Here is a 56,775-nt window from a genome sequence, read left to right on the forward strand (position 1 = left end):
CAACTTATCAGGCCGGATGACAGCTCTTAACAGATTGTCATCCGGCCTTTTCCTAGTGAACTATCAGACTCATGTGGTGGCTACATACCGATCGTTGTCAAGTGATATGTTTGTCCCCTCTGCATGAGAGAAGACATTCGTAAAAATCAGCATTTCTTAGAGCGAAGAGGGGTCAAACGGTAAGTTATTTTGGCTGTCTGAGGGATACCTAGAGGGGCGCAATACAGTATTGCGCACGCATATTCGCGGTTTTCGGCGCCCCCTCATATCCCAGTACCTCAATGTGAGGTTTTCATATAGCACTCCCATTTGAGCATTTTCATATTGAGCCGCGTATTTTTAAAAAAATATCGAAAATGAGAATTCTTGCGGGTAAAAGCATTTCCGCTTACCGAATGTACGCTTGACCTGATACCATATTCAAGCTCGCTAACCGCGTGTAATGGAGGCTGTATGAGCCGAGTGAAGCATCACGAAGACATTTTTTATCGTCTGATTGATGATTTTGGTACCAACGTTGTTGCTGCCGCAGACCTGTATAAAGACATCATTTACAATTTCTCGCCCGAAAGTGTGCGTGTGCAGGAGTTTCGCGATATGGAGCATACTTGCGACGCATGTGTACGTGCCATTATGGTTGAGCTCGCGCAGTCCTTTATCACGCCTTTTGATCGTGAGGATATCGCAGCATTGGCGCACAAAATGGACGATATTGTTGACTCCATGTACGGGGTTGTTCAGCGTCTAACAATTTTTCATGTTGATGAAGTACGCCCTAGCGCTCGGGATTTGGCAGACATTACAGTGAACTGCACCCACGAGCTCAAAATTTTGTTTGAGCATTTACCTAATTTCAAAAAAGACAAAGTGGTTCGTGAGCAAACCGAAAAGATTAAGCTTCTTGAGGATGACGGTGACGACACCTATCACATTGCCCTTGGACATCTCTATGACGGTGGTATTGATACTGTTGATGTTATTAAGTGGAATAAACTCTATGACACCATGGAAGCAGCTATTGATGCCTGCGAGGAATGCGCCTATGTAGTTGATGGCGTAGTTATAAAGAACGCATAGCCTATGTTTAGTCCACTCCTCATAGCTGTCCTGATTGCTGCGACAACTTTTGAACTCATCAACGGCTTTCACGATACAGCAAATGCTATTGCAACGACGGTCTATACCCGAGCTCTTACACCTACTCTGGCTATTGGCATGTCGGCTGCAATGAATTTTATCGGCGCTCTTACAAATGATTCGGTTGCGTTGACGGTCGCGCATGGCCTAGTGAGCACAGACCTGCATCTTTATGCGATCCTTGCAGCGTTGATTGGCGCTATTGTTTGGGACTTGTTTACTTGGTGGCGTGGTATTCCATCAAGTTCTTCTCATGCACTCATTGGTAGTTTGATTGGTGCCACGATAGTGTTTTCGGGTTCACTTAGAACCGTTGAGTGGGGAAACGTTCTTGGCAAGGTTGTTATCCCTCTTTTTACTTCCCCGCTCATAGGTATGCTCATTGGTTTTTCAGTGATGCATCTGGTGTTTGAGCTTTTTGCGGAGTGGCCTCATGCCAAGGCAAACGGTCTGTTTCATAAGGCGCAGATTTGCTCGTCGGCGTTTATGGCATATTCGCATGGTTGCAACGACGCCCAAAAAACGATGGGTATTATCACCCTTGCACTGATTGCCAGCGGCCTGCAGCCTGCGGGTTCTGATGTGCAGCTTTGGGTCAAGATTTTCTGTGCAGCGACAATGGCGGTGGGTACCGCTGTAGGTGGTCAGCGTGTTATGAAGACGGTTGGCCAAGGCGTGACCAAGCTTGAGCCTGTGATGGGTTTTGTGTCCGAGACTTCTTCAGCTATTGCCATCCAAATCATGACGGCGCTTGGTGCCCCTGTATCAACAACGCAGGTTATTACGACCTCCATCATGGGTGCAGGTTCTGCTCGTAGTATTAAGAAGGTTCGTTGGGGTACCGCGCGTTCCATTATTGGCGCATGGATACTGACGCTGCCTGCAACCATCGCTCTTGGTGGCGTTTTTGCATTTGTTGTAGGGATGTTCCTTTAATATGGCGCGCATTTTTGTTATAGAGGATGACGAAGCAGTTCGTATCCAACTTACAATCCTTTTGCAAAACGCAGGTCATGAAGTCATTGTGCCTTCGTCATTCAGTCAGCTTGCAACAGAAGCCATTAGGTCTAATCCGCATCTAGTCCTGCTTGATCTTGGCCTGCCAGGTACTGATGGTCAGTATGTAGCGCGCGAATTGCGTCAGCGTTCTGACATCCCCATTGTGGTTCTTACCAGTCGTGCAAGTGAACTCGATGAACTCATGAGCCTTTCTTTGGGCGCAGATGACTTTATTGCCAAGCCCTACAATGGGCAGGTTTTGCTTGCCCATATTGACGCGATACTTCGCCGTACTCAGTCTGCTATGGAAGTAGGACGTAGCATAAGCTGGAAAAACCTCACACTGGATGTGCTGCGTTCTACCGCAAGCCATGAAGGCAAAAGCGTTGAACTTACCAAAAATGAATTGCGCATTCTTGAATTGTTGATGCGTGGTGAAGGTGCGGTTATATCGCGCGAAGAACTCATGGAAGCACTGTGGGACTCCGATAGCTTTGTCGATGACAATACTCTCACGGTCAATATGAATCGCCTGCGACAAACTTTAGGGCGAATTGGGGTAAAAGATTACATCACTACTCATCGCGGGCGAGGATATTCTGCATGAGTCCTCTTGATTATCTGCGTGCCCACCTCGCAAGTACAATTGCCTCACTTGCTGCATCGGCGTTGCCTTTTTTGTTATTACAGCAGATGGGTCTTGAGCATGACCCAGCCTTGCTCATTTCTCTTTGCGTATTTTTCTTTTGCTTGCTGTCGGGTTTGAGTAATTATGCACGTGAGAAAAGCTTTGTAGATGCGTTGATACGTCTTTCTGCAGAGGATGTTGATCCTTTTGTCAATGCTACACAGCTTGGCTGTCCGAATTTCGCTGAAGGTGAGATTGCCTGGCAGGCTATCAACAGGCTTGTCCGTGTAGCGCGGAACAAGATGGGCGAGCAACAAGCTCAAACTGCTGCATATCGTGAATATATTGAGACTTGGGTGCATGAAATTAAAACGCCTTTGGCGGCCCAGCGGCTTATGCTTGAAAACTTACATGACTCGCGCCTGCGTCCCTATGCACAAGAGCTTAGTCGTGTGGAAGAATATGTTGAACAAGCGCTTTTCTTTGCGCGGAGTTCATCGGTTGAGAACGACTACCTTATTCGACAGTGTGCGCTTGATGATTTGGTGCATGCAGCGGTTAAATCTCGTGCGCGAAACCTTATCACTTGCAAGATACATCTGGATTTTCAAGGTTTAGGAGATCCTGCGCCAGTAGTACCTTGTGATTCCAAGTGGATGATTTTTATTTTGGGGCAGCTTATTGATAATGCGGTGAAGTATTGCGCAGATACACAAGGGTATCCTCGAGTTCCGAAACTTTCTTTTTCTGCCCAGATGCTGGATAAAGGTAAGGCAAATGAGAGAGTAGAACTATGCGTTGAGGATAATGGATGCGGTATTTCTCAGGCTGATCTTCCACGTATTTTTGAGCGCGGCTTTACAGGAGATAATGGTCGCCAGCATTCACGTTCGACTGGCTTAGGACTGTATCTTGCTTATACCCTCTGTCACAAAATGGGCCTTTCTTTGCGTGCGGAAAGTCTGCAGGGGGCTTGGACAAAAATTATTATTGGCTTCCCTCGTCAAGGTTTAGATGAGCGTTTATAGAGATGCCTGCACCCGTACGTAGCATTTTCAACTTACAAAGATGTAAGGCAGAGGTCACCTCCTTCGATGGCAGTTACTGATGAGTCACGACATTATGTTTGTTGCAAACAGAGAGGCGACTGCCAGTGTTGGCAGCAGAAAGGGAAGCTGATGATTGCACACAAACAAGAGGTAGATGCGGGCAAGCACTTTTCTAACTCAAGGGATGTTGCTGGTCTCACAATAAATAATGTTGCTATGAGCAGTAGTGCCTCCGCAATTTTGCAGGTAAACAATGTTGAGAAGACCTACGGAAACAAGGACGCTATTACTCGTGCGCTTGCAGGTGTAAGTTTTGCTGTACAAAAAGGTGAGCTTGTGGCCATTATGGGTCCTTCTGGGTCGGGTAAGTCTACCTTGCTAAATTGCATTGCTACTATCGATATGCCTGATTCGGGCACTATTTTAGTGGGAGGTCAAGATAGTTCTCGTTTGTCTCAGCGCAAGCTTGCAGATTTTCGTCGTAAGCATTTAGGCTTTATTTTCCAGGATTCCAATCTTCTGGATGCTTTGACTGCATACGAAAATGTTGCATTGCCGCTTTCTATTGATAGAGTGCCTGCTGCAGAAATTGCGTCTCGTGTGGAATCTGTTGCCTCTACTTTGGGCATTACAGAGGTCTTGGATAAGCGTCCATCTCAGATGTCGGGAGGCCAACGCCAGCACGTAGCTGCGGCCCGTGCCATCGTTACCAACCCTGATCTTATTCTGGCAGATGAACCCACCGGTGCCCTCGATTCTAAAAATAGTCGTGTCTTGCTTGAGCGTCTAGAAAATTTAAATCGTGTCCACAACGCAACTGTGCTGATGGTGACCCACGATGCCTTTGCTGCAAGTTATTGTCGCCGCGTCATATTTATTCGTGATGGGCGCTTGTTTACCGAGCTGAGGCGTGGAGAGGCATCCCGTCGCGATTTTTATGAACGCATCGTTGAGGTGGTTGCAACGATTGGCGGTGGTGCTGATGCTCGCTAAGCTTGCTTTTGGCAATATCAGGCGTTCTGCACGCGACTATTCAATCTACTTTGTGACTTTGGTACTGGGCGTAGCGGTGTTTTATGCCTTTAACAGCATTGCGGTTCAAGCGGATTTTCTTGACAAAAGTGCTGCCGAAGGCGTGCGCAATATGGAGACCTTCATTACGGGCTTGACGGTGTTTATTGCCATCATCATGGGTTTTCTTATGGTCTATGCCAATAATTTTCTTATGCGTCGGCGCAAGCAGGAACTAGGTTTATATCAGGTTTTAGGTATGAGACGCTCTCAGGTGTCTTTTATTATTACCTTCGAAACGTTAATGGTCGCTTTGATTTCTTTTGTGGTAGGCATCTTGGTGGGGATGTTGCTCTCCCAACTTTTGCTATTTATGACTGCAGCGCTCTTTCGTACTAAAGTGACCCATTTTCACTTCTTCTTTTCTACCAATGCGTTGCTTATCACCTTGGTCAGCTTTGCGTTGATTTTTGTGATGATGGCGCTGCTTAATCTTTATAGCCTGCGAAAGCTCAAGCTTGTCGAGCTGATAGCTGCGCGTCATCAACAAGAGCATATGGTTGTCAAAAGTGTGCCGATTTCGGCTGTGCTCTTTATGCTTGGCTGTGGATTGGTGGGAGTTGCCTATTATCGTCTGTTGACTTGGGGATTTCCTGGTTTTAATTCTGGAGCAAATCCCTTGCAGTTTATTGTGACTACCGTGATGGTCATCGTGGGTACGGTTTTGGTATTCTTTGGTCTCGCTACGGTGGTTACCTCATTGCTTCGTAGGTCAAAGCGTTATTGGCGCGATCTTAATGCCTTTACGATGCGACAGGTAGACTCTCAGATTAATTCGGCCTGCATGTCAATGGCGGTGGTTTCTCTGGTGCTGTTTTTGGCAATTACTTCAGTGACAGGTGGTATGAGTATATGTTCAGCGCTCAATGAGATGGCACGTATTTCTTCACCGTTTAGCGCCTCAATTAAAGTGATATATACTCCCGATGCGACAAAGGTACTAGATATCCAGCAGATTGCTGCAGGTGAAGGAGCAGATCTTGCATCTGTAGGTGCTACTAGTTTGTCAACGCTGTACCGCACTGACAAAATAGTAAGTGAGCACACCTCAGTTCATCTTTCTGATATTGGGGATAAGCTTGGGATTGAGTTACCCGATGCATTTAAGTATGCCAATGCCAATACGCTGGGTATGTTTGCAATGAGCCTGAGTGATTACAATTCGACTCGTGAGATTTTGGGTATGCCAAAGATTCAACTCGCAGATGATGAGTATGCAATTAGCTGTACCCTCAGCGGTATTGAGCAGTTTTACAAAGAGATGCTGAGGAAGGGTTATGACCTTGAGGTAGGAGGACGCAAGCTTCATGCATCCAAGCTTGGCTTGATAAGTGATCCTTCGGCTGCTATCGAGAATTCTCCAATTGCAATAAATCCCGGCACGCTCATTCTTCCCGATGATGTAATAGAGGCAGGGACGCCTTATGAGACTGTGTTGAATCTTGCTTATACCCAGCCAACAAAGCAGGCAAATGTTTCAGTTAAAAAGGCGATTGGAACCCTAGAGCAGTTCCAAGCTGATAAGGGCAAGGCAAATCATGTAGTTCAGGTAATGAGTCTCACGGCAACCGAAGCGGCGCAAAATGGAAATACACTATCTGGCCTAATTAGTTATTTGGCAGTATATATCGGATTTGTACTAGTAGTAAGCTGCGCTACTATCCTTGCAATTCAACAGCTTTCATCTTCTGCTGACTCCGCTCCCCGCTATCGCACTTTGGCAGAGCTTGGTTGTCCAGATAGGCTCCTACGTCGCTCGCTTGCTACTCAGATTGGTGTGTCATTTATTTTGCCTTTGCTAGTGGCTTTGGCTCACTCACTATGTGCACTCAAAGTTGTACTCAAGTTGATTGAATCTTTTGGCTTTGTGAATTTAGCTTCAAGTTCCACCTTGGTACTCGTGATATTCGTGGTGGTATACGGCGGTTATTTATTGGTGACCTATGCCTGCTCGCGCGGATTGATGCTTACAGTTATTGCTGAAGGCAGACATGCATTATAGTTTTTAGTGCGGAGATATCGCAAGCAAATGTGTATCAAAAGGGCCAGCCATCTCGACTGACCCTTTTTACATAAGAAGTGACTTAGCTTATGGAGCAAAACGAAATCGGAGGTAAAATGTTAGGCAGTAATAATCTCTGGCATAGTTGAAGCAAGTTTGGTAGCAAGAGACTCTTGGCATTCGTAGGCTAATCCCACTGCAGGACCTACGTGCACGCCAATTACAGGACTTGCTGGCGTTACCATGACCTCTTTTCCGATGATAGGCTCGATACACTCCGTTGCCCATGTCTGTGCAATGTCTTTGGCGCCGATGTAATGGACGGCGACGTTTGCCAATCCCTTTTCATGGATATCGTGCTTGAAGGTGTCAACAATCTTTTGTAGAGCTTTCTTTTGAGTTCGCACCTTCGCATAGGTTGTTGCGATACCGTCTTGTACAGTGAGGATGGGGGAGATACGAAGCACGTTACCTAGAAGTGCCGAAGCCCTTCCGATACGTCCGCCTTTTTCTAAAAACCTCAGGGATTCTGGTACAAACAAAAATCTTGTTGACAAAATACTTCTTTTTGCGGCTTTGACACAATCCACCAGGCTGCCACCTGCATCTCTACAGGCACATGCAGAAATAACAGGCCAACCCAATTCCATGCAGTTAGTCATACTATCGATGAGCGCATAGTTAAATGATGGATGTCTTTCAGATATCTCCCGTGCAGCTCTTATCACGCTTTCCAAAACTCCGGACATTTTATTGCTAATGAAGATACCCAAGACCTCTTTTCCCTCTATGGCAGCCTGCTCAAGTGCAGTTTCTACAGCGAGCGCAGAAGGTTGGCTTGAGGTGGGTATATCGTCAATCATCTCGTATATTTCAGAATAAAAGGCATCGAGATCCATTTCGCCTTCGCTGTAGCTAGTACCACCATGGTTGACCATTAGGTTAAGTAAGCAAATATCTAGCTTTTCCCTTAAAGCTTTGGGGATCGAAGACGTAGAGTCGGTGATGATGCGTATCATGGGCTTAAAACCTCTCGTATCTATAACACGGCAGGCTCTGTTGTTGCAGCCCATTTTGATACTGAGAGATTTTAGATTCAAGCTCTTTTTTGCTTTGTTTGTTAGGGCGAAACGTAAGTGTTTTACCTGCACCGCTGGGATAAAACCTTCCTCTTCAATTCGTTTTAGAAATTCAGCGTTCTTATTTCATATTTAAGTTTTATAAGTTAGTGACAGATTACTTTAGTGAGATTATAGTTAGCCATATATAACTATTGTTCTCTATGGTAAGTCCGAGGAAGAGAGGTGGCTATGGCTGAAAAGGCAGCAAGAAAAGCTGCAGCTCAGCAGCAAAACAAAAGCATTGCTCTTATGTTCAAATATGCAGGTAAGTATCGTTTTCTTACCTATCTAGGTGTGCTTTGCTCTGTATTAGCTATGGTATTGGGATTTGTCCCATATATCTGCATTTGGCTTGTTGCGCGTGACCTTATTGCAGTTGCTCCCAACTGGGCTGAGGCAACTCAGTTAGCTCATTATGGTTGGATAGCCTGTGCTGCAGCAATTGGCGGTATTTTGTTGTACTTTATTGCATTAATGTGCACACATGTGGCAGCGTTTCGTACCGCCTCTAACCTACGTAAAGCTAGCGCAAAGCGATTGATGCAGCTGCCTTTGGGTTACTTTGACACTCATGCATCAGGAGAAATTCGCCGTATCATTGACGGCTCAGTGGGATTGACTGAAGCATTTTTGGCGCATCAACTTCCTGATGTAGGTGGTACCGCTGCATTGTTTATTGGCATGCTTATCTTACTTTTTGTCTTTGATTGGCGCATGGGATTGGCATGTTTGTTGGACGCTGTGATTTCTATTGCCTGCGTTGGCATGATGATGGCGGGCGAGGGCATGAACTATATGAATGAATATCAAGCAGCCCTTGACCGTATGAATAAGGCGGCTACGGAATATGTTCGAGGCATTCCTGTTATCAAAGTTTTTCAGCAGACCATCTATAGTTTCAAAGCCTTCCATGAGGCTATCGAAGCATATAGCGATATTGCTCAGCGTTATGCAATCAATCTTTGCCGTGTGCCCCAAGCACTCAATCTCACTTTTGTTGATGGCATAGTAGCGCTGCTTGTACCAGTCGTTTTGATTTTGGCTCCAGGGGCAAAAAATCTGCCGCACTTTTTGGCCGACTTTGCCTTTTATGCTATTTTCTCTGCAGTAGTCTCGACTGCTCTCCAACGCCTTATGTTTGCAGCGAATTTTACCTTGCAGGCAAATAATGCAATGGAACGCATTTCAGCTGTACTCGAGGCTCCTGTGTTACGTGATGCAGTGGTGACCGAGCATCCATCAGATTCCTCCATTAGTTTTGAGCATGTGAGCTTTCGTTATGAGAACACCGAAGTTGATGCGCTGAATGATTTGAGTTTTGCCATACCTGCGGGATCAACTGTTGCCTTGGTAGGTCCTTCGGGTGGAGGCAAGACAACCGCCGCATCGCTTGTCCCACGCTTTTGGGACGTATCCGCAGGAAGAGTGCTGGTTGGCGGTGTGGATGTACGCAATATTGCCCAAAGCGAATTGATGAACCAAGTTGCTTTTGTCTTCCAAAATGATCGCCTATTTAAAGACAGTATTCTTGAGAATGTTCGAGCTGCCCGTCCTGAGGCTAGTCGTGAAGAAGCGCTTGACGCTTTGCGTGCAGCTCAGTGTGATGACATCTTGCTCAAAATGCCAAATGGCGTTGATGAACTTATTGGTCCTGGTGGTACCTATCTCTCTGGTGGTGAAGCCCAACGCATAGCACTTGCGCGTGCAATCCTCAAAAACTCACCCATTGTGGTGCTTGATGAGGCAACCGCTTTTGCAGATCCAGAAAACGAAGCACTTATCCAAAAGGCTCTCGCACGTCTTGCTAAGGATCGTACGGTTTTGATGGTAGCACACCGTCTTACTACCGTACGCAATGCTGATCAGATTGTGGTACTTGATGGTGGCAAACTTGTTGAAAGCGGCAGTCACGATGATTTGCTTGCTGCAAATGGGCGTTATGCACGTATGTGGGCAGATTATCAACAATCCATTGATTGGAAGATTTACTCCACTGGAAAGGAGGCATAAAAGATGTTCAATTTGCAAAAACGGCATGGCCTCTCTGCCCAAGGAGCAAAAAATATCCAGAAGGGTATCTGCTGGACTGTTGTCGTAAATCTTGTAGTTATGGCAGGAATGTCTCTGTTTTATTTAGCAATGCGCGACCTCATGGCAGCAGCTACGCAAGATGCGAGCATGCCTGCTCTGCTTCCTTATATTTTGGGCTGCCTTGTCTTTTTACTGCTTTCTTTTGTTACTCATGTGCAGCAGTACATCAATACCTACGGTACGGTTTATGACGAAGTATCGCATATCCGCATCTCGCTGGCCGAGCGCCTGCGTAAACTACCTTTGTCTTTCTTTGGTAGTCACGACCTTGCCGATCTTACCGAGACGATGATGTCTGATGTAGATAAGCTAGAACACGTGTGGTCTCATGTATTGAGTTATCTATACGGGTCGATTATCTCGACAGCCATTATCGCGATAGGTCTCTTTGTCTTTGATTGGCGCCTGACCTTGGCGGCTCTTTGGTCGGTGCCCCTGGCATTCGTATTACTTTTTGGCTCACAATCTTGGTGGAAGTCTTTGCAGGATCAAGCGCGCATGAAGTCGCTTGAGGTTTCCGATGGTATGCAAGAGATGCTCGATAATGCTCGTGAGATTCATGCGACTAACCAAATTGATAGTTATCTTTCGCAGCTGAACTCAAAGATTGATCGTGCGGAATCAACAATGCAGAAGGCAGAGTTTGTTGGTGGGCTTTTTATCAATAGTGCTGCCGTGATTTTGCGCCTTGGTATTGCAACGACGATTTTGGTTGGTGCATATCTCATTAGCATAGGCGCGATTGACTTCCTGACACTTTTTATGTTTTTGTTGGTGATATCTCGTATTTATGCACCATTTGACCAGTCATTTGCACTTATTTTCGAGCTCATTATGAGCAAGTTTTCCTCTGCTCGTCTCAATCGCTTTTTTGATGAACCGCTTGCAACAGGCGGTGAGAATTTTCAGCCTGCAAATCACAACATTAGCTTTGAGAAGGTTGGGTTTGATTATGGTACAGGTACCGAAAAAGTGCTTGAAGATGTGAGTTTTGTAGCACGTGAGGGTGAAGTTACCGCTTTGGTAGGTCCTTCGGGTTCGGGCAAGTCTACCTGTGCGCGCTTGGTGGCTCGCCTTTGGGATGCAAATGCGGGTGCCGTGTGTATTGGTGGTATTGACGTAACAGAGGTTGATCCCGAAACGCTCTATGGGCATATATCGATTGTTTTCCAGGACGTTATGCTCTTTGATGACAGTGTGATGGAAAATATACGTATTGGTCGTCGCGATGCGAGTGATGAAGAAGTGCTTGCAGCGGCCGCAGCAGCCAACTGTGATGAATTTGTTGAGCGTATGCCTGATGGCTATCAGACCTTAATTGGTGAAAATGGCAGTCGCCTGTCAGGGGGCGAACGCCAGCGTATTTCTATTGCACGCGCGATGCTTAAACGAGCGCCAATTATTCTGCTTGATGAGGCAACGGCGTCGCTTGATGTGGAAAACGAGACCAAGGTGCAAAAGGCCTTGTCTAAGTTATTGGAAGGCAAGACTACCCTTGTTATTGCTCATCGTATGCGCACTATTTCTAATGCTGACAAGATTGTGGTACTTGACGAGGGCCATGTGGTTGAGCAAGGTAGTCCTGCAGATTTGCTTGCGCATAACGGAAAATTTGCTCATATGGTTCAGCTGCAAAACCAAAGTGAGGCTTGGGTATTGTAAAGAATCTCAAGTCGTAGCTCTCGACGAACTGAGCTGAGTTCTGTTAATAGGACTTAGCTCAGTCTTGTTGGCTATGCAATTGAGGAAGAATAAATTCATAGAATTATACAATTAATGAATAAAATAATACATTGACTGTAAGATTCTTTACAATTTTTAAATTTTCCTAAATATATAAACACAAGCTAAAAAATAATTTATATCAATACAAGCTGTGTTAATTTCTAATTGTAAGATCGTGTTCTAAGTAGAAACATGTTGTTTAAAAAAGAGCGGAGGCGTTTATGAAGAATTATGGACGTGTATGTAGTGTCACAATGGCAGGTCTTTTGCTCGCAGGTCAGTTGACCATGGCGGGTGTTACTCCTGCTTATGCGGCTGATTCCGCAACGGATAATTCCGATACTCCCGCTGTTGTTAAAGACGTGGAAAAGCAGGTTGAGAAGCTTCAGAAGGATGGCGTTACGCAGGATCCTAAGAAGCCAAACACCTCTGGTAGCGAGAAGTCTCTTGAGGATCTTGTCAAGAGTATCAATAAGGCACTTGGCACCAAAGATGACAAACCCATTACTGATACCAATGCCACACTTGATTCTCTTGAGGGGAAGATCAAAGACTTCATTGAGAAGACCAAGACTGATGAGCCTAACCTCTCTGGCAAAGATAAGACCATTGAGGAGCTTGCGAAGAGTATCAATACGTTCTTAAAGAGTGCCGATAAGCCCAAGCTTGATGGTCACGATTCGACGCTTAAAGATCTTGCAGGCAAGCTGAACAAGCTTCTCAAAGCAGATGATGAGAAGAAGCCTGAGGGCGAACCCGAGGATAACAAAAAGCCCGAGGACAATAAACCCGAGACCCAACCTGAAGAGCAGAATCCCGAGGCTGATACCAAGCCAGAAGATCAAAAAGATCCTGAGGATGAAACAAAGCCTGAGACCGATCCCAAGAACGACGAGCAGAAGGATCCCGAGGACAATAAGAAGCCTGAGACCGATCCAAAGGATCAGAAGAAGCCCGAAGAGAAGAAGCCTGAGGCAAAGAAACCTGAAACCAAGAAGCCAGAGACAAAAAAGCCCCAAGCTAAAAAGCCTGAGGTAAAGAAGCCTCAAGCTAAGAAGCCCCAAGCCAAGAAATCTGATACCAAGAAATCTGACACCAAAAAGGCTAAGAAGACTAAGAAGGTTATCAAAAAGAAGGGTTTGCCCCAGACTGGTGATGCAGGTGCAGCAGCCGCTGGCTTGACTACTCTGCTTGGCGCTGGTGCTATTGCTGCTGGTACTCTTACCCGCAAGAAGCACTAAGCTGCGTTTTGCTCGTACCGCTTAACGAAGCCCCCCACACAACGCCCCGGCCACTGCTTATAGTGGCTGGGGTTTTGGCATTTATTGCTGGTGGTATGTATGGTTAGCTCTGTATGAGTATCTTAATCTTTGTGCTCATGATGATGTTCATGTCGCAGCTCAGCATGTTCTCGCCATAGAGCAGGTACAAAGGTTTCGCGCAAGCCCGAGCGTAAAAGTTCTTCTCCGATAAAGACACAACGTGTTTCTTCTTGATTATCTTCGATGCCAGTAATAGCCCAGCTCCGTTCGACCAAATCAAAGCGCAGTTTTTGGTTTCCGCAATTAACAGTACCTTTTGCTCGAGCTAACTTGCCAAATACACCAGCTGAGAGGGCGTCAAGCAACCAGATAAGATGGGCGGGACTGGGTAGTTCTACGTGCTCGAGAGCCATAGTTTCAAATTCAGGATTTACTGCATTATATGCATCTGACGTTTCTAGTGTGCCTGTGCGTCCACGGAGAAGCAGACTAGACCACCATTCATCAGGAATATTTTTATAGGGAAGTGCAACAAATTCAGCTTGAGGGTTGAGTTGTTCTACCAACTTACGAATTGCATCTGTGTCGAATGTTGCTCCCAGCTTGGATACGATTACCGTTGCAGCATGCATGATTTGATCATCAAATATCTGCTGTGCATGTTGTCTTTGTTGGACCCATGAAAGCGCATCTACTACCACAACGGGTGCTAGCTGCGAAATTCGTTCCCACTCTACCTGTGATAGATTGTCCAGAACGTTGCCCAAGCGAGCAACTCCAGTGGGCTCCACAATAAGATATTCAGGATCTAAGGTATTTGAAATAGTAAGTACCGAGCTTGCAAAGTCCTGCTTACCCGAGCAACAAATACAGTTTTCAACTGACTCCCATACTTGCAAATCAGAGTCAGACCGTAGGCGTCGTGCATCAATATCTGCTTCGCCATACTCATTCTCGTAGATAACGGCGTCCTTGCCACTTCGGCGCAATAATTCCTGGATAAAGGTAGTTTTACCTGCGCCAAGACAACCAGATACTACGAGAATCTTCACAGCGTACTCCTTGCTTGATCCACTGTGCCAGCAGAAGAAAACCAAAAAGGCCGCCGCGCAGGGCGACGGCCTCAGTCATACAGGCACTACAAATTTAGTCGATAACGACAACGGGCTTGATGAGATCTGCTGGCTTATCCCTCATGAGGAACAGGGCCTCCTCGAGGTGTTCCCAACCATGGAAGAGATGGGTAACCTCGGGATGCAGATCAAGGCGACCAGACTCAACGAGACTTGCAAGCTTCTCCATGCGCAGACGGCCGCCAGGCATCAAACCACCGCGGATATCCTTGTGACCCATGCCAACACCCCATTCGACGCGTGGGATGTTGATGTAGTCGCCAGAACCGAGGTAGTTGACGTTACCAATCTTTCCGCCAGGCTTGAGAACCTTGATAGCGGGCTCAAAGGTCTCAACAGTACCGCCAGCAACGCAAACGCGGTCGACGCCTTTACCACCCGTAAGCTCCATGACCTGTTCGTCAATGGGGCCATTCTTGTAGGAGATAAAGTCAGTCGCGCCATAACTCTTAGCTGCTTCCACGCAGACGGGACGCGTACCAACGGCGATGATACGAGAAGCACCACGTAGGGCAGCACCAGCAACGCTCATCAGGCCAACAGGACCAATGCCAATAACAAGAACGGTATCACCAAACTGGACGTCAGCGAGCTCAACTGCATGGAAGCCAGTGGGTACCATATCCGAGAGGATGCAGGCATCAGCGGGGTCGATGCTCTCGGGCATATGAGCTAGATTGCCGTCTGCATCGTTGACATGGAAGTACTCTGAGAAGACACCATCTTTGAAGTTGGAGAACTTCCATCCAGCTAGCATGCCACCAGAATGCATGGAGTAGCCTGCCTGTGCTTCAAGAGAGTTCCAGTCAGGAGTAATAGCGGGGATAAGTACGCGGTCGCCAGGCTTAAAGTCCTTGACCTCAGAGCCAACTTCAACGACCTCGCCAGAAGCTTCATGGCCCAAAATCATGTTGTGACGGTCACCGATGGCGCCTTCCCAGAGCGTGTGAACGTCTGAAGTGCAGATGGCGACAGCAAGCGGCTTGACAATAGCATCGAGCGGACCGCAGGCAGGCGTATCCTTCTCAATCCAGCCAGACTCGCCAATCCTGAGCATTGCATAACCCTTCATGGTTCCTCCCTTTCGTTGCAACAGACCTACCATCCCTGTGTGCCGAGCCATACTTTTAAGCACACCAATTCGCTTGGAGTTTAACGTATTAATTAGTGGTCTGAATAGACTCTATTTTCATTAATCTTTTGATATTAATAGAGAAGATACTTTATATCGAAAAAACAGCCTGAAGATATGCATAAAATGAACGCCTTATCGAGTAAACAACCACATAAGTAATGTGAGTTTTAGTGTTATGTCGCTATGACCTGCGATGAATAAATAGTTCTAATTAATTTCAAAATGAGGGTAATAGATAGTCAGATTTGCTCTAAAGTGAATAAGGTCGTTTTATAGGAAAGTAACGACATCATAAGTTTTGGCTAGGAGAGGAACTGCCATGAAGCTTTTGCGTGCTATGCGTGAGCCCTTGAAGTATGTTCAGGGCAAAGGTGCTCTTTTGAAGTTTGAGGAAGAGATGGGCTACATGGGCCAGCGTTGGCTCTTTGTGTGCTCAAATAGTGGTTATAAAGCTTGCCACGATCAGATTGAAGAGAGCTTTGGCGACAAGGATGCATATCGTCGCTACGAGATTTTTGGTGGCATCTCTAGCAAGGGCGAGATTGCAAAGATGCAGAAAATCGTCGAGGAAGACAACATCGATGCTGTTGTTGCCATTGGCGGAGGTTCTGCCGTTGATACTGCAAAGGCTACCGCGTACTACTCAGGCAAGAAGGTCGTTATCATTCCGACCGTAGCTGCTACCGACGCACCTTGCACTGGCCTGTCTGTCATCTACAACGACGACGGCAGCTTTGACAAGTATCTCTTCTATCCCGAGAATCCCGCAGCAGTTATGGTTGATACACAAGTTATTGCTAACGCTCCTGTGAAGTTCCTCATCGCAGGCATGGGAGATGCCCTGGGAACCTACTTTGAGGGTCTTGCTTCCATCCGCACTGAGTCCACAAGCCTTGAGGGTACCGGCATTACTCGCGCTGGTCTTGCTATTGCCAAGCTCTGCTATGAGACCCTGCGCGATTACAGCACCCAGGCAATCACTGCTTGCGAGAACCATGTTGTGACTCCTGCGTTTGAGAATGTTGTTGAGGCTTGTGTCTACCTATCCGGCGTTGGTGCTGACAACGTAAACTGCGCCGCAGCTCACTCCTTCTACAATGGCTTGACCTCGCTGGGTGGTCACAGTGCAGCACATGGTTCTTGCGTTGCATTTGGTACGCTAGTGCAGCTGGTGCTCGAGGGTGCTACGCAGGAAGAGTTCGAGAATGTCCAGGGTTACTGCCTTGAGGTTGGTCTGCCTACCACCTTGGCTGAGCTGGGTATTACCACCGATGAGCAGATTAAGCAAATTGCTGAGGCTGCTTGCGTTCCTGGTGAGACCATTCACAACCTCGCTGGTGATGTTACCCCCGATGAACTCTACGCAGCTATTGTTGCTACTGATGCCATGGGCAAGAAGGTTGCTGAGTAAGTTCTGCTTACCTGCATTGGTCTGTACCTTGTTGTATCTAAATACTGTAAAGGCGCTGGCACCTTTGGTTTCAGCGCCTTTTTCTATCCTTCGACGAAACTCTCAAGGACATGGAGTCGCGTCTGCAGATCGTCTACCAAATCCTCTGCATCATAGGAAAGCGTTTCAAATCCGAGAGCTTCTTGTTTGTAGGCTTCTACCATTATCGCAGATGGGAGCGTATGTATCATTTTTTTTGCAAGCTTGCGCAATAAGTTAGGGCTGATAGAAAGCTCATTTGCAAACAGGGAAAAGTCACGAGAGTTGATCTCATCAATATTCCTATGAGTCCCGATGTTCATACTCATTTCCCTACTGAAACGAGGAAAAATTGCAGTGGGCACTAAATCGTATGCAGGGGAAAGTCTCACCCATTTCCCCTCATGGATGAGCGAAAAATTCTTGAGATGATTATCACAGTTACCAATGAGATAGTTGAAGAGCGCAATGTGAGCGAACATCCTTATATCGTCGAGTGGACGTGCAGAATGCTGCTTGAGTAATTCGGCTATTACTTTGGCACTGCTTGGCTCAAGCTCGGCATACTTTGAGCCTGAAGATAGCCTAAGCGCTTGAGAGAAGTCTTCTTGATGGCGGCGTAGCACGGTAAGTTTTTTGTTGGCATCCTTTGAAATTTGACGATCAAAGCGTTCAACACAAATTGCAATATTACCTGGTTGTAGTTCGATTAACTCAGCAGACGCCACTTTGATACCGCAGGATCTTGCTGCAGATAAAGCAAGCATTTCCAACTCAGGTATGCGAGTAATTTGACCAGCTTTGAGTATATGTGTAGAGGCTGCTCCATCTAGAGGCCGAAGCCACGTCAAAGTTTTTTTGTCGTCAAACATGCGTGCAAGTCCAAGCTTGTGCTGTGTGCCAGTTAGAGAGAGGCGGGAGGCAAGACTGGCCTGAGCAACCCTCTCACTTGATGTGAGCGAGCAGGAGATATCAGAAAGTGAAATCGGCTCGTAATGAGCTAAAGAAAGCAAATCTTCCCAATTTTTCTCTCCTTCAGGAAGTTCAACAACTGCAATGTCACCGATGCAGTCAAGTATGCCGCACAAAAGTGTTAGATAATCTTCTTCCCGTGCTCCTAGCTGTGCAGCAAGAGCGTGCCGTGCCTCACCTTCTGGAAGGAGACCTTCAAAATATGGTTTAAATTCAGGCTCCTCATAGGGTCTGTTCGTTAGAGGAAGAGAAAGCGAAAGTGCAGTTCCCTTCATGCTCTCTAGATAAGCCTTTTCATAACAAAAATGCTTTATCTGCGGATCGATTGTTCCTGCGAGAGTTACGTGCTCGCCGTCAATGAGTAGAACCCCAAGCATTTTATTATCGTGTGCCATTACTAGTCCCTTACCTGGGCAAAGAGGTCAATACCAAGTATGCGAGCGACGCGCAATACGCGATCAAACTCAGAGCTACCTTTTCCATTTTCAAGTTTTGAAATAAAGGTAACACCTACACCTACTCCCTCGGCGAGTTCAAGCTGGGTATAACCAAGCTCTTTACGTCGTTTGCGGATAAGAGCACCAAAATCATCTGCACTCGAAATAGAAGATAGAAGCATGATAAACCTTTCTTATGCGTTCACATGTATTATAACCTTCACGTTGAATATTTATGCGAACGCATCAATATTGTAGAACGTAGGAGATTTTATGCGAACGCATAAAATCTAGGAGCTAAGATTCCTTATGCCTGTGAGCTAGCTGCAGCAGAGTGCATCCATTCGAGTATTGCTACTTGCATGGTTCTGCTTGCCGATGTGGGGGAAAATCCGACTACTTTTATGGAATTAGAGCAGCATAAGAGAAGAGTGTAAGCAAAACATGAGGAAGCATAGCTCACCCAACGAAAACCATTGACAAGAAATCAAAGTGATATCACAATGAGTTCACCGCATGCGCAATTGGCTCCGCATGCGCAGCAGTACAGCTGGGCTATGAATTGCTCCAGCCATTTTCTGGCGTCTTTCGAAAGGGATGTCATTATGAGCAAGGAAAAAGTATTACATGTCGCTTCTGGTTGGGGCATGCTTGCAGTGGATTTGCTGATGTTTGTCGGCTCCATTGCCTGTTTTGTGCTGAGTCTCATAAGCCTGATTCAAGCAGCAGATAGTGCACTTCCAGTGCCAGTTTTAGCAGTGTTCGGTCTCATTCTGAGTGTGGTAATTCTTATAGCTGCCATCACCGTTGCTTGTGGTTTCTTTTCCCTACAGCCAGGCCAAGCACGCATTTGCGTACTTTTTGGTCAATACAAAGGCACCGTACGCGATGAAGGCTTGCGCTGGGCAAATCCGTTTTTCTCTAAGAGTTTGGGCGGTGTTTTAGGGGAGTCTTCTTCAAGCCTCAAAGTAGGCGAGGAAGGCGTGTCTTTTGATGCGAGTAAGTCCACATTAGCGACTATTTCTCTACGTGCCCGCACTCATGACGGTGAGCGTATCAAGGTTAACGACAAGATGGGCAATCCCATCGAGATTGCAACAGTTGTTGTATGGCATGTAGCCGATACGGCAAAGGCCGCCTTTGACGTTGACAACTACGAGAGTTATGTGTCGATGCAAACCGAAACTGCCCTGCGTCATGTGGCAAGTATCTATGCCTATGATCATATGGAAGACGAGGACGACAATAATAACGCTATAACCTTGCGGTCCAATATTGAAGAAGTGTCTGCCACGCTCAAAGCAGAGCTTGACCGCAAATTAAGTGTTGCTGGTGTAAGTGTGGATGACGCTCGTCTTACTCATTTGGCATATGCACCTGAAATTGCGCAGGCAATGCTTCGTCGTCAGCAGGCTGATGCTGTTATTGCTGCACGCAAAAAGATTGTTGAGGGTGCCGTCAGCATGGTTGACATGGCACTGTCTCAACTCTCTGATGGGGGTATTGTCGAGTTCGATGATGACCGTAAAGCTGTCATGGCTTCAAACTTGATGGTGGTTCTTTGTGGTGAATCTGAAGCTCAGCCTGTGGTGAATACGGGCAGTCTCTATCAGTAGGGTTGATTTGCTATGGCGAGAAAGCAGTATCCCCTGCGTATAGATCCTGAACTCTGGGAAGCGGTGCAGCTATGGGCAGACGATGAAATGCGTAGCTCTAATGCCCAGGTAGAGTGGATTATTCGTGATGCTCTTAAGCGTGCAGGACGCTTGCCCGCCAAGAAACGCGCGCCCAAAAAAGATTTAGGGTCACAAAGTTAAGCGGTGGAATAAAAACATACCTAGATGTTATGTGTCTAGGTATGTTTTATTTTCAAGTACAAGTAGTCTTTCACAGGCAGTTCACAAGGCATTTTTTCTGCAGACGGTCGCAGTTGCGCCTCGAATCTCAGGGCATCCATATTGGGTGCGATACTGTCTCTGGCTTCCTGCAGGCGGTTCAATGCCGTCGCTCTATTGCCGTAAAAGCACTGTTTGCTTTTTTGCTGAGGGTGCATCTTGAATCCGATGTGAGCAAAATACAAATAAATGGATGCATCATGAACCCGTTGTATTGCATTTCTCACAGGCGGTTCAAAAGCGTACCAAATGGCTCGAGAAACCCCAGATAAAAATTTTCGCAAGAGCGCATATTGAACCCGATGTGGGAAAAAAGGTGCTTCTCGAACCGCCTGTGGGTAAAGTGCAGCCAAAAGGGTGCTTCTTGAACCTATTGCATGCCCAGCTTTGAGAAGATGGTTCATCTTTCGAGATCCAGAAAAATCTGACCAGCCCTTTTGCAATTGCCAAGTTCGAAACTTGAACCATTTGTGATTGGAGCATTTCAACCCTATATAAGACATCTAACCAGACACACTTTTTGCCTATATGCAAAGTAGTTTGGCTCGTCCCATAAAGAATTCAGGATTCATGAAGCCGTACGGACTCTGTGCACACAGGTCAAAGGCCGTCATGCCGATGTTCTCTAAATTGTTGGAACCACAGCTTGCGCGTGCATCCTGAATCAAATCATCGAAAAAATCAAAACTGTGGCTTGTTGGTTGCCACCCATCGACTGTTCTCAATAAGGCATTATCACGAACAAGATCTAACCACACTTGTCTGAACTGTACGGCATCAATTGGCGATGAATGAATGTTTCCGCATATGCCTGATGGATTGATTACTCCATTTTCGTCCATAAGCTCGGAGGCATTTACATCTATGCTGCATATAGCTGCATTTTCTATAGATATAAAGCAGGTATATATGCATGCCAGAATTTCGTAAGGCATGTTTGCATACCAAACTCTGAGTTCTGAGGCGTGCGATACTGTATTGACAAAGGACGTATACTGCTCCTCAAAATCCTCTGCAGGATGTATTGAAAGCTTTTCTAGCTCGCTTCTCCGTTGTTGGGGACTCATGTTTGACAAGCTTCCGAGGGTCAAATCATCTGGGAAAAGAGCAATATCACCAAGCTCAACACCAAAATTTTTTGCAAGGCAAAGGAGGGTGCGCACATTTTGGCTAAAACAAACTTCAATCATAAATACATGGTCCTTTCACTGCGTTTATCATTACTACACCACTCCCTTTGCTTAGGTAAAAATCTATCTAAGATTAAGATAAATTATTTCACTAGGATTGAGAAGGAGGGAATATCGTGCGCAGACTACTTAGTATTATTTTTGCTGTGTTAGCAGGGTATGTAGGATTTCGATTCTCCATTAGTTTTTTTGGGGGAATTGGATATAACTTTCTTTCTCTTCTCATAGGAGAGCATTCGTTCAGCCTCTTGGGAAATCCTGCTTTTATGATCACGATACATGCAGTTGTTGCACTCTGTATATTTGGTATTGCTTATCAAGTCGCTATGAATCGGTATCTTACGGTATTAGTTAAGGCTGCTCCTGCAGTTTATATTATCCTTGCATTTGGACTCATCATGCTAAAGAGCAGAGGGGTTCAAGGAGTCAATTTTAACTTTGCAGAGGTAGGGGATATTTTGCTTTGGCAACCCGCTACTTTTTTCTTTAATATCTTTGTCCTCGTGCCTTTGGGATGTATTTTTCGTACAAAGGCGGTTTCTGCAGGCAAATCGATCATTGCTGCGATACTTATCGTGCTTGTATGCGAATCTTTACAGTATGTGTTCAAACTTGGCATCTTTGATGTGATAGACATTGTGTCTAATGTAATTGGTTTTATTTTTGGCTTCTATTTGGCTGATGCACTTATTGAGTTTGGATTGCAATTTAGAGTTGTCAGCGAACATGTATGCTCGTTGACAAGAAAAAAATAATGTCCAGCATGCTTTCAAACTTTATTATGCATACCTGCAAAAGAGTAGCGTATTGTCTGGCATGTGTTGTATAAAAGAGACACTGAAAGAGATGCTGATTTCAAATGAGGGTGGATACCGTCTGTGACTGAGTGATGTCCGATAGACGAGCGGTACCAGATGCGCAGTGCTCACGGACGAGCAGTGCCTACCGATGAACAATCCAGCACCGATCAGTGCGGTTCTTAATCGCGGCTGGCTGCCTGGCATTTGAAATCCCTAGTACAGACTCAAGTAATGAGTGTCTTGAGTCTGTGGCGGACGAAGAGTATTCCAAGCTCGCTTAGACTTCAGCATGATGCACGGTATAAGTGAGCGCTTGAGCGCGCTCCTTGCCTATGCAGTCGTAGGAGCAGGATAGGTCATTCTCAAGGTAGGCATAACTAACCCCATTACAGGTAGTAGTGGGGTCTTTTTTGTAGTCTCGGCAGGAAGCATGTACTTGGCTAACGCCAGTTTTGTTGATGAGCTCACAGACATTTTGTGCATTGATGCCAGCGCCAGCGAGGATTTGAATACGCCCTGCTGCTTGTTTTTGCAGCTGAGCAATGAGCGTTGCTCCCGCATGTGCGCTTGACTTCTGACCACTCGTGAGAATACGGTCCACTCCGCAATCAACAAGCGTTTCAAGTGCGGCTTTGGGGTCAGGCGTCACATCAAAAGCGCGATGAAACACGGCTTCTTTGGCTGCTGAATGTGCAAGTTCGATCATCATGCGTGTTTGATCAACGTTAATTGTGGCATCGGGATTAAGAAAACCAAAAGCAATCCCATCTGCTCCCGCATCTATGAGTGCTGAAGCATCGGCGAGCATAACCTCGACTTCGTGGGAAGAGTAACAAAAACCTGCCCCGCGTGGGCGCAGCATTGTGATAATGGGAATATCAAGAGCTGAGCGCGCAAGACGTAGCGTGCCCAAGCTGGGTGTAAGACCTCCCAGCCACAAGGCAGAGTTGAGTTCTACGCGGTCGGCACCTGCATCCCGGGCGTTTAAGCAGTCTTCGTAGCTTCCAGCGCATATCTCGACTGTTGTAGGCATTGCTTCTCCTGGTTTTGCTTCAAAACTCTCCAAAACTCTCCCTTAGTTTTATCATCTGTAACAATCTTACCTGTGATAAATCTTACATGCAGCAAATCTGCGTCTGCATCTAGGTAGTTAAAACTTTTAGCCCCGAGGAGTTGTTTTTGTTCGCATTCCGAATAAAAACGCGTCCACGGGGCTAAAAAGTTGAACTATTGGTCGTTTTGTGACCTGAATATGAGCGCTTGGTACAACTGTCACATTCAATCGGTACAACTGCATTCAATCGTGGATGACCAACCGCAACACATGCTGTATGCACTACATACAAATGTAGACAAGCAAAACTCTAGTGAGCAGGAACAATAGCATCCAAGTTGAAGCCCATGCCTGTGGTATGAGCGGTGATATCAGAAGACATTACTAAGACTGCGTTTGCAACTTCCTCAGGAGTGGCGTAACGCTTGTCAAGAGCGGTACCCGCAAACATTGCCATGGCCTCTTCGTGAGTCATGGTGTCGCCCACAGCGTCATGCTCAATACGACGCATCATGTCGGTGTCAACGGGGCCAGGGCAGATGTAATTGCAGGTGATACCCTCAGGCATAAGCTCCTGAGCAATGCATTTTGTGAGACCAGCAACGGCATACTTGGAGGAGACGTAGGCACCCATCAGGGCAGTCGGGGTATAAGAGCCAGCAGAGGCAAGCACCACAATGGAGCCGTGCTTCTTTTCCTGCAGGGTAGGAGCCGCGTACTTCATGAGCCACATGGGGCTATAAACGTTGAGCGTATAAACCTTTGCAAACTCTTCGGTGCTTTGAGCGGCGATAGGGGACATCTTGCCCTCATAGCCAGCGTTGGCAATGACGATATCGATGGTGCCAAATGCCTCCTTTGCGCCATCCACAAAGGCTTTGACCTGCTCTTCTTTGGTAGCATCGCAGACAAATCCGCGCACATGATCTTCATCGATACCAAGGGTGGGAATTAGTTTGTCCAGCTTTTCTTGACGGGTAGATGAAATAGCAAGTTTCGCGCCCTCAGCAGCAAAAGCACGAGCGATTGCAGAGCCGATACCGCCGGTTGCGCCGGTAAGAATAACGACTTTGTCCTTGAGATTGAGATCCATGAGACCCCTTCCATAGAAGTTGTATGAGCCTTAATTGGCCCTTGTTAAGTACAGGTTTGGCGGAAATTGATGAGTTTTATTTGTTCTGTCATATTGATGGCATATTTTGAACTCCTAGGCGCTGGGAGTAAAACTATTTTCTCTGCTATGTCCTTTAAGTTGTAACAACTATATATAGTGGTTTGGTTTCGTATATGCTCCTAAATATTGCGTATGCTGGCTTGAAAAGCAGAAAGCTATGGTATTGTAGTCACCGTTATTTTTTGGCCTAATCGGAGCAGATATGCTCCGCTTTGTAGCATGGGGGATACATGCAAATTATTAAACGCAATGGCTCGCAAGAGGAGTATGACTCATCCAAAATTGCGCGTGCAATAAAGAAATCCTTTGCAGCAACTTCGACCAAGCTCGCAGAAGATGAGATTGCCAAACTCGTCTCACAGATTGAGAGACGCATGGCAGAAGAAAATGCTACAAGTGTTGAGCACATCCAAGACCTTGTAGAAGAAGTGCTGATGCGTGAGGGACATTTTGCGCAGGCAAAGTCCTACATTTTGTATCGGTCACGTCGTACGGAACTTCGTCAGCAGCGCCAGGAAATCGCGGGATTGGTGGACGATGAGGGTGTTGACGCGCTCATATTGCATATGCAGCACGATTTTCTGGATGAGCAGTACTCGACCTCTGCTTTGCTTAATCGTTTTAGAGGATTTCTTACAGAAGATATGGCTTATCAACAGCGTCTTGAGGCGCTGGTGCGTGCAGCTGTAGAGCTGACAAGCAAAGAAGCACCCAAGCTCAGAAACGATGCAATCCTCTCTAGAAGTGCAGCATCGGTCACCTTGCTCTGACCCTGGATTCTATCTCTGTTAAGAATGTCTCTTGTCACTACTGCATCATAAAGACTTAAGAAATATGCAGAATGAGCTTGTTTTGTCGTAGCCAAAGATGCAATGGTAGGCATGCCGCCGTACGTTAAATAACGCTCAAGAACATCATCAAACAAGATGGGCTGTCCGCATGGTGTTTATGGCGGTCTGCTATCCCTCAATCCGCTGGGGGCTCATCAATGAAGATGTAGGTTTTGCTCTCTAGTTGGATCCTATCTCTAAAGTAGGTATATAGCTCATCCTCTGTCGCCGCTGAGCATATCTTGCTTTCCAGATTGAGAGAAACGAGGGCGGCTGGCGCAATGCCTTCCGAGCCGAGTTTATCCTGTACCAATCTGAGCAGACTTGACTTTCCACAGCGTCGGATACCAGTAACTACTTTGATGAGGTCCGTATCGCGAAACATGATCTAAAGGAGTGCAGTCATAGAGTATTCTGCGTCAAAGATGCTCCTTGGCAGTGTATTATACGCCACTACGTGCGCGAACTTGTCCTGCTGCGCCCTCTTGGAATGAGATGGCAATGTATCGTTTTGCAGTGGGGCAACGGGCCTCTTCTGACCCCTCTTCGCTCTGAGAGTCGATGTGCGTCATTTTAGGATGATATTGAATAAAATATTTATACTTGAAATGTAGACACAGCTCTTCTACCTGCAAGTTTGTGAACCTTACAAGATGCGACAAAACACGGGAAAATAGCTGCCTTTCAAAATAGGTCTTCTACCAGCAGAAATGCTGCAGTACAAAAACGGGGCAATGGCGCATATCGGCCCTCAGAGCGAAGAGGGGTCTAAAAACCCGCCTTTCGAAGGATGGTGGCTAGACAAGTCACAGAACCCCATCGCCTAGAAGAGCACAACCTGCACATAGTTTAAATTTCGAGATAGATAATCATAAAAGAACGTGCATATTTCTTATCGCAATTGTTCAGTTTTGACTTTCATGCGAGTAAATTCGTCAATACAGATTGAGATACTCGGGCCTAGCTATGAGCCCGCTTTATCTCATAATTGCTCCCAAAACTCAAATATTTTTTGATTTTGGGAGTATAAACATAATAGAGCCGGTTGGAACTGGCACTCAGTGTGGCTTGGTCAACGATATTTAGGAGCTGACATGCTTGAGGGCGAGAATCCTGACTACTTTGACGACCCCACGTACACCACCTTTGCTGACCTGCATATGAAGAGAGCCTCTACATTACCGAAATTGTAAAGCGACTTTGCGGCAGCGAGAGGATGAGGGCGGCGATTCTCGATGATTACGAGCGTCTGCGGCACATCCTCGAGTGGCAGGTCTTTGGCATTGCGCCGACCGAAATGATCTACCAGATAGCTGCGCACTACATCCTGGGGCCGCACGATAAGATCGGCGAGGGATGCGTTGTGAACTTTGCGTTGGCTGACATCCAAATGGCTGCTATGCGTACCATGCTCGTTAGGGATGCAATACCTTCCGCCACCTCGATGAGGCAGCCAGTCAACATCTGAATCCTCAGCCGAATTTATGTCTGGCTCTTGCACTATCATGGTCTGGGCGATGGGATATCTGGCTTTCGAACGAGGACGGAAGTGCTTTTATGTCCAGCAAGAACGGAAGCACGCGGAGGCGGCAGAGGAGAGCGCGCAAGGAACGCGAGCGTACCAGAAGACGTGACCATCGTACGAAATTCCCGCAATCCAGATGGGGAAGGATGTGTGGGTCCAAACGCGCGTATGATACGCGCTTGGATGCGCTGCTCGTTGCGACACGCCTTGCAGGTACGAGCAAAACGGCATATTTGAGGGCATATAACTGCCCATACTGTGGCAAGTGGCATCTAAGCTCTCATCCCGATTGGGGGTTGCCATGAGGTGTTCCGCATCTGCCAACACACAAGGGATGAGATCATGCGGATGGGGTCCTGCCGCACTTGAATATCATGAGTGAGATGTGACGAGAGGAACAGGCCAGTCCGCCGCTGCGAGAAACTATATAAAGTGAGGTTTTCATGACAAAAGAGGAACGTGCTATCAAGTGGTTCGAAGACGTGCCTGGCGCAGGACAGCTTTCCGTGGAAGAGAGGATGGGAATCTGCGATCGCGTCGCGCGAGGGACGATGTTCGTCTTTCTTCTGCTTCTCGTGGCAGAGCTCGCTATTCTGCTCTTTGCAGGTGGCGGAGCCGTCTTCGATTGGATAGCAGGCGCGATAGACCACTTCGCTGCATTCCACGATGGCTCGGGGCAGTATGGGTTCCAGGCCCTGTATGGTGCAATCTTTTGCCTGCCCCTTCTTGTGTTGCCCATCGCTGCCGGATCGGTCTATCGCAAAAGTCGAATTAGGACCATGGTAGAGCGGGCATGCTCTGGCAAGACCAATGGATCGTTTGCACGGGCAGTACCAGCACAGGAGGACCAGGCGGGTGTATCGCAGGACGGTATGGGTGCTGCTGTGGGTACGGTAGACGCAGGCGCAGAGGCCGACTGGCTGAGCCGTTGGGAGGAAGTCAAGGCGCGATTCGACTGCAGAGCCGACCTGGAATCCTACTTCAAAAAGCAGAAGGTCGGAGAGGCTGACTTGGACGTTCTTGATCTGGGCACGGTGCATTTCCCGACCGGGCGCGTGGTCGCTTGCGACCCCCTGGTCGTGCTGGGCGAGGCCACACCTTATATCCAGACGATTCCGGCAGGATCATATCCGGTCAAGCTCAGCGTCTCCGACAGTGACCAGGGTATTCGCTACGCCTGTGCCAAGGTAGAAGTCAGCAGCAAGATCCCGGTTCGCTATGAGCTGGCGATGACGGGAAGGGAGAGGCTGGATCAGGAGTTTGACGAGGGCGACTTCTTCGGCTTTGGTGTCGACGCCGGTATGGCCTGCATTGTGGACGAGGCGACGCAGACAGCCTTCCATGCATATTGGCAGAAACGCGAAAGCGAAGACGACAGCATCGACCCCTTCAACGATCTATTCAGTGACCTCTTGGAGGAGAGTTACAAGAGGCATCCAAAATATCAGAGTGAGCTGGGGGACTGGCTCAACTGGCGGATTCCGGGAACCGACTGCGACTTGCCGATTTTCTCATCCGGCTTTGGGGATGGCTACTACCCCGTCTACTTCGGCTACGATGCAGCGGGAAAGGTCTCGGGCGTCTACGTGCACCTCATCGATGTCGAAGCGGAATTTGGCAAGGATAGCGCAACGGAGGATACGGCTAACTCCTCGGAGAAGACATATCAAACCTGGACGATGGAGGTTGACGAGGCGGAGCAAGTCAACCCTTCGATGGGGGAGATAGAGCGTCAGCTGGATGCAATAAAAGCCGGCGATGCGGAATTCATGATCCTGACACCATCGGAGCCAATCCCAACCAAGGATGATGGTTATGTGTGCAGTTTTGCGCAGGTCTGTTGGGATGATGATTCGGCGCAGTTCCACTTCGAAGTTAATATTGCGCATGTGGGACAGGAATCCAGCTCCGTTATCTATGGAAAGGACGGGGTAAGCGCGGGAGTGGTACAGGAGCTGCTCCACGGACTTCTGGATGATGGTGTGGTTCCGAACGTTCGAGACTGGGAAGTCATCGTAGAGATAGGGCCGAATAAGGAAGCTGCGAAACCAGCGAGAGCTGCCACGTCAATGGAGAAAGACGCCTCCTCCTACCAGAGAATAATCGAGCTTTTGGTAGATGATGTGGCGTCGCTGTCCAGGCTGGAGTCCTGCCTCAAGGATCCGCAGGAATACTTCCGAGCGAACTCAGACCGCTATGAGGACAGGGGCTTTGAGGGGGACGAGGCGGACGACAAGATCGTTTGGATTGGGATCGCCGACGAGATGATCGTCACCGGTGCGGCTATCGAGCTGGACTGGAAAGAAGAAAGGGATGAGTTCGCGCAGCAGATGAAAGCGCTGTCGGATAGGCACCACCTTGAGTTAAAGATAGAGTGGCTGAAAGAAGAGGGTGACATTCCAACGTGGTGCAGCATCCTTGACGAAAAATGGTTGCAGCAGGGGTTCTGCGTCGCGTCGATGGACATCGACAGCGACAGCTACATCCTGTTTGTGTGCATGAGGGAAACACTGGAGAAGGTTGCGGCGCTAGGCAAAGAGGTCCACCACCGCTTTGACCTCGCAAAGAACATGTGAGCCAGGCATCGGTGAAATAGCGAACCAAGCGCAGCGAGAGAACCCCATCAACGGCTCCTCAAATCACATGTGAGCAGGGCAGGACATACAGGGGCCGAACAATGTTACTCATCTACCAGTGAAATTACGACTGGAAGCCGGAGCAATGCGGGGAACTCTTCGATGATCTCGCCGAGGTTGCTAAGACGGGCTATGAGGTGAGATTGTCCATCATCAATAGTTACCAAAAGGTGCCTACTTCCTATGGGAAAGCATGGAGTTGATAATATCGGGACACGACACATGCATAGCAAAAGATCAGTGACCACCATTGGCGCGGGGAATGAGGCTCAGATGCAGGCAAACGATTTGCTCAAGATGCTTCGAGACATGCGAGATGTCTGCTTTGCGACAGTGGATGAGAAGAACCTTCCGCAGATACGCGTTATCGATATCATGCTCGTAGAGGATGGAAGAATCTATTTTTGTACTGCGCGCGGTAAAGACTTCTATGCCCAGTTGCTTCGACGTCCGCAGGTGGCGATAGCCGGCCTTAACAAGGATTGACAGTCCGTGCGGCTGAATGGCGAGGTGAAGCGCGTTCCCAACGAACTGCAGCATCAGACAATTGACCGTATCTTTGAGCAGAATCCTTCTATGGAGGGCGTGTATCCAGGGAAGAGTCGTTATATCTTGGAGGCGTTTTTCCTTGATTCTGGCGGGCTCGAGCTTTTTGATTTGGGTTGTACGCCTATCTCCAGACAAGTTTTTGGTTTGGGTGGCACCGCACCCCGCGAGCGCGGCTTTAAGATCACAGATGCCTGCATTGGGTGTGGAACGTGCCAGAGGCTGTGCCCGCAGCATTGCATTGAAGCTGGGGTGCCCTTTAGCATTCACCAGAAGTCCTGTCTGCACTGTGGCTATTGTTTTGAACTCTGTCCTGCCAAAGCTATCGTGCGCCGATAGGAGATTTTCATGCTTGGATCTATGTGGAAACTTCTCACCAGTCGGGCGACGTTCTTTGGTGAGCTTGTAGCAGAGCATCTGGCTATTTCTGGTCTGGCTATCGCCATCGCTATTGTGGTGGGTGGTATCTTTGGCATGATCATGGCGGAGCGCCAGCGCATCGCCAAACCATCCCTTGCGGTGGTCAACTTTCTCTACACTATTCCTTCCATTTCGATGCTGGGCTTTCTGATTCCGCTTTCGGGTGTTGGCAATGCGACGGCAGTCATAGCGCTTACCGTATATGCGTTGCTTCCTATGGTGCGTGGCACCTATACGGGTCTTACTAACGTTGACCCTAACCTTATAGAGGCGGCGCGTGGTATGGGGTCCACCGATGGACAGATTATGCGTCGTATCAAGCTGTCTTTAGCACTGCCTTATATCATGAGTGGCATACGTAGTATGGCTACTATGACCATAGCGTTGGCCGGCATTGCCTCGTTTATTGGCGCTGGCGGCGATCATATTCGCATTGGCACCCATCACGAACATGACCATCCATGTAGCAACTAAGCCCATGACCGAGCAATACATCATGGGTTACATGCTCAAAGACCTTATTGAACAAAATAGTGATTTGACCGTTGAGCTCACCGAGGGTGTGGGTGGTGGTACCTCAAACATAGAACCGGCCATGGAATCGGGTGAGTTTGACATCTATCCCGAGTACACGGGTACCGCCTGGAATGCTGTGCTCAAGCGTGAGGATGCCTATTCAGAAGACAAGTTTGGACAGTTACAGCAGGATTATGCGGATAAGCTTGGCTTTGAGTGGCTAGGGATGTACGGCTTTAACGATACCTATGGCCTTGTGGTGCGCAAAGAGATTGCCGAGCGTTATGGCGTCCATACCTACTCTGACCTTGCAAAACATGCAGATAAATTAACCTTGGGTGCTGAGTATGACTTCTTTGAGCGTAAGGACGGCTACCAAGCGCTGTGTGATGCCTATAGCATGAGCTTTGGCAATACTATGGATTTGGACATTGGGCTTAAATATCAGGCACTTGCCGACGGTCAGATTGATGTCATGGTCGTATTCACCACAGATGGCCAGCTAAGCACTTCGGACTCAGTGGTCCTTGAAGACGACCGTAGCTTTTTCTCATCATATCTATGCGGAAATGTGGTCCGTACACAAGTGCTTAGGGAGCATCCTGAACTCCGGCAAATCCTTTCAAAGCTCGATGACACCATTACAGATGCAGATATGTCTGCTATGAACTATGCAGTGGAAAGCGGAGGCGCCGAGCCTGAAGACGTTGCGCGCACATATCTCGAGAAGAAAGGTCTCTTGCTATGAGCGAATTTGCTGTCATGAACGAGCTCGCCGTCGAGTCGGCTGCCGAGAAGGACATAGCCATACGGTTCCAGCACGTGAGCAAGGAATACGATGGTAACGTGGCGGTGAACAACATTTCCTTTGACATCTTTCGCAGTGAGTTTGTCTGCCTCATAGGATCGTCAGGCGGTGGCAAGACTACTCTCTTGAAGATGGTAAATGGCCTTATTGAACCAACTTCAGGAGACGTTTTTGTAGATGGGAAGAACGTTCGTGATCAGGATCTGATTCTTCTGCGCCGGAACATCGGCTATGCCATTCAAGGGAGCGTGCTCTTTCCTCACATGTGCGTTGAGGAAAACATAGCATATGTTCCAAGCCTTTGGAATGGTGATGATCACACACGTACCAAGGCTGCAGTGCGCAAGTGGACGGGCATTGTCGGGCTCGACGAGAGCTTGCTCGATCGCTATCCCGATGAGCTCTCTGGTGGCCAGCGCCAGCGCGTAGGCATAGCTCGCGCACTTGCTGCTTCACCAAGCATCTTGCTTATGGATGAACCCTTTGGAGCTGTGGATGCTATCACACGTTCTCAACTCCAGCGCGAGCTGAGACGGATCTTTGACGAGACGGGCATTACCGTAGTCTTCGTGACACACGATATCCAAGAGGCGCTTCGTTTAGCCACAAAAATCGCTGTGGTAGACGGTGGTGTGCTGCAGCAGTACAGTACGCCCGAGGAACTTGTGGCCCATCCTGCTACAGATTTCGTGCACCGCCTCGTTGCAAGTAGGTAGGGGAGATCCATGAACAAGTCATGTACCACGAACCTGCCGTACACCATGCGTGCAATCGTCATACATGAGCCTGGCGGTCCTGAGAAGCTCATAGAAGAGACACTTCCGGTTCCCGAGTTGCGTTCAGGCTGGCCTCTGGTCCACATAATGGCACGTGGGCTCAATCATTCCGAGGTCTTTACGCGTCAGGGGCTCTCACCTTCGGTACAGTTTCCCCGTGTATTGGGGATAGAGTGTGTAGGAAAAATTGCCCTAAGTACGGACGAGAAACGCTTGCCCATGGGACAGCATGTGGTATCGCTTATGGGGGAGATGGGTCGTGCCTTTGATGGCAGTTATGCTGAGTATGTTCTCATCCCTAACGAGCAAATCTACCCTGTAACCTCAATGCTTCCTTGGGTAACGCTCGCTGCCCTGCCCGAGACCTACTACACTGCCTTTGGGTCATTCAAGAATCTTCGCCTTGAGGACGGACAGTCCGTACTGGTCAGAGGTGCAACAAGTGGCGTTGGTGTTGCATTTGCGCAGCTTGTACGGGTGGCATTTCCGCACGTTCATCTCCTAGGGAGTACAAGATCGGCCAAGAGGACTGTCTCGCTGCTTCAAGCAGGTTTTGATGAGGTCGTACTTGATGTAGACGGACATGTGCAGCTTGAAGGGCGACAACTCGATCGTGTGCTTGAGCTTATAGGTCCCGCCACACTTAAAGATAGCTGTCGTGTTGTGCGTGAATACGGCATTGTATGCAGTACAGGGCAGCTTGGTGGAGCGTGGTATATGGATGGCTTTGATCCCATCGTGGACCTTCCGCCCAATGGCTATATCACAAGCTTCTATTCGGATAACGTTGACCAGTTGCACCTGGATGAACTCTTCTCATTTGTTGAGCGCGAACATGTTGACGTTGTGCCCGTACGGGTCTTCTCGCTTTCACATATGGCAGACGCCCATGCGTTTCTTGAGGACTCAGATGGCTTTGGGAAGGTTGTCGTGGTCAATGATGAAGAAGATTCTAGGAGGTAGATAGCAATGTGCGCAGCTGCAAATGAAAGTTTTACCGAGTATCGCAATGACGCTCGTCCACATCGCTCTGATCTGCCTGCCTGCCCTGTGGAGACAACTGCCCAGCTCATAGGAGGCAAGTGGCGACTTCTTATCATGCGCGATCTTCTTTCCCAACCCATGCGCTTTCGCGAGTTGCAACGCTCGGTGGGAGGTATCTCCCAGAAGGTGCTCACGAGTAATCTGCGTGACATGGAGAAGCATGGTCTGATAGTGCGACGAGTGTTTCCCGAGGTACCACCGCGTGTTGAATACAGCCTGACAGAGCTAGGGCAAAGCTTACGCCCTATTATTGATGCTATGCGAAATTGGGGCTTGAACTATCAAGGGATGGCGCTTGAGGATTAATATGCTTATCTACGTGTCTATCAGCAAGATGCTTGTGCCACAAATCTAATTGGCACGGCCAGTATCTGCATCGTGTAGGCTCAGGCTCTGGATCGTGCATAGTATGAGTGACTCAGCTAGTCCTTCACAGGAATCGTGACATCATTTGAGATACTCGGCGTAGAAAGCGGCTATCTTGTTCCAGGGGATGAGGTCGCTGTTCGGACCTCCGTCGTAGAGGTCGGTGTGAACAGCACCGGGGATGATCATGAGCTCCTTGTTAGCGGCGTAGGGGCTGCCCTCGGTCATCTTGGTGTACTCGTCGCGGCTGAAGTAGCAGCTGTGGACCTTCTCGCCGTGAATCATGAGTACTGCGCTTTCGATCTCGTTTGTGTAGCAGCAGATGGGCTGGTTGATGAAGGACATGCAGCCGATCGCGTTCCAGCCGTTCGTGGAGTTAAGAGAGCGGGGATGGTAACCGCGAGGCGTCTTGTAGTAGTCGTGGTAGTCCTTCACGAAGAAGGGTGCGTCCTCGGGCACAGGGTCTACAACACCGCCTGCGCGCGAGTACACGTCGGATGCGTATTCAGTGGTACGCAAGGCGTTGAGCTGGCGCTTCATGACGTTGCGCACCTCTGCACTATCTCCGGAGTCGAAGTAGCCGTTGGCGTTCACGCGGCTCATGTTGTACATGGTGGAGGTCACGGTCGCCTTCACGCGCGTGTCGAGTGCCGCGGCGTTGAGGGCCATGCCGCCCCAGCCGCAGATGCCGAGGATGCCGATCTTCTTCAGGTCGACGTCGTCGCGGTTGCTGAGGTAGTCAATTGCTGCTTGGAAGTCCTCGGTGTTGATGTCGGGTGAGGCCATGTAGCGGGGCTGTCCGCCGCTCTCGCCGGTAAAACTCGGGTCGAAGGCTATGGTCAGGAAACCGCGCTCAGCCAGCGTCTGGGCGTAGAGGCCGCTTGACTGCTCCTTCACGGCACCGAAAGGGCCTGCGATGGCGACGGCGGCAAGCTTGCCTTGCGCGTCCTTCGGTTTGTAGAGGTCCGCTGCTAGCCAAGTACCGTAGCGATTATGAAACTCGACCTTCTCGTGGTCGACCTTTTCGCTCTTTGCAAAGACCTTGTCCCATGCGGGGGTCATTTCGAGGTGCATGTTCGCTTCCTGTCCGTTTGCGTGATCTTTTCGATATTAAGACAATCCTGCTCTTGAATTCATACAATTACAAGTACTCACCTCGCATACGTTTCGCAGCTATCAATGATGAATTCTCCAATAGCTCCAGTGATAAGGGAAGAAAGTCATTGCCGAATGTATATGGCTTCTACGTCGGTAATACCTACCGTGGTGTTTGCCCTACTATATAGGTTAATTTTTTAATCTTGAATCTCTTAATTCTGCTCATTTGTATTTGTGTGGATAGATGGGTAATTACTGTAATACGACATCTTGACGCAATACGTGCTACAGCGCGGGACTGTAATACACAAAACAGTTTACGATTCATCAGCTCCATCGGAATTGGATTCATAATTTATCAGCGGGCAGCGAATTAGGTTCATAGTTCCCCACCGACACAAAATTTACCAGGACATTTGTAAAGCAAAACGAGAAAAACAAACCCTTTGCGAGTAGGGATGAACGGTGGCTTTTCCCGCACTACCACAATTTCGATAGATGGTTCGTTTTTCGAGCTATAGAAAAATGTGACCTGCGCGTTTATGCTTGCTTACCCCGAAACTTGAACCATTTGCGGTTTGTGTTTGTGGGTTATATTTGCGGTTTGTACCCCACCTGTGCTTTAAGCAGAGAAACTTGCCTGTGCTGGAAAGTATGTGTCTAAGTTCTGCTCTCATACGAATAGCCACCCATTTCTTGGGCAACGAGAAATAGGCGGCTTTCCTGTGCTAGGCTTTCTTTGCATGAAATGGATGCCGTCACCGATATTTTGATGACTTGCAGATGGGGAGGTATGCGTTGATTGAGATGTTTCGAACTGAAGGTCGCGTAACCTCACCAGTGGATGATATGGGTGATGGCAGTTGGATAAGGTTAAGCGCGCCAACGCTTGATGAAGTAGATACGATTGCTGATGCCTTTGGGCTTGAGCGCGATGATGTGCTGTCTGCGACTGACCTTGAGGAAAAGGCGCGTGTGGAGTATGAGGGTGACACCATGCTGATATTGGTCGATGTACCCTCATCGGGTGAGATCCATGGTGAGCAGGCACGCAACACAGTGCCTCTCTGTATTATTCTGACCAAGTCGAATGTTATTACGATTTGCTCGGAGCGTTTTGCTCTGCTGGATGATTTTTCATCAGGCAAGGTATGCGGGTTCTCGACTTGGCGACATAGCCGCTTTGCTTGCAGTATTTTGCTGCGTTTAGGTGTGTTTTATCAGCAGGTGTTGGTAGATATTGACCGTAAGCGACTTGCTCTTGAAGGGAGAATGGATCGTAACATCAACGAATCTGACCTTTTTGATTTGCATGCTTTAGAGTCATCGTTGGTATACCTATCAACCTCGTTGCAGGGTAATGCCAATGTGCTTGGACGCCTGCGTCGTTCGTCTCGACTTCTGCGGCATGAAGGGCTTAATGAAGTGCTTGAAGATGCTGTTATGGAGCATCAGCAGGCAATTGAGATGGCACAAATTTATCGCAACGTTATTGATGGTACGCGTGATCTGATGTCTTCGGTAATGGATCTGCGCCTTAATGAGGTTATGCGCCGTTTAACAGTCATCACTGTTGTACTGTCAATTCCGACAATTATCTCGGGTTTTTATGGTATGAACGTCGATACACGTTGGATGCCTTTTGCCAATACCGTACACGGTTTTACCCTGATTAGCTTACTTACCGTGCTTGTTTGTTGGTTACTTATTATTCTGCTCAAGAAACGCCGTGTATTTTGATTTAATCATTGGATTTCAACATATCTTGCAAGATGGAGATAACTTTTTGCGGTCTCAGGAATAAAAGCATATCAGCAATATAGTCTCTGAGCTCTCTTAAGTCCTCTTCAGCATCAGGTGTGATGATGACTTGATAGCTATCCATTAGGGAAGCTCCTGTTCAAGATCAGCAAACACGTCTTGATAAGCTCTACCTTGCTTCGCTTTGGATTGCTCGTAGCTATGAGCAAGTTTCGCACTCAATCTTTCTGATGTCATTTCATCTGCAGTCTCTGGAATGGATGGGAGTGTCAGGGGAAATGGGACACCGTGTCTGTAGATAATCTGGCGGTAGAGTGAATTGATTACTACAGATGCTGGTATACCAAGCTGCTGCAGTATAGCCTCTGCCTCATTTTTCACATCATATTCAACGCGTGCGCTGACCGTTGCATCTTTCATAAAATACCTCCTACTTTGTCTATATTTTGTACTGCATTGTTTTGCTGATTGCAATACAAATAATGTAAGTAAAACAGTTTTGATGCTAAGTCATAAGAAAAAAGGGAGGAACGTAAAGCTCCTCCCTCATCTAGTAGCTATTCAACTCCTAGTGGCTTATTAGTTTTTGCCGGCTAGCGCCTTGAAATTGTAGGTCTTTCCATATACGACAACGGTGCCATCATTGTTGAAGACAATATCCTTTAGCTTTACATTGGGAAGCTCAAAGAAGGCATCATTAAACTCGTCTTCGCTCATACCGTAGAGCGCGCTGTACTTGGCGATTATCTCTTGGTCGCTCATGCCCGCGTTAGGACTTTTAGACTCTGCTTGTTCGATTGCAATGCCAGGATACTTTGACTCGGGGTTGGAATAGACGCTGGTATAGCTGCCATCCTCAAAATAGACGACCCAGCAGCCCTTGTTAACCTGTACGATGCGGGTTGCCTTCTTCTCGATCTCTGGGGCTTCCTTTTCGTCCTGATTGTTATTTTCGGCTGGTTTTGTCTCATTCTTATCGACAGTTGCGGCATTTCCCCAGCCGTTTTTACCTTCGGGTCGTGCCTCGGGGTGGAGCACCAAATACTTGAGGGTAGCAACAACATCGCGGGCATTATCAGAACCAAAGGTAGAACCACCATCACGGCAGAACTGAATGATGGTATCGATACTGACATAGTGGTAGTGATCATAGTGAGGAATGACAAAAGCATTGCGACTCTTGTCGAAACGCGTGGTGTGAGTTGCACCGCCGTAGCTAAGTTTGTCTAAAGGTACGATTAGCTTTGCTTCCACATCATCGTATTCGAAACGCTCGTTATCTTTTACAGGGTCAAAATGCTTACCGTGAGTGGGATCGTACTCTTCAATCTTGATATCAGGGTAAAGATTGCTGGGGTCATCGCGAGTAATGCTTTCGGTACCATCAGCATGACGCAAATGCCAGTGATCTTCGTGATGTTCGATACCCACGATGCGTTTGGGGTCATTGGGATCCTGCTTGATAGGGGTTACTTTAGTTTTGCTTGGCTTGTTAGGTTTGCCATGCTCACCAATATAGTTTTCGATTTTGATATTGGGGAAGATACGCGCCGGATTGTCATGTGTGATGAACTCGCTACCATCCTTGGTATAGGCATGCCAATGATCACCGTGTTTGGCGATGCGAACGATAGGCTGCAGGGATAGCTCGCGCAAGCCTACGACACGAACAATGCTTAGGCCGCCAGGTAGTTTGGGCAGACTCTTGTTTTGCTTTGCGCCTGTGGTGCTGGCTTTGGTTTTGCTGGTCCTTGCCTGCTGGATATTGAGCTTGGAGCTACTGTGATCAGCGTGAGAACCCGTGTAGGTACCTACTATTGCATGAGGGTAGTAGGGGCGAGGGTCAGTGTAAGTTACAAACTCAGAGCCGCCAGCAGTAAAAATATGCCAGTGATTGCCGTGCTGGAGAATTTTGACCACGGTGTTAGGATCGATGTTATCGAGCTCCTTGCCCGTGACAACCTTGGCAGTCTTTTTGAGGTCACGAGAACTTTTTGCCTTGGCAGGGTCGGTATAAGTGATAATTTCACGACCGTCTTTGGTAAAGACATGCCAATGATCACCGTGCTGAACCACCTTCACAATCTCGTTGGAGTCAACTTTGGAGTCGATTAAGACCTCAGTAGTGTGGTCTACTTGGAAGTTCTGAGTTTTCTTTTGGATTGCTGCGGAAGCTTCTTTTTGGTTTTGGGCAGCAGGAGAAGTGGGTTTTTGACCGTAGCTACAAGCGCTCGCGGCAAGCGCGAGACAAAGGGCACCAGAAAGTGCCACTTTCTTTGGATTATTTATTTTTGGAAGTTCCTAACGTTTTTTCACAATCAAACTAATAATGAGAATAAAGACGCTAATCAGTACAATTACCGCACCGGGGCGCAGGTTGTAGTAGTACGAAATAAATAAACCTGCATACACCGAAATGAGCGAAATGACGATGGCAATAGCCAAAGTACCTCTATAGGTGCGACCCAGCTGCATAGCGCCAATGACTGGTACAACAAGAAGTGAAGATACGATGAGTGAGCCGATGGTCTTTGCGGCGATGGAAACCGTAATGGCTACCATAAAAGAAAATGCAAAGCTTAAGGTCTTTGCCTTGATGCCAAGAAGTGCTGCGGCTTCGGGATCGAGCACACTGAGGTATAGCTTGTCATAAAGTAGACGATAAGCAATGACAACGACACAGGCAATAATGATGACGAGGTAAAACTCCATATCACTAATGGTCACGATGGAACCAAAAAGATAGGAGCTAATGGAGTTACTGTTACCCGCGAGGCTAGTAAAGATGCCTGCCAGGCCAATTGCTGTAGCAAGTACGATAACAGCAGAAATTTCTTGATAAGCTTTGAGTTTGCTGCTCATGAGTTCGGTTGCAAGACCTGCAATAACGCAGGCAGCAATAGATCCCAGCAATGGATTAAAACCAAAGCAAAGACCTGCAGCAACGCCAGCTAGCGAAGCATGTGAAAGAGTATCACCCATCATTGATAGGCGCTTGAGTATGATAGGAAGACCAATGCAAGGCAAGATAATTGCCAAAATACTGCCTACCATAAAGGCACGTTGCATAAATTCATACTTAAACAAGGCCTTCCATGCCTCCCTTCCACAGCTTGGGGTCCAGTTCAGAGCAGCTACCGTTTTTAAGACGAACAACTCTGTCGACAAAATTCGTCGCCTCAGCCGGGTGATGTGTTACTAGTACAATCGCGCGTCCTTCATCGGCAAGCCCGCGTAAAATCTGATAGAGCTCAGCTGAAAAAATCTTGTCGATTCCTGAGGTTGGTTCGTCAAGAAGGATGAGACGAGCGTCTTTTGCTAGTGCCAAAAGGAGTCCTACACGCTGAAGCTGACCACCCGAGAGTTCACTGAGGCGGCGATTTGCGTGATCTTCAAGTTCTACTGTCGCTAGAAGCTCGGTAATGCTTGCCTTCTTTTTAAGATGGCGAAGCTCAATGCGCACTACTTCTTCAACCGTAGTGGGAAAATACTTGTAGCCCAATACTGCATTCTGTGAAACATAGGCAATGTCGCGATAGTGATTGTCGATGGCGTGGTCGTCACCAAAGAGACTTATTTTGCCGGAGCTTGGTTTGAGCCTGCCCAAGATTAAATTCATCAAGGTAGACTTGCCAACACCATTTTCACCAATAAGGGCCAGGAACTGCCCTGCATCAACTGAGAGGTTCAGCTGATGCAGGACGGATTCCTGTTCGTACGAAAAACTTAAGTCGCTGATAGCTAGCGCGTTTGCCATAAGAAAATCTACTTATCGAAAGACTTCATAATCATGTCAAGATTGCGTTCCATGAGGCCAAGATAGCCAAGGTCCTTTTCCTCATCGGTAACGCTTTCCATAGTATAGATGCTGGCAGTCTTCACACCGGTATTTTTTGCGAGAGTTTCAGCAACCTTGGGAGTTGCGGTGCCCTCAAAGAAGATCGTGCTGACCTTGTGCTGCTTAACAAAGTCGGCAATTGTGGCAAGCTGCTGAGCAGAAGGCTCGTCTTCGGGGGAAATACCAGTTACTGCGACCTGCTTTAGACCATAGTCATTGGCAAGATAGTTGAATGCAGCGTGTGAAACGATGAGGTAACGCTGGTCTTCAGGGACAGAAGAAATCTTCTCCTGGAACTTCTTATCGAGAGCATCAAATTTGGCAGTTGCTTCATCAAGATTCTTTTTGTAGTACTCAGCATTGTCAGGATCAATTGCGGAGAGCTTCTCGTAGATAGCGTTGAGCTCCATCTTTGCATTCTTGATGCTTAGCCATGTATGGGGGTTGATACCACCGTGGTGATGATGGTGGTGCTCATGCTCCTCGGACTCCTCATCATGATCCTCGCTGCCGGAGTGCTCATGCTCTTCTTCCTCATCGTCTTCGCTTTTGAGTAGGGTGAGGCCTTCAGAAAGATCAAGGAACTTGTTGTCATCTTTGGCAGTCTCTTTGAGGTCGCCAATGAAGGATTCCATTCCCGCACCGTTATAAATGATGAGATCTGCTTCGGAAATTTTGCCCATTTCAGAAGCCTGGAGTTCAAAGTCGTGAGGCTCTTGGTTGCCGGTGATAATCATTTCGATGTTCATCTTGTCGCCGGCGATGGTTTTGGTGAGGTCATAGATGGGGAAGAAGGTCGTGTAGACGGTCTTTTTTGCACCAGACTGGGCGGTAGTGCTGCCAGAACCTGCAGCTTGCTTGCCAGAAATACCACAGGCTGTCAAGGGAAGAGCTAGAAGGACTGCTGCTAATGTAACTGCTAGCGTTTTACCGAATTTCTTGTGCATCATATCTCCTTGCACGTTCGTCTGATTCTCATTTTGAAGTGATTTTTGAGCTGCTCAGACAAGTAATTCGGCACTCAAGTGGGTGACAAATTTAAAAGTAAGCTCAATTCGAATTCGAAAATGAGAATTAATATTAAATTGGTCTGAAGTAGGTTAGCACAGTTGAGGGATAAAGACATTGGTCATTTTTTAAAAAGTTAAGTCCATAAAACATTCGCTTTTCTGCCGTGTGTTGGTGTGCCGTGCGGGTCACAATGAATACGACGAGTGTAGTCAGCCTTCCACAAACGGTTCAAAACCGTCCCTGGCTTCCGCAAACAGCGCCGCATCGCCCTCAACCCTCCGCAGACGGTTCAAAACCGTCGCTCTGCTTCCAAAGTGCTGCTCAATTTTTTACTGAGGGTGCTTTATGAACCCTCTGCAAATAAAAAGGTGCATTGTGAACCCGTTGTCTTGCATTTCTCACAGACGGTTCAAAACCGTACCAAACGGCTCGAGAAACCCCAGATAAAAACTAGCGCAAGGGCGCATTTTGAATCCGACGCAAGTAAAAGGATGCATTATGAACCGCCTGTGGGGGAAGCATGGTTGGAAAGGTGCATATTGAACCCGTTGCGGCCACTTTTTCACAGGCGGTTCAAAAGCGTACCGAGTGTGCGAGAAAAGGCCAGGTAAAAATTGGCGCAAGGGCGCTTATTGAACCCGATGTGGGTAAAAGGGTGCTTATTGAACCCGATGTGGGTAAAAAGGTGCGTATTGAACCGGATGTGGGGAAGGCGCAGGTAAAAGGTGCATGTTGAACCGCCTGCGGAGGAAGGCGCGTCCAGAAAGGTATTTGACAAATCGCTTACAGAAGATGGGTGCGGTTGAAAGAGTGATGTACGAATTGCCTCCCAGTCCTTGGATGTGAGGAATGGGAGGCAATTTGGGGTTGCGATTATGGCCATGGTTGGCAATAGTCAAGTATCAAGCAGTGCACATGAGATGCAGAAAGCAGTGCAAAAGGCGTCGAAAATTACGCTTCGAAAGTATTGCGACCGTAAGCCTTCTGCCAGTTGGCAGAAAACTCGTCAACAGCGATAGTGGTACCAGGGTGATCAATCATGGCACGGATGACATCGGGAGCAACGGTCAAAGCGGGGCAACCTGCGGCGAGCAACTGATGTACCTGATCGACATTTTTGAAGGAAGCAGCGCAGACCTTGGAGTCGATGTTATAAATTGCCAGCGTATCCACGAGCTCGGCTACCTGACCAACACCATCACCATAGTTGCACATACGATTGACATAAGGAGCCAGATAATCCGCGCCAGCCTTGGCTGCCCAGAATGCCTGGTCGGGCGAATAGATACCCGTGGCCAAAATATTGATGCCCTCTGCCTTGACGGCAGGTATTGCCCGCAGACCCTCGCGACTCACAGGAATCTTGACTAACATGTTTTTGCCGCCACGTAAAGAAGCGATCATACGAGCCTCTTTGAGGATTTTCTCATAATCGGTGGCAATTACCTGCACAAAGACCTTTTGATCTTCGCTGAGTTCCTCAAAAATATCAGCAAGCGCCTGTTCGGGAGACTTACCCGATTTAGTGAGAATAGTGGGGTTGGTTGTTACGCCATCAATAGGAAGAATGGCATTGAGTTCCTTGATGTCTTCGATGTTTGCGCTATCGATAAAAAATTCCATGAGACCCCTCCGTTTTGCCTGTGTGCCTACCGCACAACTCAAACCCTATCTTACTTATATTGCCTGTTCGGTACGCCCAATAATGTCATCCTGTGTTGCTTTTGAAAGTGCGTTAAAGAAGGCACTATAGCCAGCTACGCGCACAATTAAGTCCTTGTGGTTTTCGGGATGTGCCTGGGCATCAAGCAGAGTTTCGCGGGAAACCACGTTGAACTGTACATGATAGCCATGCAGGCGGTTAAAGAAGGTGCGTAGCATCATCTCGAGCTTTTGCTTGTTTTCCTCGCGAGAAAGCATCATGGGTGTAACTTTTTGATTGAGCAAAACACCACCGGTAATCTTTTCAGTAGGAAGTTTGGTGATGGATTTAAAGACCGCCGTGGGTCCCTGCTTGTCACAGTTGTGAGCAGGACTACAACCCTCGGCGAGAGGTGCATGTGCGTGACGCCCGTCGGGGGTTGCCATGGTGCCCATACCTTGGCCAACGTTTGCGGAAATAGAGCTTGTGCCAGCGTAACGGATGCCGCCAACAGGTCCACGCATATAGCGGGTCGAAGGATAATGCTCAATCTCTTGGATATAAGGCTCGTAGGCCTCGACTGCAAGCTGATCGACATAGTCATCGTCGTTGCCATACTTGGGAGCATTTTCAATGAGCAACATTTGAATGCGCTGGCTCTCTTCAGATTGGAAGTCGTCGAGGATGGCATCCCACAACTGCTGTGTAGTGATGGCTTTCTCTTCAAAGACAAGTTTTTTGATAGCAGCAAGACTATCTGCCATGTTGGCAAGGCCTACCTGCAATCCAGAGATAAAGTCGTAGACGGCGCCACCTTCTTTAATAGTTTTGCCGCGAGCAATACAGTCATCGGTGAGCGCCGAGCAAAGCACGTCGGGCACATCGCGTTCGGAAGCCTTGTCGATAAAGTTCTCAACAATGACAGAGTAGCGAGTCATCTCGCGAATCGTGCTATCCCACGCGGCAAAGAGCTCATCGTAGCTTTGCATATCGGTGAAGTGACCATAGTCTTTGGTGAAGCGTCGACCGCTCGTGAGATCCACACCACCGTTCATTGCGCAGAGCAACAGGCGAGGGAAGTTGAGATAACTCATGCCAGTGCAGCGATAACCCCACTTGCCAGGAACCGCAGTCTCAACGCAGCCGATTGCAGAATAGTTATAGGCATCTTCTTCGGCGACGCCCCAGTTGATAAATGAGGGGATGATGACTTCGTCGTTGTTGAGAGCGGGCATACCAAAGCCGAGTTTCATCACTTCAACGCACTCGTCTAAGAATTTCTTGTCGATATTGGCGTGATAGCGCACAGTGAGATTGGGCTGGGTCAGGCGGGTTTGTGCAACTGATTGCAGCACAAGATAGGACAGCTCATTAACTGCATCTTTGTGCTCGGTGGTTTGGCCACCAATAGTGACGTTTTGGTACATGGGGCTGCCAGCTGAAGATAGTGTATGCGATTGACTGCGGATTTTTTGGACAGTCAGAGACTTAATCCAGAGATTAGTAAGCAGTTCAAGCGCTTCGTCGCGAGTGATGGCGCCGTTTGCAAGATCTGCTTGGTAATAGGGCAGCATGTACTGATCAAAACGGCCATAGGAGAGTGAGTGGCCGTTGGACTCAATCTGTAGCAAAACCTGGGAGAACCACACGGTTTGAATGGCTTCGCGGAAGCTGTTTGCGGGTTCATAGGGAACCTTGGCGCAAATCTCACTCATACGGGTAAGCTCTGCTTTGCGGATAGGGTCGGTCTCAGCTTGAGCAAGTTCAAAAGCAAGAACGGCATAGCGCTGAGCCCAGCGACGGGTGGCCTCAATCACAATGAGAACGGCACGATAAAAGGCCAGCTTATCAACGGATTCGGGATCGGTGAGATCGAGCGCTTCTTTGGCTGCACGCGCGCGTTCCTCATAGCCGCGCAGGCCCTCGCGCAGGAGGCGGGCATGATTGATGGCGAGGTGAGCATCACCTGCATTGAGTTTACCCTCCATGCCAAAAAGACCCGTCTCCATAAAGACTGAAACCTCATCGGGAAGCAGAGCCATACCGCGATCGCGTAGAGTGTTGTTTTCCCAATATGGTGCAATCTCACGAATACGAGCTTTGTCTTCGTTGGTTACGTAGAAAACATCGCCGTCACGCTTGTCAAAAAGGTCTAGCTCATCCATGACAAAGCCTAGCGTGTACTCGGGAAACACTGGTGCATTGCAGTTTTTGCTCGCTTGATTTCCTGCGAGCAGCGTTTTGTCCTCAATGTAAATGCTCATGTTGTCCAAAATATGAGCAAAAGAGAGAGCACGGCGGAGAACGGGAGGCTGGTTTGTGCTCTGCTTGTAAGACTCAGTGCACAGAACAGCACGCTCAGCGTCAACAAAGGGCTTTTCATCGAGCACTTCTTCGCGGAATGCCTGCATGCGTGCAGTCAAAGAACCAAAGTGCTTGGAATTCTCCATGACCTGCTCCATTTCATAAAAAAGCTTGAAAACTTTCGAACGTAAGTTTATGATAACAAGTCAAGAGGGGCTGTCAAGCAAAAAAACAAGTTGTGCAGAGGATATATATGCAGTTGGCAACCATATTTAACATCCAAAAATTCAGCCTTAATGATGGCCCTGGAATTCGCACGGTAGTGTTCCTTAAAGGTTGTCCTTTACATTGTTTTTGGTGTTCTAACCCCGAAAGCCAAATGCGCCGTCCGCAGTTGGAGTGGAAGGCGGACGTCTGCGTTGAATGTGGTGTTTGTATAGCTGCCTGCCCACAAGCAGGGCTGTCAACAACAACAGGTAAGCGGCACGTAAATATAAACGCAGTTGATGGCTCATCTGAACTTGCAAAGCAGATGGTAGATGCATGTCTAGGACGTGCGCTGTCCTTGGTGGGAAAGGCGCAGACAACCGAAGAGGTTCTCAAAGTCTGCCTGCAGGATAAGCCTTTTTATGAAGACTCGGATGGTGGCGTTACGTTGTCTGGCGGCGAAGCAATGCTTTGGCCTGAGTTTGATATTGAGCTCCTAAGTCTATTGCAAGCTGAGGGAATAGATACGTGTATCGAGACCGAAGCTTACGTTTCAAACAAGGTCTTTTCTGCAGTGGCGGAGCATCTTGATCACCTGCTGATTGATCTTAAACATGGAGATCCATGTGCGCATAAGCGCGGAACAGGTGAGACAAACGAGTTGCCCCTAGAAAATATTCGTTGGGCACAGGAAGCGGGTAAGGATGTGCTGATACGAACGCCGGTTATCCCCCGCTTTAATGACTCAGTTGAGGATGCAAAGTGTATGGCAGAAATTCTTGCTGAGTTGGGACTAGAGCGTGTGCAGTTGCTGCCTTTCCACAACTTTGGCGAAAGTAAATACGCTCTGCTTGAGCGCAACTACCAGCTATCAGGAGAAAAAAATCTCTCAAGTGATGACTTGGTATCCTATGTTCAAGCGTATGAAAGCGCAGGAATACACGCTTTTTTCTAGTTTCTTTGTTCGTCCGTTAGGTAATTAAATACCGACACATGGGCGGAGACGCGGCGTCTTGTGTTGAGCGAGCTGTTAGGCAAGTGCAATATGAATGCCGAGTTTTTTGACTTTGCGACGGTCGGCAGCACTGATGCCAGCGTCAGTCACAAGATGTATTGGCTTGTTTTCAAAGCGCAAAGGTACCGCTCCATATTGGTGAAACTTTTCGGATTCAGTCAGTACAACTACTTGGGCTGCTGATTCTGCCATGGCAAGTACTGCTTCAGCGCGGAATTGATCCCCGTTGGTAAATCCTATGCCGTCAAGCCAACCATCAGCTCCAATAAAAAGTCGTTCTATAGCAAAGGACTTTACGCAGCTACGCAGAAGCGGACCTACGGTAACCTGAGAATCACTTTGGACAGTACCACCCAGTAGCACTGTTGTGATATTGGGGGAGTCACGCACATACGTGCTGATAAAAACGCTATTGGTGATGATGGTGACGCCTTGGTGTGTATCCGCCAACTCGCGGGCAAGCAGAGCACAGCAACTGCCACTTTCAATCATGATAGTTGCGCCATCGGATACCGATTCGGCTGCTCGTTTGGCGATGCGAAGTTTTTCTTCATAGTGGTAGGCAAGACGTCCGGCGACATCATTGGGATTTGAAAGCAAAGCAAAGCCGTGTTCGCGTAAAGCAAGACCGCGTGTTTGTAGGGAGTCTAGATCTTTGCGCATGGTAACGGTTGAAACGCCAAAATGCTCAGCGAGAGCAGAAACCTCAATTTTCTTTTCACTGGTGAGCAGCTCAAGAATCTGAGCATCACGCTTGGACATAAAACTCCTATCGAAGGAAAAATGAGCAAAATCACTTTCATATGAAACCATGATATATTTTTTCTTGTAAAAGGTGGTGAAGACGGATGATGGGCAAAACCCACATAAGTGTTGGTATCGCAGCGGCGCTCTTTGTGTCACAGCCAGCGAGTTCTGCCGCCTGTCTTGCCACCGTCCTTGCGGGCGCACTTGGCTCAATTACACCTGATATTGATGTGCACAACAGTCGCAGTCGTGATGCTCTCATTGCTCGTCTTATCGTAGTGGGGCTGGCTATAGTTAGTTTTGGTATTGATCGTGCTTTAGGCGCACAGCTCTGGGCATATATTTCTCAAATTCAGCTTAGCCAACAAGCCATAGGGCTGCTTGGCTTTTTTGGGCTTTGTGCCATTGGCAGATTTACGCCGCATCGGAGTTTTACTCATTCGGTGCTGGCGCTTGTACTATTTTCGTTGGCACTAGGTCTTGTGCTGCCGATGGCAATTCCTGCTTTTGCGGCTGGTTACGCCTCGCATTTGTTGCTTGATTTGCTTAACAAAATGCCGATGAATTTACTATTTCCTTTGGAGTCGGGTTGGTGTCTGCATCTATGCCATGCTGACGGGCTTACCAACAAGGTATTAATGGTTGCTGGTTTGGTGGGCGATATTGTTTTGCTTACCCTTTGTATTGAAAAATTTATCTAGAAATATCCTATTCGTAAGAGTCTAAATTAATAAAGCTCTATCCATATATTTAGTACTTTCCTCTAAAAAGATGCAGTAAGAATTTACCGACATCTGCCGCAGTAAACAGCAATTAGGTTCACTTTTCATCAGCCTCTCAGCAAAAGGGTTCTCAATTCTTTTTTGACGTGACAAAAGACCAGTTGGTTTTTGAGGCAATGATGCTTTAGGAACCTTTTCGAGCTTTCTGCAGTTTTAGGGACCTTTTTTACAAGCCGAACATCTGAAGCAGATACTATCTCATGACTGCGCAAGCTATAAATTCCCCAAACGCAAAGTAACCCTGATTAACTATTTTATCTGCTAATAGCAGCTCACGGAATCTATTGCCCCGCTCACCGTATTGAGAGCAATTTATGCAATATTTCCAAAACGTTTCGCTATCGTGAGCCATGACCGTTTCGCTTTTGCAGAGGAAGCATAAGGCTTCCAAGTTGAGAGGAGACTAGCTCATGCACAAGAAGTTTAGATTCTCTAAGGCAACCCGCGCTCTCATCGTTGCTGCAACTGCAGTATCGATTTCGGGTATTCCCCAGACCGCTCTTGCCTGTACCCAAGTCTATGTTGGCTCCGAACTTACCACTACTGGTGATACGTTCTGGGGCCGTGCTGAGGACTACGCTAACCGTTACCCAAAGGCTTTTGGTATTGCTCCTGCCACCAAAAATGGCAAAGTCATTCAGAGCTACGAGAATGACATCGATCCCAAGGCAAGTTTCTCTTACAAAATTGATGGCCCTACGTTCCGTTATACCTTTATTCGCGATACACCTGACAATTGGACCGAAGCAGGGGATGCAGGTGCCAAGGCTTATTCCGAGGCTGGTACCAATGAGAAAGGCGTCAGTGTTTCCGCAACTCTGACCACCAATATGAACGAAGCTATCGATAAGGTTGATCCTCGTATCGATACGGGTATTGGTGAGTACAGCATCAACGACTTTGTGCTTTCCCAGGCTTCTACCGCTCGTGAGGGCGTTGAACTGCTTGGTAAGGTTATTGATGAGCAGGGATCTCAGGATTGCAACCAGATTGTTATTGGCGATGCAAACGAAACCTGGATCTTTACTCAACTGTCTGGCAAGCAGTGGATTGCCGTCAAGATGGCAGAAGACCAAGCTTCTGTGAATCCTAATATGGACAATCTTAAGTTTGATGTTGACCTTGAGGATAGCAAGAACTGCTTGCACTCTAAGGATCTCAAAAAGGTTGCCGAGGATGCGGGTACCTATGTTGAAAAAGATGGCAAGATGGACGTTGCTGGTTCTTATGGCAGCAGCTCTGAGGATCAGGGTGTAGGTCAAAATACCCGTTATGTCCAGGGGCACCTTTTCTTTGGTGAGCAACTTGCCGAGGGTACCGACTATACCGTTGACAAAGATGGAGCTGTCGCTACCGTTGCCAACTCCACATTTTATGTCAAGCCTGCCGATAAGGTTGATACTTTCACAGCCTTGCGCTCCTTGGGCGCTCGTGGCGAGGGCACAGCGGTAGATGCCAACAAGAATGATAAGCTCTATTCAATTGGTAACAATCGCAACACCGAGAGCCATATCTTCCAGGTACGCAAAGGCTTGGATGCCGACATTGCAACCATTCAGTGGGAGGGTTTGTCCCGCAGTGAGTTCACTCTTTATATCCCTAGTTATTCTGCATTGCTGACTGAAGTCGACCAGGATATCTACCCCAATGAGGTTGCATACGATACTTCTCATGTGGGCGAGAATATGGAGTATAGCAAGGACAAGGATGGCAATAGGGTTGACGATAAGACCAAAGCTGAGTCCAACGAGAAACTTGCTATGGAGGATTCTGGCAAGAAGTACCTGGATTACGATTTGATGGATCTTAATACTCTTGCTTACAACCACCGCAAAGATGTTGCTGAGGGCGTCCATGCATATCTTGATGTCTTGCAAAAAGATATTATTGCTCAGCATGAAACCGTTGATGCTCAGATGAAAGATGTTAAAGACGGTAAGGCTCGTATGGCCTTTGCGAACAAGGCTCATGATGTTGTATCCGAGCAGGCACAAGCCAAGATTCATACTCTGGTACAAGAAGTACGCGACTACCTGAAGGCTGGGGATACCTCCAAACCTTTTGCCGCAAGCGATCTCGCTGAGGGTAAGCTTGCTACTGCTTTGACCTATGCTGATGAGCTAGCAAAATTTGATGCTGATGCTGCTGCTAAGGATGTTGTCGAGCCGGTTGAGGAGGAGAATGTCAAGCAGGAAGCTCCTGCTGAGGGTTCCGCAGACAGCAAGAAGGCCGACGAGACACGCTCTGTGCCCGCTGGCGTTATTGGCGTCATCATTGCTGTTGTAGTAGCAATTGCTGGTTTTGTTGTTTACCGTGGTCGCAATAAGGAGTAGCAAAGATATTCCGCTTTAAGTACTAACAAAGCTCGGGTGCCACTCTTTATGGAGTGACACTCGAGCCTTTATGTGGTGGAGCTTTTGCTGCTTATGCGTAGTATGCTTTCGTACTCTTTGTCTTTGCTTGAAATGCTATAGCTGCTTGAATGAGGCCACGGAACAAGGGATGTGCACGGTTGGGACGCGATTTAAATTCAGGATGTGCCTGTGTTCCAATAAAGAAGAGATGGCCTTTAAGCTCAATCATTTCGACGGTGCGATTGTCGGGTGAAATGCCCGAAAGTATCATGCCAGCATCCTGCAATTCTTGACGGTAATCATTGTTAACCTCATAGCGATGTCTATGACGCTCAGATATGTACTCTTGACCATAGAGGCTATATGCAATGGTGCCCTTTTTAAGTACGCAGGGATACGCTCCAAGGCGCATTGTGCCGCCTAGGTCAGTAACGCTCTTTTGTTCGGGCATCAAGTCAATAACGGGATAGGAACTTTCAGTATCAAATTCTGCACTTGCTGCGTCGGTATGCTGAAGGACATTTCTTGCAAAATCTACTATTGCCATTTGCATGCCAAGACATATGTCAAGGTAAGGGATCTGATGTGTTCGCGCGTAGGTTGCAGCATAAATAATTCCTTCGACACCTCTGCCTCCAAATCCGCCGGGGACAATGATGCCATCAACATCAGCAAACAACGCATCGGCAGACTCGGGAGTTAAATCCTCAGATTCAATCCAAGTAATGGATATCTGAGCGCGATTTGCAATGCCACCATGTTTAAGTGCTTCCACAACAGAGAGGTATGCGTCGTGAAGTTCGGTGTATTTTCCCACCAAGGCGATAGTGATACTTTTTTTCAGGATGTCTCAAAGACCACGACAGATGTTTCCACTCTTCCAAGTTGGGCTGGGGACATGCAAGCCTGAGGCAGGACAAAACGCGCTCTGCCAGGTGCTCTTTTTCCATAGCAAGGGGTACATCATATAAGTATTCAACATCTAGGTTTTCGAGCACATTTTCTGCGAGTACATTGCAGAAAAGTGCAATCTTATCTTTCATTGAATCGGAAAGGGGATGCTCAGTGCGACATACTAAGATATCTGGTTGAATACCAAGTCCCTGTAGATTCTTGACACTCATTTGCGTTGGTTTTGTTTTTAGTTCGCCAGAAACCTTCAGGTAGGGGATAAGGGTGACATGAATCATGATGACATTGTCGCGTCCCTTTTCCCATTGGAACTGGCGAATCGCTTCAAGGAAGGGTTGGCTTTCAATATCTCCAACAGTTCCGCCAACCTCAATGATGGCGATTGTGTTGTCATCGGCATTACTATCGCACGCCTCTGCGTCATAAAAACTTGCCTTGATTTCGTTGGTGATATGGGGGATAACTTGTACGGTGCCTCCGCTGTAATCACCATGTCGTTCTTTATTGAGTACCGACCAGTAAATCTTTCCAGATGTCACGTTGGCGCGGCAATCAAGGCTTTCATCAATAAAGCGCTCGTAATGACCCAAATCCAAGTCGGTCTCAGTACCGTCGTCTGTGACAAATACCTCACCATGTTGAATGGGGTTCATCGTGCCAGGATCGATGTTGATATAAGGATCGAATTTCTGCATCGTAACTTTGAACCCGCGAGCTTTGAGGAGTCGCCCCAGTGAAGCGGCGGTAATTCCTTTTCCCAGTCCCGAAACGACGCCACCTGTTACAAAAACATACTTCATATTTATCCCACTGCCATGCATATATATATTTTGCATAGTTCTTTCTAAAACCAAATTTGACGCAAAGACTTGTGGTGGATATACATATGTTGTTTGGGTTATTCTGCGTAACGGTTATCGATAAAACTGATGCCGAGGAACCAAACGAAGGTATGATAGCTCAGCTTTTTGAGGCTAAAGCCCAAAGAGTGCAAAATTTGCACGGAACACGTTTAGGATTGTTGATGGGTTGTTGACAAGGATTATTGTCAACCTGGGGTGTTGGAGCGGCTTTGCTTGCCAAACGCCACGTTCTGTTTCAGAAAAAATGTCAAAAGCCACATATCTCTTCAACGGCCTTCACGTTTGCGCAGGTAGATTTTTTTCGCGTGAAACAGAGTGTGGCTTTTGGCAAAAAAAGTGAAGTAGAACGTGGCGTTTGGCAAGCAAAACCTTGTATAAGACTGGTGTCCTGGTAGTCATAATCTCATTTATCAAATCGATTCCAAACATACCTCCACACAGCTATGCTCCAAAAGTATGTTCAGAATGCGTTCTCGGGGTTGCATGAAAACCTAGTAGTTTGCTGGGTATAAAGACTGCATGTGTTCAAGCGAAAACGGCTCTGTGCCGACATAAAGAGAGGGATAACGCAATGAAGAAGACCATTCTTATGGTGCAGGGTTCCCTGCGCAAGCAGTCTTTCAATCGTCAGCTTCAGGTAGCCATTACCCAAGCTTTAGGTGATGCAGTTGAGGTTAAAGAACTTGACTTTGGCGATTTGCCTTTTATGAATCAGGATATTGAGTGGCCAACCCCTGAATCCGTTCAGCGTGTGCGCAACGAGTTTGCTGCCGCCGATGGTATTTGGATTGTCACGCCTCAATATAACGCCAGCTATCCTGCAAATATCAAAAATCTTATTGACTGGATGAGCCGTCCTTCGGCTCAGGGCTCTTCTGACAAAGCAACCAAGGATAAGAAAGTCACCTTCTCTGGTATTGGCGGGAGGATTGCAACCCTGCAGATGCGCACCAAGCTCGGCGAGCTTCTTCCTTTTGTTGGTATGAATCCCATGGATGAGTTGGGTCAAGGCTATGCGGTCAATGGCTCTGCTTGGGGTGATAATGTAGTTGTTTTCTCTGATGAGCAGAAAGCAGCTATTCAGGCTCAGGCAGAGGCTTTCCTCAAGTTCATTGAGGCCTAAGCAAAACGAATACTAATTCACTACCTTTCCTTTGTGCGAGAAAACAGCATCCTATACGGGTGCTGTTTTTTTGTAGGTCATCAACCCAGTCTCGTGTGTTCTTTGCACAGGACAAGAAAACCATTCGCTATGCGGGCGGAATCTCCCATGTGCTGTTTATCGAAACAGTTTTGCTCTATACATCCCCATACAGGCAGAATCGCATATCATTTGAGAAGAGAGCTGTCCCCAGGCATTATCCGCTTGCATTGCACATGCGGGGAAGTGGGGAAAAATTTGTTTGTGCTTGGTAAGCGTTGCTCAGCAAGGAGTGAGATTATGCACAACGTTCGCGAGATTTGCGAAGATAGCTGGTGGTTGGGCGCATCTGATAGGCGACTAGAGCTTTTTGAAAACACCTATCCCACGCCTGCGGGTATGTCGTATGACAACTATCTTATTTTGGATGAGAAAACCTGTTTGATGGATGGCACTGATGAGGCTGTCATGCTGCAGGTAATGGAAAATCTTGAGTATTTGCTTGCGGGACGCAAACTCGATTATATGGTTGTGGATCATATGGAGCCCGACCATTGCCGTATGATTCCTCAGCTGGTGGAGCGCTATCCCGAGATTAAGTTTGTGGCTACAGCCAAGGCTTTTGAGTTGATGTCACAATTTTTTGATTTTGATGTTGCTCCTCATGCAATTACGGTCAAGGAAAACGACACACTTGAATTGGGTCACCATACTCTGCAGTTCTTCTTGGCTCCTATGGTTCACTGGCCTGAGGTTATGGTTTCCTATGATCAGTTGACGGGCGTTTTGTATTCCGCCGATGCCTTTGGTGAGTTTGGCGCCTTGGGCGGCAATATCTTTGCTGACGAGGTTGATTGGGAGCATGACTGGCTGGATGAGGCTCGTCGCTACTACGTGAATATCGTGGGCAAGTATGGTTTGCAAACCAATATGCTGCTCAAAAAAGCTGCCAAGTTGGACATCCGTATGATTTGTCCGCTGCATGGTCATATCTGGCGTAAGGACTTTAATCTCATCCTTGATAAGTACGTCAAGTGGGCAAGCTACGAACCCGAGGTCGATTCTGTCGCAATCTTCTATGGCTCTATTTATGGCGATACGGCTGCTGCGGCCGATATTCTCGCTGGCAAGTTGGCTGAGCGAGGCATGCGCGATGTGCGCGTTTACGATAGCTCCAAGACTATGACCTCCGAGCTTGTCTCTGTTGCCTTCCAATACTCCAAACTTGTCTTTGCCTGCGCTACCTATAATATGAGCATTTTTGATAGCATGCGCACTTTGCTGGATGATATTGCGGCTCATGTCCTTAAGAATCGCGTTGTCGGCATCATGGAAAATGGCAGTTGGGCTCCTCAGGCAGGCAAGCTCATCCAAGCACAAGTTGAGGCCATGCCTAACATGACTATTCTTGAACCTATGGTGCATCTGCGTTCCGGTGTTAAGGAAGCTAATCTCGTCGAGATTGAGGCTTTGGCAGATGCACTCGTTTCCGCCTAATTCACCGTAACTTACGCACCATTCATCCGCTTAGGGAGAATCCTAGGCGGATTTTTCTTGACATACTGTATATATAAGGTATATACAGTATGTACGCAATTAACAGAAGAAAAGGAGAGGGAAACTAGCGTGGAGATTGTGATTTCTAACTCCTCTGGCAAACCCATCTATGAGCAGATTGCAGATCAGTTGAGGGCGGCTGTTCTGGCAGGTGAGCTTACTCCTGGTGAGCAGCTCCCATCTATCCGAAGTCTTGCGACGAGCCTACGCATTAGTGCTATTACAACCAAACGTGCATATGCAGAGCTTGAGACCCAAGGCATTTTGGAAACTGTCCCTGGTAAAGGTTGCTTTGTAGCGGGTATCGATCCAGGGCTGCTGCGAGAAGAGCAACTCAGGCGGGTGGAAGCAGCGCTTGCGCAAGCGGCCAATGCGGCGCGAACTGCTTCGATTGATTCTCAACAACTACACGAAATGCTTGACTTGGTTCTCGAGGAGGAGCAATGAGCATGAAAGCATATGTGGGTACAGGCGCTCAGGGTGCTGCGCATTTTGCAAAGAAGTCTTTGGATATGGATAACAAACTGCCCCTTGGTAGTCTTGACTTGTCAGGGGAGATCTGCGATCTGAGATTGCGCGGGATTGGCAAAAGTTATGGTGAGTTTGCCCTTCAGTCGGTATCTCTTGATGTGCCTCGAGGATCAATTGTGGGTTTGGTGGGGCGTAACGGTGCAGGTAAAACTACGCTTATGAAAATTGCGCTCGGTTGCGTGAAATCTGATTCTGGATCAGTTGAGCTCTTTGGCAAAACGCGAGACAATCTCTCTGGTACGGAGCTCACCGCTCTCAAAGCGCGCATAGGTTATGTGAGTTCGGTCTGCGCGTATCCGTTGCAAATGAGTGTGGCACAGGTTGCAACTATGTATAGCTTGGCATATCCAAAGCTTGACTATCAGTTGCTAGAGAATCTGCTTGAGCGTATGGGTTTGCTAAAGTCAAATCCAAAGCCACATCGTTCATATGCTGCCCGCAAAAAGGTGGGAGAGCTTTCTCGTGGTATGGGTATGAAATTGCAGCTGGCTTGCGTGCTTGCCTGCGGCGCAGATTTGCTGGTAATGGACGAACCTACGGCAGGTCTTGATCCTATTGTGCGCGATGAAGTGCTCGATATTTTGCGCGAGTGCATGGGGGACGGCACGAAATCAATTCTCATTTCGAGCCATATTACCAGCGATCTTGAGCATATCGCAGACTATATCGTGATGCTTGAAGAGGGCAAAATTGCATTTGCGAGTGATTGTGACCGCATTTATGACGAAATGGGTGTGGCTCATTTGCGTGGCGAGGAGCTGGAGCATCTGCTAGCAAGTGGTTATATTCCTGCCGGTCAAATCCGTATAGTAAAGCGTGACTTCTCTTGGGACGTGCTTGTTCCCAACCGTGCTCAGTTTGAGCGTAACTTCCCAAATTTTGCCATCGACAAGGCGACAATCGACGAGACCATGACCCTCGTTGCGAAGGGAGAGCTGAGATAAATGCTTGCAGTTCTTTATGCAGATTGGTGCCAGTTTTTGCGTAAACTCCCGCAGTATCTTCTGGCATTTGCGGCTGTAATCATTATCGTAGGGGCGGGTGCAGTCTTTGGAGGAGACGACGTAGATATTGCTCAAGTCACGATAACAAACTTGCAGATACAGATTTCGCTCACAATGTGCTTTATGGTGATTTATATCTTGCTAACGGGTGCCTTTCGAGATGATGAGGCAAATAGTTGGCAGCAGGCGCGTGACGCTCTGCCTCTGACGCGAGCTCAAGTGGTAACAGGACGTTAT

General features: G+C 47.7%; 56 protein-coding genes (1 of these 56 only partly in view). 32 read left to right on the forward strand and 24 right to left on the reverse strand.

The window, feature by feature from the left end; translation table 11 throughout:
• Positions 1 to 453: 453 nt before the first annotated feature.
• The 6 genes from ACO5JD_RS04220 (at position 454) to ACO5JD_RS04245 (ending at position 6,886) form a co-directional block, all read left to right on the forward strand.
• Positions 454 to 1,077 carry a DUF47 domain-containing protein gene (locus tag ACO5JD_RS04220; RefSeq protein ID WP_484987857.1) on the forward strand — a complete coding sequence of 208 codons (624 nt, stop codon included), beginning with the start codon at positions 454 to 456 and terminating at the stop codon, positions 1,075 to 1,077.
• Between the two features lie 3 nt (positions 1,078 to 1,080).
• On the forward strand, positions 1,081 to 2,073 hold the full coding sequence (locus ACO5JD_RS04225; protein WP_484987859.1) for an anion permease: 993 nt from the start codon (positions 1,081 to 1,083) through the stop codon (positions 2,071 to 2,073).
• Position 2,074: 1 nt separating this feature from the next.
• Positions 2,075 to 2,743: a response regulator transcription factor gene (locus ACO5JD_RS04230; RefSeq protein ID WP_484987861.1), complete on the forward strand. Its 669-nt coding sequence runs from the start codon at positions 2,075 to 2,077 to the stop codon at positions 2,741 to 2,743.
• Complete coding sequence (locus ACO5JD_RS04235; protein WP_484987863.1) at positions 2,740 to 3,792, forward strand: sensor histidine kinase; 1,053 nt, start codon at positions 2,740 to 2,742, stop codon at positions 3,790 to 3,792. The genes ACO5JD_RS04230 and ACO5JD_RS04235 overlap by 4 nt, the downstream gene beginning before the upstream one ends.
• A gap of 237 nt (positions 3,793 to 4,029) precedes the next feature.
• Complete coding sequence (locus ACO5JD_RS04240; RefSeq protein WP_484988074.1) at positions 4,030 to 4,806, forward strand: ABC transporter ATP-binding protein; 777 nt, start codon at positions 4,030 to 4,032, stop codon at positions 4,804 to 4,806.
• Entirely contained in the window at positions 4,796 to 6,886 is a 2,091-nt protein-coding gene (locus ACO5JD_RS04245; RefSeq protein WP_484987865.1) for an ABC transporter permease, read from the forward strand. Before ACO5JD_RS04240 ends, ACO5JD_RS04245 begins: the two co-directional genes overlap by 11 nt.
• A 119-nt stretch (positions 6,887 to 7,005) precedes the next feature.
• Here the strand turns inward: ACO5JD_RS04245 and ACO5JD_RS04250 are convergent, their stop codons facing one another.
• Entirely contained in the window at positions 7,006 to 8,037 is a 1,032-nt protein-coding gene (locus ACO5JD_RS04250; protein WP_484987867.1) for a DegV family protein, read from the reverse strand.
• 159 nt (positions 8,038 to 8,196) lie between these two features.
• Here ACO5JD_RS04250 and ACO5JD_RS04255 point away from each other — a divergent pair, with 159 nt between their 5' ends.
• The 3 genes from ACO5JD_RS04255 (at position 8,197) to ACO5JD_RS04265 (ending at position 13,064) form a co-directional block, all read left to right on the forward strand.
• Entirely contained in the window at positions 8,197 to 10,017 is a 1,821-nt protein-coding gene (locus tag ACO5JD_RS04255) for an ABC transporter ATP-binding protein (protein ID WP_484987869.1), read from the forward strand.
• 3 nt (positions 10,018 to 10,020) lie between these two features.
• A complete protein-coding gene (locus ACO5JD_RS04260) occupies positions 10,021 to 11,760 on the forward strand; it encodes an ABC transporter ATP-binding protein (RefSeq protein WP_484987871.1) in 1,740 nt (579 codons plus the stop codon).
• A gap of 284 nt (positions 11,761 to 12,044) precedes the next feature.
• Positions 12,045 to 13,064: a hypothetical protein gene (locus ACO5JD_RS04265; protein ID WP_484987873.1), complete on the forward strand. Its 1,020-nt coding sequence runs from the start codon at positions 12,045 to 12,047 to the stop codon at positions 13,062 to 13,064.
• A 122-nt stretch (positions 13,065 to 13,186) separates the two neighbouring features.
• Here ACO5JD_RS04265 and ACO5JD_RS04270 read toward each other — a convergent pair whose 3' ends face one another.
• Together ACO5JD_RS04270 and ACO5JD_RS04275 are read right to left on the reverse strand one after the other, a co-directional pair.
• A complete protein-coding gene (locus tag ACO5JD_RS04270) occupies positions 13,187 to 14,137 on the reverse strand; it encodes a GTP-binding protein (protein WP_484987875.1) in 951 nt (316 codons plus the stop codon).
• A gap of 94 nt (positions 14,138 to 14,231) precedes the next feature.
• Complete coding sequence (locus ACO5JD_RS04275; RefSeq protein WP_484987877.1) at positions 14,232 to 15,290, reverse strand: NAD(P)-dependent alcohol dehydrogenase; 1,059 nt, start codon at positions 15,288 to 15,290, stop codon at positions 14,232 to 14,234.
• Positions 15,291 to 15,672: 382 nt separating this feature from the next.
• Between ACO5JD_RS04275 and ACO5JD_RS04280 the strand changes: the two genes are divergently transcribed.
• Positions 15,673 to 16,764: a glycerol dehydrogenase gene (locus ACO5JD_RS04280; protein WP_021626682.1), complete on the forward strand. Its 1,092-nt coding sequence runs from the start codon at positions 15,673 to 15,675 to the stop codon at positions 16,762 to 16,764.
• 83 nt (positions 16,765 to 16,847) lie between these two features.
• On the opposite strand, the gene ACO5JD_RS04285 is transcribed toward ACO5JD_RS04280, so the two are convergent.
• Both ACO5JD_RS04285 and ACO5JD_RS04290 read right to left on the reverse strand, forming a co-directional pair.
• Positions 16,848 to 18,149, reverse strand: coding sequence for a HipA domain-containing protein (locus ACO5JD_RS04285; protein ID WP_484987879.1), 1,302 nt, complete (start codon positions 18,147 to 18,149; stop codon positions 16,848 to 16,850).
• A 2-nt stretch (positions 18,150 to 18,151) separates the two neighbouring features.
• Complete coding sequence (locus ACO5JD_RS04290; RefSeq protein ID WP_484987881.1) at positions 18,152 to 18,373, reverse strand: helix-turn-helix transcriptional regulator; 222 nt, start codon at positions 18,371 to 18,373, stop codon at positions 18,152 to 18,154.
• 423 nt (positions 18,374 to 18,796) lie between these two features.
• Between ACO5JD_RS04290 and ACO5JD_RS04295 the strand changes: the two genes are divergently transcribed.
• Positions 18,797 to 19,807: an SPFH domain-containing protein gene (locus ACO5JD_RS04295; protein WP_484987883.1), complete on the forward strand. Its 1,011-nt coding sequence runs from the start codon at positions 18,797 to 18,799 to the stop codon at positions 19,805 to 19,807.
• Between the two features lie 12 nt (positions 19,808 to 19,819).
• Positions 19,820 to 20,008, forward strand: coding sequence for a type II toxin-antitoxin system antitoxin (locus ACO5JD_RS04300; protein WP_484987885.1), 189 nt, complete (start codon positions 19,820 to 19,822; stop codon positions 20,006 to 20,008).
• A gap of 35 nt (positions 20,009 to 20,043) precedes the next feature.
• Here the strand turns inward: ACO5JD_RS04300 and ACO5JD_RS04305 are convergent, their stop codons facing one another.
• The gene (locus ACO5JD_RS04305) at positions 20,044 to 20,589 is read right to left on the reverse strand and encodes a hypothetical protein (protein ID WP_484987887.1); all 546 of its coding nucleotides are present in this window, start codon (positions 20,587 to 20,589) and stop codon (positions 20,044 to 20,046) included.
• Between the two features lie 21 nt (positions 20,590 to 20,610).
• Positions 20,611 to 21,276 (reverse strand): DUF1835 domain-containing protein, encoded by a 666-nt coding sequence (locus ACO5JD_RS04310; protein WP_484987889.1) that lies wholly within the window; start codon positions 21,274 to 21,276, stop codon positions 20,611 to 20,613.
• A gap of 116 nt (positions 21,277 to 21,392) precedes the next feature.
• Between ACO5JD_RS04310 and ACO5JD_RS04315 the strand changes: the two genes are divergently transcribed.
• Positions 21,393 to 22,031 carry a VanZ family protein gene (locus ACO5JD_RS04315; protein WP_484987891.1) on the forward strand — a complete coding sequence of 213 codons (639 nt, stop codon included), beginning with the start codon at positions 21,393 to 21,395 and terminating at the stop codon, positions 22,029 to 22,031.
• A gap of 322 nt (positions 22,032 to 22,353) precedes the next feature.
• Here the strand turns inward: ACO5JD_RS04315 and ACO5JD_RS04320 are convergent, their stop codons facing one another.
• Positions 22,354 to 23,109 (reverse strand): copper homeostasis protein CutC, encoded by a 756-nt coding sequence (locus tag ACO5JD_RS04320; RefSeq protein WP_484987893.1) that lies wholly within the window; start codon positions 23,107 to 23,109, stop codon positions 22,354 to 22,356.
• A 331-nt stretch (positions 23,110 to 23,440) separates the two neighbouring features.
• Positions 23,441 to 24,223 carry an SDR family NAD(P)-dependent oxidoreductase gene (locus ACO5JD_RS04325; protein ID WP_021626701.1) on the reverse strand — a complete coding sequence of 261 codons (783 nt, stop codon included), beginning with the start codon at positions 24,221 to 24,223 and terminating at the stop codon, positions 23,441 to 23,443.
• A gap of 311 nt (positions 24,224 to 24,534) precedes the next feature.
• On the opposite strand from ACO5JD_RS04325, the gene ACO5JD_RS04330 reads away from it, so the two are divergent.
• A complete protein-coding gene (locus ACO5JD_RS04330) occupies positions 24,535 to 25,074 on the forward strand; it encodes an ATP cone domain-containing protein (RefSeq protein WP_484987895.1) in 540 nt (179 codons plus the stop codon).
• Between the two features lie 196 nt (positions 25,075 to 25,270).
• On the opposite strand, the gene ACO5JD_RS04335 is transcribed toward ACO5JD_RS04330, so the two are convergent.
• Together ACO5JD_RS04335 and ACO5JD_RS04340 are read right to left on the reverse strand one after the other, a co-directional pair.
• Complete coding sequence (locus tag ACO5JD_RS04335) at positions 25,271 to 25,519, reverse strand: AAA family ATPase (protein WP_484987897.1); 249 nt, start codon at positions 25,517 to 25,519, stop codon at positions 25,271 to 25,273.
• A gap of 732 nt (positions 25,520 to 26,251) precedes the next feature.
• Positions 26,252 to 26,641, reverse strand: coding sequence for a hypothetical protein (locus tag ACO5JD_RS04340; protein WP_484987899.1), 390 nt, complete (start codon positions 26,639 to 26,641; stop codon positions 26,252 to 26,254).
• Between the two features lie 461 nt (positions 26,642 to 27,102).
• Between ACO5JD_RS04340 and ACO5JD_RS04345 the strand changes: the two genes are divergently transcribed.
• Positions 27,103 to 29,235 carry a DUF6630 family protein gene (locus ACO5JD_RS04345; RefSeq protein WP_484987901.1) on the forward strand — a complete coding sequence of 711 codons (2,133 nt, stop codon included), beginning with the start codon at positions 27,103 to 27,105 and terminating at the stop codon, positions 29,233 to 29,235.
• Positions 29,236 to 29,339: 104 nt separating this feature from the next.
• Here the strand turns inward: ACO5JD_RS04345 and ACO5JD_RS04350 are convergent, their stop codons facing one another.
• Entirely contained in the window at positions 29,340 to 29,462 is a 123-nt protein-coding gene (locus ACO5JD_RS04350; RefSeq protein ID WP_484987903.1) for a hypothetical protein, read from the reverse strand.
• Positions 29,463 to 29,517: 55 nt separating this feature from the next.
• Here ACO5JD_RS04350 and ACO5JD_RS04355 point away from each other — a divergent pair, with 55 nt between their 5' ends.
• From ACO5JD_RS04355 to ACO5JD_RS04385, 7 genes are read left to right on the forward strand one after another with little or no spacing between them, the layout of a single operon-like run.
• Positions 29,518 to 29,781, forward strand: a complete 264-nt coding sequence (locus tag ACO5JD_RS04355; protein WP_484987905.1) for a pyridoxamine 5'-phosphate oxidase family protein — start codon at positions 29,518 to 29,520, stop codon at positions 29,779 to 29,781.
• A 6-nt stretch (positions 29,782 to 29,787) separates the two neighbouring features.
• A complete protein-coding gene (locus ACO5JD_RS04360; RefSeq protein WP_484987907.1) occupies positions 29,788 to 30,180 on the forward strand; it encodes a 4Fe-4S binding protein in 393 nt (130 codons plus the stop codon).
• 9 nt (positions 30,181 to 30,189) lie between these two features.
• Entirely contained in the window at positions 30,190 to 30,735 is a 546-nt protein-coding gene (locus ACO5JD_RS04365) for an ABC transporter permease (protein ID WP_484987909.1), read from the forward strand.
• Positions 30,713 to 31,525, forward strand: coding sequence for a glycine betaine ABC transporter substrate-binding protein (locus tag ACO5JD_RS04370; protein ID WP_021626710.1), 813 nt, complete (start codon positions 30,713 to 30,715; stop codon positions 31,523 to 31,525). The genes ACO5JD_RS04365 and ACO5JD_RS04370 overlap by 23 nt, the downstream gene beginning before the upstream one ends.
• Positions 31,522 to 32,301 (forward strand): ATP-binding cassette domain-containing protein, encoded by a 780-nt coding sequence (locus tag ACO5JD_RS04375; RefSeq protein WP_484987911.1) that lies wholly within the window; start codon positions 31,522 to 31,524, stop codon positions 32,299 to 32,301. The genes ACO5JD_RS04370 and ACO5JD_RS04375 overlap by 4 nt, the downstream gene beginning before the upstream one ends.
• 9 nt (positions 32,302 to 32,310) lie before the next feature.
• A complete protein-coding gene (locus tag ACO5JD_RS04380; RefSeq protein WP_484987913.1) occupies positions 32,311 to 33,324 on the forward strand; it encodes a zinc-binding dehydrogenase in 1,014 nt (337 codons plus the stop codon).
• A gap of 6 nt (positions 33,325 to 33,330) precedes the next feature.
• Positions 33,331 to 33,711 (forward strand): winged helix-turn-helix transcriptional regulator, encoded by a 381-nt coding sequence (locus ACO5JD_RS04385; protein WP_021626713.1) that lies wholly within the window; start codon positions 33,331 to 33,333, stop codon positions 33,709 to 33,711.
• A gap of 141 nt (positions 33,712 to 33,852) precedes the next feature.
• Here the strand turns inward: ACO5JD_RS04385 and ACO5JD_RS04390 are convergent, their stop codons facing one another.
• Positions 33,853 to 34,845, reverse strand: a complete 993-nt coding sequence (locus ACO5JD_RS04390) for an alpha/beta hydrolase (RefSeq protein WP_484987915.1) — start codon at positions 34,843 to 34,845, stop codon at positions 33,853 to 33,855.
• Between the two features lie 831 nt (positions 34,846 to 35,676).
• Here ACO5JD_RS04390 and ACO5JD_RS04395 point away from each other — a divergent pair.
• Positions 35,677 to 36,609 carry a magnesium transporter CorA family protein gene (locus ACO5JD_RS04395; protein ID WP_484988076.1) on the forward strand — a complete coding sequence of 311 codons (933 nt, stop codon included), beginning with the start codon at positions 35,677 to 35,679 and terminating at the stop codon, positions 36,607 to 36,609.
• 1 nt (position 36,610) lies between these two features.
• Here the strand turns inward: ACO5JD_RS04395 and ACO5JD_RS04400 are convergent, their stop codons facing one another.
• The 6 genes from ACO5JD_RS04400 to ACO5JD_RS04425 all read right to left on the reverse strand — a co-directional run bounded on the left by ACO5JD_RS04400 (position 36,611) and on the right by ACO5JD_RS04425 (position 41,415).
• Entirely contained in the window at positions 36,611 to 36,754 is a 144-nt protein-coding gene (locus ACO5JD_RS04400; protein ID WP_484987917.1) for a hypothetical protein, read from the reverse strand.
• The gene (locus ACO5JD_RS04405) at positions 36,754 to 37,050 is read right to left on the reverse strand and encodes a type II toxin-antitoxin system RelB/DinJ family antitoxin (RefSeq protein WP_021626717.1); all 297 of its coding nucleotides are present in this window, start codon (positions 37,048 to 37,050) and stop codon (positions 36,754 to 36,756) included. The genes ACO5JD_RS04400 and ACO5JD_RS04405 overlap by 1 nt, the downstream gene beginning before the upstream one ends.
• Before the next feature lie 159 nt (positions 37,051 to 37,209).
• Positions 37,210 to 38,901: a hypothetical protein gene (locus ACO5JD_RS04410; protein WP_484987919.1), complete on the reverse strand. Its 1,692-nt coding sequence runs from the start codon at positions 38,899 to 38,901 to the stop codon at positions 37,210 to 37,212.
• Between the two features lie 30 nt (positions 38,902 to 38,931).
• Complete coding sequence (locus ACO5JD_RS04415) at positions 38,932 to 39,717, reverse strand: metal ABC transporter permease (protein ID WP_484987921.1); 786 nt, start codon at positions 39,715 to 39,717, stop codon at positions 38,932 to 38,934.
• Positions 39,710 to 40,387, reverse strand: a complete 678-nt coding sequence (locus tag ACO5JD_RS04420) for a metal ABC transporter ATP-binding protein (protein ID WP_021626721.1) — start codon at positions 40,385 to 40,387, stop codon at positions 39,710 to 39,712. Before ACO5JD_RS04420 ends, ACO5JD_RS04415 begins: the two co-directional genes overlap by 8 nt.
• 8 nt (positions 40,388 to 40,395) lie before the next feature.
• The gene (locus tag ACO5JD_RS04425; protein WP_484987923.1) at positions 40,396 to 41,415 is read right to left on the reverse strand and encodes a metal ABC transporter substrate-binding protein; all 1,020 of its coding nucleotides are present in this window, start codon (positions 41,413 to 41,415) and stop codon (positions 40,396 to 40,398) included.
• A gap of 584 nt (positions 41,416 to 41,999) precedes the next feature.
• Between ACO5JD_RS04425 and ACO5JD_RS04430 the strand changes: the two genes are divergently transcribed.
• On the forward strand, positions 42,000 to 42,215 hold the full coding sequence (locus ACO5JD_RS04430) for a hypothetical protein (protein ID WP_484987925.1): 216 nt from the start codon (positions 42,000 to 42,002) through the stop codon (positions 42,213 to 42,215).
• A gap of 215 nt (positions 42,216 to 42,430) precedes the next feature.
• Here ACO5JD_RS04430 and ACO5JD_RS04435 read toward each other — a convergent pair whose 3' ends face one another.
• Together ACO5JD_RS04435 and ACO5JD_RS04440 are read right to left on the reverse strand one after the other, a co-directional pair.
• Complete coding sequence (locus tag ACO5JD_RS04435; RefSeq protein ID WP_484987927.1) at positions 42,431 to 43,102, reverse strand: transaldolase family protein; 672 nt, start codon at positions 43,100 to 43,102, stop codon at positions 42,431 to 42,433.
• A 54-nt stretch (positions 43,103 to 43,156) separates the two neighbouring features.
• The gene (locus ACO5JD_RS04440; protein WP_484987929.1) at positions 43,157 to 45,571 is read right to left on the reverse strand and encodes a glycyl radical protein; all 2,415 of its coding nucleotides are present in this window, start codon (positions 45,569 to 45,571) and stop codon (positions 43,157 to 43,159) included.
• Positions 45,572 to 45,678: 107 nt separating this feature from the next.
• Between ACO5JD_RS04440 and ACO5JD_RS04445 the strand changes: the two genes are divergently transcribed.
• Positions 45,679 to 46,587, forward strand: a complete 909-nt coding sequence (locus ACO5JD_RS04445) for a glycyl-radical enzyme activating protein (RefSeq protein ID WP_484987931.1) — start codon at positions 45,679 to 45,681, stop codon at positions 46,585 to 46,587.
• Between the two features lie 75 nt (positions 46,588 to 46,662).
• Here ACO5JD_RS04445 and ACO5JD_RS04450 read toward each other — a convergent pair whose 3' ends face one another.
• A complete protein-coding gene (locus tag ACO5JD_RS04450) occupies positions 46,663 to 47,409 on the reverse strand; it encodes a DeoR/GlpR family DNA-binding transcription regulator (protein ID WP_484987933.1) in 747 nt (248 codons plus the stop codon).
• Positions 47,410 to 47,495: 86 nt separating this feature from the next.
• Between ACO5JD_RS04450 and ACO5JD_RS04455 the strand changes: the two genes are divergently transcribed.
• Both ACO5JD_RS04455 and ACO5JD_RS04460 read left to right on the forward strand, forming a co-directional pair.
• Positions 47,496 to 48,095, forward strand: a complete 600-nt coding sequence (locus ACO5JD_RS04455) for a metal-dependent hydrolase (RefSeq protein ID WP_021626729.1) — start codon at positions 47,496 to 47,498, stop codon at positions 48,093 to 48,095.
• A 491-nt stretch (positions 48,096 to 48,586) separates the two neighbouring features.
• Positions 48,587 to 50,509: a C69 family dipeptidase gene (locus tag ACO5JD_RS04460; RefSeq protein WP_484987935.1), complete on the forward strand. Its 1,923-nt coding sequence runs from the start codon at positions 48,587 to 48,589 to the stop codon at positions 50,507 to 50,509.
• Between the two features lie 91 nt (positions 50,510 to 50,600).
• On the opposite strand, the gene pyrG (ACO5JD_RS04465) is transcribed toward ACO5JD_RS04460, so the two are convergent.
• Both pyrG (ACO5JD_RS04465) and pyrG (ACO5JD_RS04470) read right to left on the reverse strand, forming a co-directional pair.
• On the reverse strand, positions 50,601 to 51,305 hold the full coding sequence (pyrG, locus tag ACO5JD_RS04465) for a CTP synthase (protein ID WP_484987937.1): 705 nt from the start codon (positions 51,303 to 51,305) through the stop codon (positions 50,601 to 50,603).
• Positions 51,292 to 52,242 (reverse strand): CTP synthase, encoded by a 951-nt coding sequence (pyrG, locus tag ACO5JD_RS04470; RefSeq protein ID WP_484987939.1) that lies wholly within the window; start codon positions 52,240 to 52,242, stop codon positions 51,292 to 51,294. The genes pyrG (ACO5JD_RS04465) and pyrG (ACO5JD_RS04470) overlap by 14 nt, the downstream gene beginning before the upstream one ends.
• Before the next feature lie 634 nt (positions 52,243 to 52,876).
• Here pyrG (ACO5JD_RS04470) and ACO5JD_RS04475 point away from each other — a divergent pair.
• The 5 genes from ACO5JD_RS04475 to ACO5JD_RS04495 form a co-directional block, all read left to right on the forward strand.
• A complete protein-coding gene (locus tag ACO5JD_RS04475) occupies positions 52,877 to 53,428 on the forward strand; it encodes an NADPH-dependent FMN reductase (RefSeq protein ID WP_484987941.1) in 552 nt (183 codons plus the stop codon).
• Between the two features lie 318 nt (positions 53,429 to 53,746).
• Positions 53,747 to 54,943: an FprA family A-type flavoprotein gene (locus ACO5JD_RS04480; protein WP_484987943.1), complete on the forward strand. Its 1,197-nt coding sequence runs from the start codon at positions 53,747 to 53,749 to the stop codon at positions 54,941 to 54,943.
• Positions 54,944 to 55,072: 129 nt separating this feature from the next.
• On the forward strand, positions 55,073 to 55,450 hold the full coding sequence (locus ACO5JD_RS04485; RefSeq protein WP_021625605.1) for a GntR family transcriptional regulator: 378 nt from the start codon (positions 55,073 to 55,075) through the stop codon (positions 55,448 to 55,450).
• Positions 55,447 to 56,478, forward strand: coding sequence for an ABC transporter ATP-binding protein (locus tag ACO5JD_RS04490; protein WP_484987945.1), 1,032 nt, complete (start codon positions 55,447 to 55,449; stop codon positions 56,476 to 56,478). Before ACO5JD_RS04485 ends, ACO5JD_RS04490 begins: the two co-directional genes overlap by 4 nt.
• Positions 56,479 to 56,775: the start of an ABC-2 transporter permease gene (locus ACO5JD_RS04495; protein WP_484987947.1), read on the forward strand. 420 nt of this gene lie beyond the right edge of the window; the window shows 297 of its 717 coding nt (coding positions 1-297); its start codon is at positions 56,479 to 56,481; its stop codon lies off the right edge, out of view.

The organism is Olegusella sp., from assembly GCF_057238325.1.

Coding starts and splice junctions, on each gene's coding strand:
- ACO5JD_RS04260 (WP_484987871.1), top strand. CDS start 10,021: ATGTTCAATTTGCAAAAACGGCATGGCCTCTCTGCCCAAGGAGCAAAA.
- ACO5JD_RS04365 (WP_484987909.1), top strand. CDS start 30,190: ATGCTTGGATCTATGTGGAAACTTCTCACCAGTCGGGCGACGTTCTTT.
- ACO5JD_RS04335 (WP_484987897.1), bottom strand. CDS start 25,519: ATGTTTCGCGATACGGACCTCATCAAAGTAGTTACTGGTATCCGACGC.
- ACO5JD_RS04285 (WP_484987879.1), bottom strand. CDS start 18,149: ATGGCACACGATAATAAAATGCTTGGGGTTCTACTCATTGACGGCGAG.
- ACO5JD_RS04230 (WP_484987861.1), top strand. CDS start 2,075: ATGGCGCGCATTTTTGTTATAGAGGATGACGAAGCAGTTCGTATCCAA.
- pyrG (WP_484987939.1), bottom strand. CDS start 52,242: ATGAAGTATGTTTTTGTAACAGGTGGCGTCGTTTCGGGACTGGGAAAA.
- ACO5JD_RS04450 (WP_484987933.1), bottom strand. CDS start 47,409: ATGTCCAAGCGTGATGCTCAGATTCTTGAGCTGCTCACCAGTGAAAAG.
- ACO5JD_RS04420 (WP_021626721.1), bottom strand. CDS start 40,387: ATGGCAAACGCGCTAGCTATCAGCGACTTAAGTTTTTCGTACGAACAG.
- ACO5JD_RS04490 (WP_484987945.1), top strand. CDS start 55,447: ATGAGCATGAAAGCATATGTGGGTACAGGCGCTCAGGGTGCTGCGCAT.
- ACO5JD_RS04220 (WP_484987857.1), top strand. CDS start 454: ATGAGCCGAGTGAAGCATCACGAAGACATTTTTTATCGTCTGATTGAT.
- ACO5JD_RS04380 (WP_484987913.1), top strand. CDS start 32,311: ATGAACAAGTCATGTACCACGAACCTGCCGTACACCATGCGTGCAATC.
- ACO5JD_RS04310 (WP_484987889.1), bottom strand. CDS start 21,276: ATGATTGAAGTTTGTTTTAGCCAAAATGTGCGCACCCTCCTTTGCCTT.
- ACO5JD_RS04255 (WP_484987869.1), top strand. CDS start 8,197: ATGGCTGAAAAGGCAGCAAGAAAAGCTGCAGCTCAGCAGCAAAACAAA.
- ACO5JD_RS04460 (WP_484987935.1), top strand. CDS start 48,587: ATGCACAAGAAGTTTAGATTCTCTAAGGCAACCCGCGCTCTCATCGTT.
- ACO5JD_RS04445 (WP_484987931.1), top strand. CDS start 45,679: ATGCAGTTGGCAACCATATTTAACATCCAAAAATTCAGCCTTAATGAT.
- ACO5JD_RS04265 (WP_484987873.1), top strand. CDS start 12,045: ATGAAGAATTATGGACGTGTATGTAGTGTCACAATGGCAGGTCTTTTG.
- ACO5JD_RS04225 (WP_484987859.1), top strand. CDS start 1,081: ATGTTTAGTCCACTCCTCATAGCTGTCCTGATTGCTGCGACAACTTTT.
- ACO5JD_RS04280 (WP_021626682.1), top strand. CDS start 15,673: ATGAAGCTTTTGCGTGCTATGCGTGAGCCCTTGAAGTATGTTCAGGGC.
- ACO5JD_RS04370 (WP_021626710.1), top strand. CDS start 30,713: ATGACCATCCATGTAGCAACTAAGCCCATGACCGAGCAATACATCATG.
- ACO5JD_RS04305 (WP_484987887.1), bottom strand. CDS start 20,589: ATGTCTTATATAGGGTTGAAATGCTCCAATCACAAATGGTTCAAGTTT.
- ACO5JD_RS04435 (WP_484987927.1), bottom strand. CDS start 43,102: ATGGAATTTTTTATCGATAGCGCAAACATCGAAGACATCAAGGAACTC.
- ACO5JD_RS04455 (WP_021626729.1), top strand. CDS start 47,496: ATGATGGGCAAAACCCACATAAGTGTTGGTATCGCAGCGGCGCTCTTT.
- ACO5JD_RS04290 (WP_484987881.1), bottom strand. CDS start 18,373: ATGCTTCTATCTTCTATTTCGAGTGCAGATGATTTTGGTGCTCTTATC.
- ACO5JD_RS04235 (WP_484987863.1), top strand. CDS start 2,740: ATGAGTCCTCTTGATTATCTGCGTGCCCACCTCGCAAGTACAATTGCC.
- ACO5JD_RS04320 (WP_484987893.1), bottom strand. CDS start 23,109: ATGCCTACAACAGTCGAGATATGCGCTGGAAGCTACGAAGACTGCTTA.
- ACO5JD_RS04405 (WP_021626717.1), bottom strand. CDS start 37,050: ATGAAAGATGCAACGGTCAGCGCACGCGTTGAATATGATGTGAAAAAT.
- ACO5JD_RS04240 (WP_484988074.1), top strand. CDS start 4,030: ATGAGCAGTAGTGCCTCCGCAATTTTGCAGGTAAACAATGTTGAGAAG.
- ACO5JD_RS04345 (WP_484987901.1), top strand. CDS start 27,103: ATGACAAAAGAGGAACGTGCTATCAAGTGGTTCGAAGACGTGCCTGGC.
- ACO5JD_RS04440 (WP_484987929.1), bottom strand. CDS start 45,571: ATGGAGAATTCCAAGCACTTTGGTTCTTTGACTGCACGCATGCAGGCA.
- ACO5JD_RS04375 (WP_484987911.1), top strand. CDS start 31,522: ATGAGCGAATTTGCTGTCATGAACGAGCTCGCCGTCGAGTCGGCTGCC.
- ACO5JD_RS04340 (WP_484987899.1), bottom strand. CDS start 26,641: ATGATAGTGCAAGAGCCAGACATAAATTCGGCTGAGGATTCAGATGTT.
- ACO5JD_RS04300 (WP_484987885.1), top strand. CDS start 19,820: ATGGCGAGAAAGCAGTATCCCCTGCGTATAGATCCTGAACTCTGGGAA.
- ACO5JD_RS04385 (WP_021626713.1), top strand. CDS start 33,331: ATGTGCGCAGCTGCAAATGAAAGTTTTACCGAGTATCGCAATGACGCT.
- ACO5JD_RS04480 (WP_484987943.1), top strand. CDS start 53,747: ATGCACAACGTTCGCGAGATTTGCGAAGATAGCTGGTGGTTGGGCGCA.
- ACO5JD_RS04425 (WP_484987923.1), bottom strand. CDS start 41,415: ATGCACAAGAAATTCGGTAAAACGCTAGCAGTTACATTAGCAGCAGTC.
- ACO5JD_RS04355 (WP_484987905.1), top strand. CDS start 29,518: ATGCATAGCAAAAGATCAGTGACCACCATTGGCGCGGGGAATGAGGCT.
- ACO5JD_RS04475 (WP_484987941.1), top strand. CDS start 52,877: ATGAAGAAGACCATTCTTATGGTGCAGGGTTCCCTGCGCAAGCAGTCT.
- ACO5JD_RS04430 (WP_484987925.1), top strand. CDS start 42,000: ATGGTTGGAAAGGTGCATATTGAACCCGTTGCGGCCACTTTTTCACAG.
- ACO5JD_RS04275 (WP_484987877.1), bottom strand. CDS start 15,290: ATGAAGGGTTATGCAATGCTCAGGATTGGCGAGTCTGGCTGGATTGAG.
- ACO5JD_RS04395 (WP_484988076.1), top strand. CDS start 35,677: ATGTTTCGAACTGAAGGTCGCGTAACCTCACCAGTGGATGATATGGGT.
- ACO5JD_RS04295 (WP_484987883.1), top strand. CDS start 18,797: ATGAGCAAGGAAAAAGTATTACATGTCGCTTCTGGTTGGGGCATGCTT.
- ACO5JD_RS04390 (WP_484987915.1), bottom strand. CDS start 34,845: ATGCACCTCGAAATGACCCCCGCATGGGACAAGGTCTTTGCAAAGAGC.
- ACO5JD_RS04245 (WP_484987865.1), top strand. CDS start 4,796: ATGCTCGCTAAGCTTGCTTTTGGCAATATCAGGCGTTCTGCACGCGAC.
- ACO5JD_RS04330 (WP_484987895.1), top strand. CDS start 24,535: ATGCAAATTATTAAACGCAATGGCTCGCAAGAGGAGTATGACTCATCC.
- ACO5JD_RS04325 (WP_021626701.1), bottom strand. CDS start 24,223: ATGGATCTCAATCTCAAGGACAAAGTCGTTATTCTTACCGGCGCAACC.
- ACO5JD_RS04400 (WP_484987917.1), bottom strand. CDS start 36,754: ATGGATAGCTATCAAGTCATCATCACACCTGATGCTGAAGAGGACTTA.